This window comes from Caulobacter sp. P1_D6 (genome assembly GCF_056406095.1).
The window spans coordinates 1-56,658 of record NZ_JBFUAW010000005.1 but is presented as its reverse complement, the minus strand read 5'-3'; the positions used below and the strand labels follow the sequence as shown (position 1 = coordinate 56,658).

Here is a 56,658-nt window from a genome sequence, read left to right as displayed (position 1 = left end):
GCACCACGCGCCGAGGTGCGGGGCGTGCGCGCTGAAGGGGACGTGTCCCCGGGTGGGCGTGGAGCGCAGCGCGGATATTTTGGCCTGGCGGCCGCGTAGCTGAACCCCTCTCCCAGAGGGAGAGGGGTTTCCAGATGAACCTCGGCCTTCCTCGCACGCTAGCCCTCCATGCCTCACGACATCCGCATCGGCACGGCTGGTTGGAGCTTCCCGCGAACCCTCGAAGGCTTCCCCGCCGAAGGCACGGGGCTGGAACGCTACGCGGCCGTCTTCAACGCCGTCGAGATCAACTCGTCCTTCTATCGGCCGCACCAGGGCAAGACCTACGAGCGTTGGGCGACCTCGACGCCGACGAACTTCCGGTTCGCGGTGAAGGCCCCCCGGACGATCACCCACGAACGGCGGCTGGTCGATATCGGCGATCCGCTCGCGCGGTTCCTCGACGAATGCGGCGGGCTGGGCGGCAAGCTCGGGCCGCTGCTGATCCAGTTGCCTCCGAGCCTGAGGTTCGACGCCCGCCTCGTGGAGGCTTTTCTCACCGCCTGGCGCAAGGCGACGAGGGCCGTCACGGTGCTGGAGCCGCGCCACGCCACCTGGTTCGACACGCCGGCCGAGGCCTTGCTGAAGGCCTTCGAGGTCGCTCGGGTCGCCGCCGATCCCACCGTGGTCCCCGCCGCCGGCGAGCCCGGCGGCTGGAGCGGCCTGGTCTATCGCCGACTGCACGGCTCGCCCGCGATGTACGCGACGTCCTATGACGACGGTCGCTTGGAGCCTCTGGCCCGGCAGGCCGCCGGTGAGATCGAGACGACAGAAAGCTGGTGGATCTTCGACAACACCCAGTTCGGCGCGGCGACCACCGACGCGCTGAAACTGATGGCGCTCACTTCGCCTTCGCCAGCTCGGTAAACGTCTTCGTCCCGATCCCGTAGCTGCGCCAATCCCCGTAGTCGAAGTGCCACCACTCCTCGGGATAGACCTCGAAGCCCTGGGCGACCATGGCCTCGCGGAGGATCGCCCGCATCGCCCGCTGACGGGTCGTGCCGCCGATGAAGTCGGCGTACGATCGCCCCGACATCTCGTCGTAGCGGCTGGGCATCTCGACCGGCTTGCCGGTCTTCAGGTCGTAGAGGGTCAGGTCGACGGCGCAGCCGCGATTGTGGCGCGACCCCTTGGCGGGGTCGGCCACGAACATGCGGTCCTCGGGCGGGGTCGCCTCCCAGAACATCCAGGTGACGAACCAGGGTCGGTAGGCGTCGTGGATCAGGACGCCGTAGCCCTGGGCCTCCAGCGCCTTGGCGGCCCGCGCCAGGGCTTGGGCGGCGGGACGCTGCATGTAAGCGGCCGGACGCTCGTACATCGCCAGGCCCATGAAGTTGTCGGCGCCGGCATAGCGGATGTCGAAGCGGATCGTCGGGCTTAGGGTCGACAGATCGACCAGGTCGGCGGGCTTGTGCTGAGCCGTCTCGATCGGCGGCTTGGCGGCCAGGGCCCTGGCGCGCAGGGCGGCCGGGTCGGCGCGAACCGCCGCGCGGATCGCGGCCTCGACCTCGGCTCCGAAGTCGTGGCGCGGCAGGCGGGTCCCGTCCAGGCGCAAGGCGGCCGGCTCGAGAACGAGTTCGCCGCCGCCTTCGATGCTGTAGCGATTGCGGCCCAGCGGCGTCAGCTTGGCGTCCTTGCGCCCCTGGCCGTCGACGCGCAGGACGCCGGCCCGTTCGAACACCGTCAACGGCGCCCCGCGCTCGCCATACTGACCGACGGCCGCCATCTCGGCGGCGTCCAGGGAAGACGCCGAAGCGGATGGGGCCAAGGCGGCTGCGGTCAGGACTAGTCCCATCAGGAAAGGGGCGATCGCGGTGAAAGGTCCGGCCATTCTGCGCATCGCCCCGCCGGTTGTCCTACTTCATCGTCGGGATGACGAAGGCGCTGTCCTCGACCTCGCCCTCCGGCCACCGCGCGGTGATCGTCTTGACCTTGGTGTAGAATTTCACGCCCTCGACGCCGTGCTGGTTGGTGTCGCCGAACGCGCTGCGCTTCCAGCCGCCGAAGGTGTGATAGGCCACCGGCACCGGGATCGGCACGTTGATGCCGACCATGCCGACATTGACCCGCGCCGCGAACTCGCGCGCCGCCCGGCCGTTGCGGGTGAAGATGGCGACGCCGTTGCCGTACTGGTGCTCGGACGGCAGGGCCAGGGCCTCCTCGAAGCTCTCGGCGCGGACGATCTGCAGCACCGGGCCGAAGATCTCCTCCTGGTAGGTCTTCATGCCCTTCTTGACGCCGTCGAACAGCGACGGGCCGATGAAGAAGCCCTTCTCGAAGCCCTGCAGGGAGAAGTCGCGGCCGTCGACCACCAGCTCCGCGCCTTCGTCGACGCCGATCTGGATATAGTCGGAGATCTTGGCGCGGTGCGCGGCGCTGACCACCGGGCCATAGTGGGCGGCCAGGTCGGTGGAGACGCCCACCCTCAGGGTCTCGATCTCGGCGACCATCCGCTCGCGCAGCTCGTCACCGGTCTTCTTGCCGACGGGCACCACCACCGGCAAGGCCATGCAGCGCTCGCCGGCCGAGCCGAAGGCCGCGCCCGACAGGTCCTTGACCACCTGGTCGAGGTCGGCGTCGGGCAGGACGATCCCGTGGTTCTTGGCGCCGCCCATGGCCTGGACGCGTTTCCCGTGCGCCGTGCCGGTCTGGTAGACGTAGTGGGCGATGTCGGACGAACCGACGAAGCTGACGGCGCGGATCAGCGGATGGGTCAGGATGGCGTCGACGGCGCTCTTGTCGCCGTGCACCACGTTTAGCACGCCAGCCGGCGCCCCGGCCTCCATCATCAGCTCGGCCAGCTTGACCGGCACCGTCGGATCCTTCTCCGACGGCTTGAGGATGAAGGTGTTGCCCACGGCGATGCTGATGCCGAACATCCACATCGGGATCATGGCCGGGAAGTTGAACGGGGTGATGCCCGCGCAGACGCCCAGCGGCTGGCGCAGCGAATAGACGTCGATGCCGGGCCCCGCCCCTTCGGTGTATTCACCCTTCAGGATGTGGGGGATGCCGCAGGCGAACTCGATGACTTCCAGGCCGCGCTGGATGTCGCCCTTGGAGTCGGCGATCACCTTGCCGTGCTCGGACGACAGGATCTCGGCCAGGGCGTTCATGTCGCGCTCGATCAGGCGCTTGAACTCGAACATCACCCGGGCGCGGCGTTGGGGATTGGTCGCGGCCCAGCCGATCTGGGCGGCGGCGGCGGCCTGAACGGCGACGTCCAGCTCGGCGTCGGTGGCCAGGGCCACTCGGGCCTGGACCTCGCCGGTGTTCGGATTGAACACATCGCCGAAGCGGCCGGACTGTCCTTCGAGGGCTTGTCCGTTCACGAAATGGCTGATGGTCCGCATGATACGCTCCCTAGATCTTGTTTTGCGCGTCAATAGCATCCGGCGCTCGGGCCGTATCGCGCAAATTCTCTCCGCCACATTTCGTGATGAGGAAGACTATTCCTCGACGTGCACGCGGCGGAACCGGCCCTGAAGATAGACCAGCGGCTCGTGGTCCGGATCGTAGCGCAGCTTCACCACCCGTCCGACATAGACCCGGTGGTCGCCGGCGTCGAAGACCTGATGGGTCACGCATTCGAAATTGGCCATGCAGTCGGGCAGGATCGGCGCGCCCGTGCCCCAGGTCTCGGTGTCGATGCCCGCGAACCGGTCACCGTCCTTCTGCACGAACTGGCGGGCCATCAGTTGCTGGTCGGCGTGCAGCACGTTGACCGTGAACCGCTCGGCGGCGTCCAGGATCGGCAGGCTGCGCGAGTTGAGGTCGACGCAGACCAGGGCCAGGGGCGGGTCCAGCGACACCGAGGTGAACGAATTGGCGGTCAGCCCCACGCGGCGGCCGTCCTCGCAGACGGTGGTGATCACCGTCACCCCGGTGGTGAAGCATCCGAAGGCGTGGCGCAGCGCCCGGGCGTCATGCGCGCCGCCCTCGCCCAGTTCGATCGTGACCGGCTGACTCATTCCGTCACCAGTGAGGCAAACCGGCGTTACGGGCAAGGGTTTGGGGGGCGAGGTTCAGGCCCTCCCCCTGTGGGGGAGGCGGCCGCAGGCCGGTGGGGGGAGTTGTCAGATCGTCGATCCGGGGTCCAGGCCGCCTTCCAGATACTGCCCCCCACCGTCGGCTGCGCCGACACCTCCCCCACAGGGGGAGGACCTAGCGCGCCTCCCTCCCCGCCTCCTCCGCCCGCCGCCGCAGGAAGGCCTCCTCCCGCCGGTTCCCCGCTAGTCCAGCCGCCGTCTCGAACGCCGCGCGGGCCTCCTCGAACCGACCCAGCTTGAACAGCAGGTCGCCGCGAACGCTGGGCAGCAGGTGATAGGCCTTCAGCGCCGGCGCCTCGGCCAGGGCCTCGATGATCGCCAGCCCCGCCGCCGGACCGTCGGCCATGCCCACCGCCACCGCCCGGTTCAGCTCGACCACCGGCGACGGCGCGACACTCGCCAGGTCGGCGTAGAGCGCGGCGATGCGCCGCCAATCGGTCTCGGCCGCCGTCCGCGCCTGGGCGTGGCAGGCGATGATCGCGGCCTGCAGCCCGTAGAAGCCGTTCGCCCCGCCCAACGCCCGCGCCCGGTCCAGCGCCTTCAGGCCGCGCCGGATCTGCAGCAGGTCCCAGAGGCCGCGATCCTGGTCCGGCATCAGCACCGGCTCGCCCGCCGCGTCGGTGCGCGCCGCGGTGCGCGAGGCGTTCAGCTCCATCAAGGCCAGCAGGCCGTGGGCCTCGGGCTCGTCCGGGGCGATGGCGGTCAGCACCCGGCCCAGGCGCAAGGCCTCGTTGCACAGCTGGGGCCGCTGCCAGTCGTCGCCGCGCGCGGCGGTGTAGCCCTCGTTGAAGATCAGGTAGACGACGTCCAGCACCGAGGCCAGACGGGCCGAGCGCTCGTCGCCGCGCGGGGTCTCGTAGGCCAGGCCCGAGTCCGACAGGGTCCGCTTGGCCCGCACGATGCGCTGGGCCACCGTGGTTTCGGGCAGCAGGAAGGCCCGGGCGATCTCGCCGGTGGTCAGGCCGCAGACCATCCGCAGCGCCAGGGCGGCGCGGGCCTCGCGCGACAGCAGCGGATGGCAGGCGGTGAAGATCAGCCGCAGCATCTCGTCGCCGATGTCGTCGTCCAGGGCGGAGTCGAAGTCGGGCATGGCCTGCTGCTCGGTCTCCAGGTCGTGGGTGACCATGCCGTGCTTGCGGTCCAGCATTCGGCCGCGCCGCAGGCGGTCCAGGGCCCGGCGCTTGGCCGTGGCCATCAGCCAGGCCCCGGGCCGCTCGGGCACGCCGGTGGCCGGCCACTTTTCGAGGGCGATCACCAGGGCGTCCTGGGTCAGTTCCTCGGCCAGCGGCACGTCGCGCAGCATCCTCGCCAAGCTGGTGATCAGCCTAGGGTGCTCGACCCGCCAGACGGCGAGGATGGCGCTATGGGTGTCGGCGTCGCTCAATCGCCGAACATCTCGCGGATCTCGCACACGCCCCGCCAACCGGGGATGTGGTCCAGGTGCAGCTGCAGGAACTCGCGCGCCGAGGCGATCGCCTCCTCCTTGCTGGCGAACTCGAAGATCGCGTAGCCGCCGATCACCTCCTTGGCCTCGACCATCGGACCGTCCAGCACGCTGATCCTGCCGTCGGCGACCGTGACGCGCGCGCCGGTGTCCAGCGGCAGCAACTGACCGCCGCCCAGCATCCGGCCGGCCTGGACCTCGCGGTTGGCCATCACGTGCATGGCCTCGATCAGCGACGCCGGCAGCTCGTGCGACGCGTCGGCAGGCTCAGTGATGATCGACATGTAGCGCATCTGGGAAATCCTCCTGGAGCGAACCGGGACGCCGTCGCCGCCGGACTGTCTCGCTATTGAAGACGACGAACCAGCCCCGGATGGATCGACACGCGCCGCGAAGATTTCGGCAGCTTAGGCCGGCGCGCGCGCCGCGCGGCGCAGGGCCAGGGCCTGGCGCACGCCTCGGACGTCGCAGCGCCAGGTCGGGAGGATCAGCATGATCGCCCAGGCCTCGAGCTGGGAAGCGACGCCCATGGCGAAGGCGACCGGCAGCACCCAGCCGCCCGTTCCCGCGATCAGCAGTTGGGTCAGCAGGGCCCACAGGGCCAGGCCGAACAGCTTCGACAGCAGGTGATGCGGCGAGGCCTCCTTGCGGAAGCGGACGAAACCGATGGCGTGGCCCGTCAGCTCCATGACACCCAGCACCGCGACCAGCGGCCAGAGCGCCGCGATCAGTCCGGGGTGCAGGACCAGGACCGCCGCCGTCGCGCACAGCCAAAAGACCACGTCGGCCCGGCTGTCGAAGGTGCGCAGGCGGTCGGTGACACAGTCGAGGCGGCGGGCGATCACGCCGTCGAAGATGTCCGACAGCACGCCGATGGCCAGCAGGGCGGCGCAGAGCCAGCGGGCCGGCTGACCGACCAGCAGGGCCAGGGCCAGGATCGAGAGCCCCGCCGCGACGCGCAGGGCGATCAGGAGATGGGGGATGGCGCGCGGGGTCATGGGCTCGAGACTAAGGCGGGATGCGGGTGCGGGTCCATGGCGGCGCTTCTCCCCTCTCTCCCGCCATCCTCGGACTTGTTCCGAGGCCCCCCGTTCGGCTGAGGCGTCGGTTCAGGGCTGCGATCGATAGACGACCTGACCGGCCCGAATAGTGTAGGCGACGGCGGCAAAGGCGCTGACGTCCCGCGCCGGATCGGCGGACAGGACGGTCAGGTCGCCGTCCATTCCCGTGGCGATCCGACCCTTGTCTGGGAACTTGAACCGTTGGGCCGGCGCCGTGGTCAGGGACGCCAGGATCTGCTCCCAGGACAGCCCCGCTCCGGCCATCAGCCGATATTCCTCCGTCGTGTCGGCGGCGTCGGTGTAGCCGACATCCGTTCCGAACAGGACCTGGCCGCCGGCGTCGGCGAAGCGCTTCAACTGCACCTGCGCCACGCGCGTGAACGTCTCGATCTCGGCCGAGGAGGCGTCGCGCTTCTTCAGTTCCACGCCCCACAGCGTCAGCGTCGGGATCAAGGCCATGCGATGGGTCGTCAGACGGGACGCCATGTCGGACGGCCAGGGGCCGCCGTCGGGGGTCGTGTGGGCCAGTACGTCGACGCCCGAGCCGATGGCGACGTTCAGACCCTCCAGGTTGGAAGGATGGGCGAAGGCCGGCTTGCCCAGGCGATGCGCCTCGCCCACCACGGCCTTGGCCGCGTCGAGCGGCATGGGCAGCACGCCGATCTTTCCGCCGACGGCCGAGCCCGCGAAGATCTTGACCCCGTCTGCCCCGGCGGCCAGCTGACGCCGGGCCCGCGCCGCCGCCTGCCCGGGCGTGCCGACCTCGAAGGACGGAGCGCCGGCCAATATGGCCTTCACATAAACGGGCATGCCGTCATTGGGGTAGAAGGGCGCGTCGACCGTCAGGATGTTCGGCCCGCGAACCTCGCCCGCGACGATCCGCTTGCGCAGGGCGATCGCGTCCCCCGGCAGCGATGCGATGTCGAAGACCGTGGTGAAGCCCCAGCGCGTGAGCATGGCCTCCAGCTGACGGGAGACGACGTCCGGATCGCTGGGCTTGGAGGCGACGAAGGCAGGCCCTAGCAGGTGGACGTGACTGTTCCAGAAACCCGCCGTGACCACCAGCCCGCGCCCGTCGATCACCTCTGCGCCGGGACCGGGCCTCACCTCGGCGGCGGGGCCCACGGCGATGACGCGGCCGTCGCGGACGATCACCGAACCGTCCTCGATCGCCGGCGCTCCCGGCGAGGCGTAGATCCTGACGTGCACGACGGCCAGTTCGCCCGCCGTCGCCGGCATGGCGATCAGCGCCGCGAGAACCGCGATCCAAGTGAACCGAGCCATCGTCTTCCTTCCCTGATGACGGCGCCTCTACGGACGCCCTAGCCCTCGATCACGTGCGGCACGAACCTCGCCAGGTTCTTGGTCACCACGCTGTCGTCCTCGCGGATGCCGATGCCGGCCGGTTCGTTGCCCACCATCCACGCGCCGACCACCGGCCGCTTGCCGTCGAACTCCGGCGGCGGGTGGTAGGCCTGGACGATCGCGCCTTCCGCGCCGTAGCCCTGGTCGAGCACGGGCTCGGCAAGGTGTTCCGGGCCGCCGACCACCTCGACATTGGCCCCTTCGCGCGAGAACAGCGGCTTCCTCACGAACCGGTCGCCCAGCGCGCTCGCCGCCGGGTCGCCCTCGAAATAGGCCTCCAGCAGGTTGGGGTGGCCGCGGTGGCGCTCCCACAGCAGCGGCAGGATGCCCTTGTTGGACAGGATCGCCTTCCACGGCGGCTCGATCCAGCGCACCTGGGCGGTGTTCAGGTGCGCGGCGTACGGCTCGCGCAGCATGAACTCCCACGGATAGAGCTTGAACGCCGCCTGCAGGACGAAGCCCTCCAGGTCGACGAACTGGCCCTCTTCGTTGACGCCGATGTTGTCCATGGCCACGAACTTGGGCTCGAGCCCGGCCTGCAGGGCCAGGTCTTCGAGGAAGCGCACGGTCTGGCGATCCTCGACGGCGTCCTCGTCGCTGGCGAAGTGGACGAAGCCACCCTTCGGAAAAAGGAGCTTGAACCGGTCGCGCAGGGCCTCGAACAGGCTGTTGAACTGGTCGGCGTTGGCCGGGAAGGTCCCGTTGGCGATCATCTCCTCCAGCCACAGCCACTGGAAGGTGGCGGCCTCGAAGACGCTGGTCGGGGTGTCGGCGTTGTATTCGTAGAGTTTGGGCTTGGACTGGCCGTCATAGCCGAAGTCGAAACGACCGTAGAGCGACGGCGACTTGGCGCGCCAGGCGGAGGCCACGAAGTCGCGATGCTCGGCCGGGATCGCCAGCCGCTCCATCAGTTCCTGGCTGCCGGCCACCTCGTCGACCAGGTCCAGGCAAAGATCGTGGAGCTCGGCCGCGGCCGGCTCCAGATCCTGCTCCACCTGGTCCAGGGTGAAGGCGTAGGCGACGCTTTCATCCCAGTACGCCTGGCCTTCGGTGTGGTGATAGACGAACCCGACCGCCTCGGCCTTGGCCTGCCAGTCGGGTCGGGGCGTCAGCTTGAGGCGGCGCACTACTCGGTCTTCGAGCCGTCGCCAGCCTTCTGTTCGATCTGCAGCGGCGGAGCGGCCGGGGCCAGACGGGCCAGGACGTCGTCGGCGCTGGACTGGCCCGGCAGGATGCCGGCCAGGCGCAGCTTCTCGTCCAGATCCGCGCCGGTGCGACGGTCTTCCAGTTCGCCGGCGGCCTTGATCTTCTCGCCGCGCACCATCTGGCGTTCCTTGATCCGGGCCAGGCTGTCGGCGGCCGAGCCCAACGAGGCGCCGGCCCCCGCGCCGCGCGCCGAGACGGCGGCCTGGGCCTTCTGGACGCTCTCGTTGACCTTCACGACCTCGACTTCGCGACGCAGGGTCTCGATGCGGCGGTCGGTGGCGGTGATGGCGGTGTGGAGCTGATCCTCGGCGGCGCGCATGTCGCCGATCTGCGGCTCCTTCAGCGCGATGTCCTGCTCGAGGTCGGCGATGCGCTGGGCCACCTGGCGGGCCAGGTCCATGTCGCCCTTCTGGACGGCGGCGCGGGCCGAGCCCTCGTACTTGGTGACCTGGTCGCGGAAGCCGGCGACTTCCTTTTCCAGGATGCGGCGGCGGGCCACCAGGGTGGCCATGTCGTCGCGGGCCTTGCCCTGGGCGGTGTCGGCGTCGCGGATTTCCTGGTCGAGGATGCGGATGGCGTTGGCGTCGACGACGGCGGCCGTGGCTTCGTGCGCGCCGGCGCGACCCAGGGTGAACAGCTTGTTCCAGATGGACATTTGGGGGTCTCCGAGTCGCGAGTTTTAGGCGGCGGGGGTGAAGGACGAGCGCAGGTCGGAAGCGGCTTCGATGGCGTTCTCGGCCAACACTCGCAGCTCGATCAGGATGTCGTCCAGCGACGAGCTGGGGGCCAGTTCGCCGAACAGCTCGTAATAGTCGCGCTCGCCCACGGTGCTGATGCCGAAGTTCGACAGCGGCACCAGCTTCTGGGCCTTGAGCAGGAATTCGTTGAAGGCGTGGCGATCGGCCTGTTCGTCGACCGGCCACAGCAGCACCGAGGCGGCGATCTGCTGGTCGCTGACGCTGACATAGATCTCCAGGTCGCCCTGGTCGTGCATGGTCACCAGCAGGATCGGATCGGCGCCCTCGACCACACGGGCCGTCATGGCGTCGCTGAAGCCGTCGGAAAGCGCCGTCTTCAGCGAGCGAACAGTCCAGGCGGGGGTCGTCATCGGGCGGTCTCTCCTGCGGCGATCCAGTCGTGGAGCCGTTTCATACTAGATGGGCGGGCGAACGCCAGTCGTCGAGAGCGCAACCTTACGTGCGCGGATGACAAGTTGGTAATCCCCCACTCCGTTTTACGGGGCCCCCTTTTGTGCGGACGATCCGCGGCGTACATGTGACGCGAGTTTCGCATCGGGTCGTTCATGTTCAGCAAGCTCTTCGGCCGCAAGGACGCCGCGCCCGCCTCGGCCCTGCCGGCGATCCGCAACGTCACCCTGGGCCGCACGGTGTGGCTGGACACCCTGGCCTGGCGCCGCCTGGGCGACGACCTGCGCTTCCCGCTGGACCGCGACACCCTGGAAATCACCGCCCAGGGCCTGGTCGACCTGAAGGACGGCGGCTTCGTGCACCGGTTCTACACCGACGACGACGTGATGTTCCAAGCCGTGTCCGACGACCGCGAAGGCCAGCGGGTCAACGACATCACCGTCTTCGTCCCCTGGGACAGCACCTATCCGGGCGGCCGCGCCGACCGCGACGCCTGGGGCCAGCGCCTGCGGGCCCGCACCTTCACCGCCGCCGGCCTGCCCGAGTACCAGCGCCTGTGGTTCGGCGACGAGGCCGAGAGCCAGGACCCGGTGACCTTCTGGGAAGACGTCCACGACGACCGCGACGGCATTCCCGATCGGCGAATCTACCAGACCTGCATGCTGTTCGGCCGCGACCTGCCCGGCGAAGGCCGCGAACTGCTGCTGGCCATCGAGCAGGAGAACGAGGACCGCACCGAGGTCTCGTTCGAAATCATGATCGGCGTCCCGCTGGGCGTCGGTGAATTCAAGGCCTAGGCCTTAGGGGGAAAGCAAATGGACCTGCACGGATTTGGCGCCAGCGCCCTGGCCTTCGTGGTGGCCTTCGTCGCCGCCGGCCTGTTCACGGTGATCTTCAAGGTCGTCTACCAGTGGGTGACGCCTTACAACGAGGGCAAGCTGATCCGCGAGGGCAACGTCGCCGCGGCCCTGGCCCTGGGCGGGGCCCTGGTCGGCTACGTGCTGCCCCTGGCCTCGGCGCTCAGCAACACCGTCACCCTGCTGGAGTTCTGCGCCTGGGCCGCCCTGGCCGGCGTGATCCAGATCGCCGCCTTCACCCTGGTGCGCGTCGTGGTGATGAAGGACGTCGCCGCCCGCATCGAGAAGGGCGAAATCGCCGCCGGCGTCTATCTGCTGAGCATCTCCCTGGCGGTCGGCGTGCTGAACGCCGCCTGCATGACGGCCTGAGGCGCGCCATGACGATCCAAGCTCCCTCCCCCAAGCCCCCCTTGGCACGCCGCCGCTTGCGTTCCAGCGGCCTGGCCCTGACCGGCCTGATGGCCGGCACGGCGATCTCGGTCAGCGCCTGCGACGATCCCGGCACCGCCACCCAGTGGGGCGACCCGCCGTCCGCTTCGCGCGAGGTCGACGCCAAGACCTACGCCTCGCTGGACGACTGCAAGAAGTCCGGCGACATGACCGCGGTCCAGTGCGACACCGCCTACGCCCAGGCCCAGAAGGACAGCGCCGCCAACGCCCCCAAGTTCGGCGACCAGCAGAGCTGCGAGGAGCGCTACGGCGTCGACCAGTGCGTGCCGCGCAACAACGGCGGCGGCGGCAGCTTCTTCACCCCGCTGCTGACCGGCTTCATCGTCGGCCAGGCGCTGAACAACATGGGCGGCGGCTATTACGGCGCGCCGATGTACCGCGACCGCGGCGGGACCTACTACGGCGGCGGCGGTTATCCGCTGTCGCGCGACTATGTCACCGGCCGCACCCGCGTGCGCACCGACACCTTCAACGCGCCGGAAATGCGGGCCCCGACCCGAGTCCAGAGCCGCAGCTCGGTGATCTCGCGCGGCGGCTTCGGCGGCTCAGGGCGGTCGTTCGGGGGGTGAGGCTGGGTTAGACGCGCGGCCCGCCTCAGCATTTCACCTTATGCCGCCGCCCAGCTAGAAATCCGACTGTCCACGCCTTGATCCCTTCGAAAGGTCCAAGGCGATGGCGGACCAGACCAGCGGAGAAGGGCGAGAGCCCTGGGCGCGCGATCACCGTGGACAGCGTCGCGCGGCCATCAGGCTTTCCGTCGCGGTCGGCGCCCTGACGACCATGGTCGCGACCGCCGTCCATGCGCAGGCTCCCGCGCGCCCGGCCACGCCCGCCGAACTGCAACAGCAGGTCACGGCGGTGCGCGAGCAGCTTCGCATCATGCAGGAACAGCAAAAGGGGCTGACCGAGACGCTCAGCCGGCTGCAGCAACAGCTGGACAGTCAGTCCGCGCCCGCGGCCCCGCAACCCGCCCCGCCGCCCATAGCGGCCGCAGCGGCTGCGCCCGCGCCGCTGCAGGTGGCGGCCGCGGCCCCGCCGGGCGCGAAGGAACCGGACGATTCCGTCACGCAGAAACTTGCCGACCATTATCGGGACGGCATCGTTGTCTGGGAGAATCCCGACGACGCCAAGATTCCCTTCCTGCTGAAGTTCAACGTCAACACCCAGGTCCGCTACCTCAACACCACCTCGACCGACGAAACCTACACCGATCATCTGGGCGTGGTTCGCACCGTCAATCCGCGCAACGACATCACGGTCAACCGCTCGATGTTCATCCTGGGTGGCTACATTTTCGACAAGAGACTGCGCTACAGTTCCACCGTGTGGACCTCCGCGGGGTCGGCCTCGATCGTCGTGGCCGGGAACATCGGCTGGCAGTTCAACAAGGCCTTCTCGCTTTGGGGCGGCTACACGGGCGTGCCGGGCAGCCGGTCGCTGGTGAACACGTTTCCGTTCTTCCAGTCGACCGACCGCACCATGGCCGACAACTTCTTCCGTCCCGGCTTCACCCAGGGGATCTGGGCCAACGGGGATCTCCCGCACGGCCTGCATTACTTGGCGTTCGTCGGTAACGGACTCAACACGCTGAACATCTCGGCCTCGAAGATCGACACCCATCTGATGGGTTCGGGCAGTGTCTGGTGGGAACCGCTCGGCGACTACGGCCCGCCCGGCAAGTCGCGCAACATGTACGACGACTATTATGCCTCGTCGGATCTGCGCATTCGCTTGGGGACGTCATACACGCGGTCGAAGGAAGACCGCTTTTCAAACCTCGACCAGTCGAGCCCCGAGAATACGTCGATGTACAATTCGGACGGCGTGCTGACCTTCGCCGAAGGCGCCTTCGCGCCGGGCGTGACTGTCGACACGGCCACGTACGAAATGTGGGCGATCGACGGGGGCGTGAAAAAGAACGGGTGGTCGGTCAACGGGCAGTACTTCTTCCGCTGGGTCGATGACTTCAAGGCGTTCGATGACTCCCCGGTCCCGGCTCCGGTCGCCATCGCAGGCATGTTCGACCACGGCTTCGAGCTGTCGGCGGCCACGTTCATCGCCCCCCAGAAGCTGATGGTGTACGGCCGCGGCTCGAGGATATTCGGAGAATTCCGCGACTCGTGGGAGGCGGGCGTAGGCCTGAAGTGGTACTTCGTCCCGACCGAGCGCATGTGGCTGTCCGCGGAGCTGATGCGCACGGTCAACGTGCCCTACAGCGGCACCTTCACCCCCTACACGGCCGGCATGACGGCCTGGGTGCCGATGGTCCAGGCCATCATCGCGTTCTAATAATGGAGGGGCCGGGACCGGCCTGTGGGTCTCGGCTCGATCCCGACTTTCGTCGCGATGACGGGAACTTCGGAAGTGGGGACACGCCCGCGCGAACGGCGCTCTTGTAGTCCCGGCGCGGCTGACGGCGCGGGCGTATCCCCTTCCCCCTCCCCTATGGCTTCACGAACTTGAGGATGAACTGGTCGGTCTTGCCCCGGATGCCGGGGTCGAAGACGATGGCGGTGCGCGGGTCGGCCGGGTTGCGCAGCAGCGGGCTCTCGGCGGCCAGCTTGAAGCCGGCGGCCTCGACCTCGGACTTCACGGCGGCGATGTCGATCCGGTGCAGGGTGTCGGGAGCGGTCAGGCCCGAGCCGTCGGCGGCGTAGTGGTCGACGACCAGGAACACCCCGCCCGGCTTCAGCGACTTGAACACCTCGGCGTTGACCTTGGCGGCGGTGTCGGCCGGGAACGGCTTGAGGTGCAGGTCATGGTAGTTCTGGACGGTGATCACCGCGTCCAGGCCATCGGGCAGGTCCAGCCCAATCAGGCTGCCGTCCAGCGGCGTGACGTTCTTGTAGGCCGCCGCGACGGTCTTCAGGTCCTCGCCGTACTTAGCCTGGAACTTGATGAACTCGGCCGGCTGGTAGGCGTAGACCGTGCCGGTCGGGCCGACGGCCGCCGACAGGAGGTGTCGGCCGCCGGCCGGGCCGGATCGGCCAGGGCGGCCGACAGGTTGGCGGGGACCTGGGCGAAGCCGGGTGCGGCCGACGCACCCAACGCTAAGGCGATCGCCAGGGCGATCATGGTCCGCGACGTCATGGGCTTCCTCACCGTTGTTTCCCTTCGATAGCGCGTCGCGGCGCCTGGGTGAACATCGGTATTCGAGATCGCCGCGAGTTTCGGGGGACAAGCTGGGGACAGGTTCCCGCCGCTCGTCCCCCGAACCCTTACGTCAGTGCGTCTCGTAGGCCGTCTTGCCGCCGCTGATCGCGAAGGCCTCCTCGGGCGACAGCACCAGCTTCTTGCGGCCGAACAGGGCGAAGTAGGCGATGCCCACGGCGAACCAGACCGCCACGCCGATCACACCGGTGCGGTAGATCGGGTCCTTCAGCTGGTAGAAGATCGTCACCAGCGAGATCACCACCGTCAGCCCCGCGCCCGTCAGGCCGAACCGGCTCTTGTAGGGCCGCTCCATGTTCGGGAACTTCTTGCGCAGCAGGATGAACGACACGCCCTGGGCGACGTAGGACAGCATGGCCCCGAACACCGCCATGTTCAGCAGGGTGCCGCCGATCACCGCCGCGCCCTTCTCGGCCCCGAGGATGAACCAGACCGCCAGCATCACCGCCAGGCCGGCCGCCGAACCGGTCAGCAGGGCCACGTCCGGCGTCTTGCGCACCCCGTGGGTCACCGACAAGGCGCGGGGGAAGTAGCCGGCCCGCGACAGCGAATAGATCTGCCGGCCATAGGCGAAGATGATCGCGTGGAAGCTGGCGATCAGGCCGGCCACGGCGATCGCCGCCAGGACCTTGGCCAGGCCGCCGCCATAGATCGTGCGGAAGCCTTCCAGGATCGGCTCGCCGGACTTGGACAGGGCGAAGGTCCCTGGCGAGATGGCGCTGTTCAGCCACAGCACCAACAGGGCCGAGACGATCAGGGTGGCCATGCCCAGGATGATGCCCTTGGGGAGGTCGCGCTGCGGGGTGTGGCTCTCCTCGGCGGCCAGCGGCAATTGCTCGATGGCCAGGAACAGCCAGACCGCGAACGGCAGCTGCGCCAGGGCCCCGCCGACGCCGGCCGGCAGGAACGGTCCATGGCCGTTCGGCAGCTCGGTCCCGCCCGGCCCCACGTTCATGGCGTATTTCAGGAAGTCGGCGTGCGGCAGGGCGCTGACCCAGAACACCGCCAGGCAGGCCAGGGCCAGCAAGGTGATGAACACCGTGAACCGGAACGACATCGCCACCCCGCCGGCGTTCAGGCCCACGAAGATCACGTAGGATCCGATCCAGTAGAGCGGCTGCACCCAGGCCGGGGTCTCGAAGATGCCCCCAAGGTACGAGCCGATGAAGAAGCACACGACCGCGGCCGTCAGCACGTATTCGACGTTCTCGCACAGGCCGGTGATGAAGCCGCCCCACGGCCCCATGGCGGCGCGGGCGAAGCTGTAGGCCCCGCCGGTGTGCGGCTGGGCGGCGGCCATTTCGGCGATCGAGAAGGTCAGGCCCAGGTACATCACGGTGATGATCAGGGTGGCCACCAGCATGCCGCCCCAGCCGCCGACGCCCATGCCAAGGTTCCAGCCCGAGAACTGGCCCGAGATCACCGCCCCGACGCCCAGCGCCCACAACGAGAACACGCCCGCATAGCGCTTGAGGCCGCGTTTATCGAAGTACTCGGCGCCGACCTTCTCGTAGCTGACGCCGCCGCCGGCGGTTTCCTCGCTCATGGTGGTCCCTCCCTCGTCACCTGTCCCGAGCCGAGCTTGCGCGCGTCGGGCGGGAACGGCGAGCCTTCGTGATCACGAATTTCGCCCCTGGGAGACCAACGTTCACTATTTCGGCGCCGCAGGCCGGGCGGCGACCCCGATCACCGTCATCTGCTAAGGGAGAGGGCATGATCGCCATCGACCATCTCGACCATCTGGTGCTGACCGTCGCCGACCTGGACCGCACGATCGCGTTCTACCGCGACGTCCTGGGCATGCGGGTCGAGACCTTCGGCGCGGGCCGCAAGGCCCTGGTGTTCGGCCGGCAGAAGATCAATCTGCACCAGGCCGGCCACGAGTTCGAACCCAAGGCCCAGCGCCCCACGCCCGGTTCGGCCGACCTGTGCCTCATCGCCGCCACGTCCCTGGAACAGGTGATCGATCATCTCCACGCCCACGGGGTGGCGATCGAGGAAGGGCCGGTCCAGCGCACCGGGGCGACGGGCGCGATCCTGTCGGTCTATGTGCGCGATCCCGACCAGAACCTCATAGAGATCTCGAACCCTATCCCGGGCTGAACCGAGCCGGCGTTCTGAGGCGGCAGGCCCGCGTGGACTTGACTCCCACGCCGTTTGGTCGCAAATTTCTGTCATGACAGAAATTGCAGACACCACGAAGCGCCTACCCGCCGCGGTCGAGCAGTTCGTGCTGCGCTGGGGCGACATGGGCGGGCAATGGGGCGTCAACCGCTCCGTGGCCCAGATCCATGCCCTGCTCTATCTGGCCGACAAGCCGATGACCGCCGAGGACATCGCCGACAGCCTGGGCATGGCCCGTTCCAACGTTTCCAACAGCATCCGCGAGCTGATCGGCTGGAAGCTGATCCGTCGCGTGCCGCAGCTGGGCGACCGACGCGACCACTACGAGGCCGAGGCCGACCTCTGGCAGATGCTGACCCGCATCGCCCAAGGTCGCAAGGAGCGCGAGATCGATCCGATGGTCGAGGCGCTGGGCCCTGTCCTGGCGGCGGCCGACGACGATCCCACGCTCAGCCCGGTGGCGCGCAAACGCCTGAAGGAGATGCACGGCTTCGTCACCACGATCGACAGCTGGTACGGCCAGATGCTGAGCGTGCCGCCCAGCACCCTGATGTCGCTGATCAAGATGGGCTCGAAGGTGGTGGGCCTGCTGAGCCTGGGGCGCGGCAAGACGGACAAGACGACTTAAAAAATTTGCCCGCTGATTTCTCTTTGAACAGAAATAACAGGCAGAACGGGAACAGGGGATTTGGCGATGCTCGAACTCGAAAGAATCCATCCGGCCCATGACCAGGGCGCTCCGGAAGCCACTCTCGCCAGGCCCGCCGACCTGCACGACCAACGCTTCCGCGCCCTGCTGGGCGAAGCCGCCTGGAGCCGCCTGCCCCGGGCCGTGCGCGAGCGGTTCAGCAAGCGCCTGCGTCCTGGAATGGCCGTGACCTATGTCGGCGAGATCACCGAAAGCCGGCGCACCTGGGCGGGCCAGGCGCTGGTCCAGCTGTGCCGGCCGATCGGCGCGCCCCTGCCCCTGTACGACGACCTCGGCGTGGCCGCCGTCGTGACGGTGACCGAGGACGGCCAGGCCGGCGGCCAGTTCTGGACCCGGATGTACAACCAGGCCCACGGCTTTCCGCAGGTGATCCACAGCAGCAAGCGCTTCGCCGGCCCGACCGGTCTTGAGGAGTATCTCGGCTGGGGCTTCGGCATCGCCCTGGCGGTCAGCGCCGACGAGACGGCGCTGCACTTCCACAGCGACCACTACTTCCTGGCGCTGGGCCCGAGGCGGCTTAGACTGCGCCTGCGGTTGCCGGCCTGGCTGGTGCCGGGAGCGCTGACCATCAGCCATATCGACCAGGGCGACGGCGGCTTCGCCTTCGTGCTGGACCTGCGCCATCCGCTGCTTGGCCAGATGCTCCGCCAGGTCGGGGTGTTCCGCGAGCGGCCGGCTCACATCCATTAGATTCTGGCACTAGGCCCTGGGAGCAACGCCAATGACCGATCTGATCTGGACCCTGGTGTTCGCCCAGGTGGCGATGGGCGGGTTCGACACCCTCTATCATCATGAGCTGACCGAACGCCTGGCCTGGCGACCGTCCCAGGCCCGCGAGCTGCGGCTGCACGGCGTGCGCAACCTGTCCTATGCGGTGATGCTGACGGCCTTCGGCTGGAGCCAGCCGCAAGGCGCCCTGGCCGTTGCCCTGATCGCGCTGATGCTGGGCGAACTGCTCCTGACCCTGTGGGACTTCGTCGAGGAAGATCGGTCGCGCAAACTGCCGGCCAGCGAGCGCGTCACCCACACCCTGCTGACCCTGAACTACGGCGTGGTGCTGGCGCTGGTGGTCCCGCTGCTGGCCGGTTGGGCGACGAACCCGACCGCGCTGGTCCCGGCGTCCTACGGCGTCTGGAGCTGGCTGTGCGCCCTCGCCGCCGTAGGGGTCATCGTCTTCGGCTTGCGCGACCTGGCCGCCGCCGACCGGACCAACCGCATCGTCGCCGCCGATCCCGTTCCGTTGGTCCAGGCGCTGGCGCCACGCCGGTCGATCCTGGTCACCGGGGCCACTGGGCTGATCGGCCGGCGCCTGGTCGCGGCCCTGGTCGGCGCCGGCCACGAGGTCATCGCCTTGACCCGCAGCCGCGCCACCGCCGCCGACCTGCCCGCCCCGATCCGGATCGTCACGTCCCTGGACCAGATCGCCGCCGACACGCGCATCGACGCCGTCGTCAACCTGGCCGGCGAGCCGATCTCCGACGGTCTTTGGACGCCCGCCAAACGCCGACGGATCGTCGGCTCCCGCCTGGCGGTGACCCGGGCCGTGGTCGCCTTGATCACACGGCTGGAGCGCCGCCCCGAGGTGCTGGTCAACGGCTCGGCGATCGGCTGGTACGGCTTGCGCGGCGACGAGGTGCTGGACGAGACGGCCAACGGCGCCGACTGCTTCTCGCGCACCGTCTGCCGGCGCTGGGAGCGTGCGGCGATGRCGGCCCAGAACCTGGGCGTGCGCGTGGTGCGGCTGCGCATCGGCATCGTCCTGGCCATCGACGGCGGGGCCCTGTCGCGCATGCTGACGCCGTTCGAGTTCGGCCTGGGCGGGCCGTTCGGCGCCGGACGTCACTGGATGAGCTGGATCCATCTGGACGACCTGGTGCGCTTGATCGCCCACGCCATCGCCACGCCGGGCCTGCGAGGCGCGGTCAACGGCACGGCGCCGGAGCCGGTGCGCAACGCCGCCTTCGCCCAGGCCCTGGGCCGCGCCCTGCACCGCCCCGCCCTGCTGCCCGCCCCGGCCGCGCCCTTGCGCCTGGCCCTGGGCGCCTTCGCCGACGAGCTGCTGCTGAAGGGACAGCGGGTCGTACCCGCGGCGGCGCTGGCCAGCGGCTTCGCCTTCGCCTACCCCACGCTCGACGGAGCGTTGGGCGCCATCGTCGGGTCGAAAGCGGTGCGGCCGAAGCCCGACGCTTCCCAACATCGTGTGCTTGCCCCAGCCTAACCGGATCGACCGCCCCGACCGAGGCGCGGCGACGGAGGATTCGGCGGGATGGCGGGCGAGATCGACCTGGGCGAGTTCGACTATGTGGTGGTCGGCGCCGGCTCCGCGGGTTGCGTGCTGGCCAACCGCCTGTCGGCCGATCCCTCGGTCAAGGTGCTGCTGCTCGAGGCGGGCGGCCGGGACGACTGGATCTGGTTCCACATCCCCGTCGGCTACCTGTTCGCAATCGGCCATCCGCGCGCCGACTGGCTGCTGGAGACCGTCGCCCAGCCCGGCCTCGACGACCGCGTCCTGGCCTATCCGCGCGGCAAGGTGATCGGCGGCTCCTCGTCGATCAACGCCATGATCTACATGCGCGGCCAGGCCCAGGACTACGATGGCTGGCGCCAGAAGGGGCTGACGGGCTGGGGCTGGTTGGACGTCCTGCCCTACTTCCTGCGCCACGAGGACCATGTCGCGCCGAAGGGCGAACACCACCGGTCGGGCGGCGAATACCGGGTGGAGCATCCCCGGGTGCGCTGGGACATCCTGGACGCCATCCGCCGGGCCGGGGAAGAGGCCGGTGTTCCCGCCATCGAGGATTTCAACGGCGGCGACAATTCGGGCTCGTCCTATTTCCAGGTGAACCAACGGGCGGGCCGCCGATGGAGCACCGCCTCGGCCTTCCTCAAGCCCGTGCTGGCGCGCGGCAACCTGCGGCTGGAAACCGGCGTGGAGGTCCAGGAGATCGTGCTGGACGGACAGCGCGTGACGGGCCTGCGCGCCGTGCGCGGCGGCCAGGTCCTGACCGCCCGGGTCGCCGGCGAGCTGATCCTGGCGGCCGGCGCGATCGGCTCGCCGCTGATCCTGCAGCGATCGGGGATCGGGGACGCCGAGGCCTTGAAGCAAGCCGGCGTCGCCGTGCGGCGTCACCTTCCGGGCGTGGGCGCCAACCTGCAGGACCACCTGCAGATCCGGCCGGTCTACAAGGTCACCGGCGTGCGCACGCTCAACACCGACTACGCCAACCTGGTCCGGCGCGTGGGCATGGGCGTCGACTACGCGCTGCGGCGGTCGGGCCCGCTGACCATGGCCCCCTCGCAGCTGGGGATGTTCTGCCGCTCGGACCCCAGCCGCGCGACGCCGAACCTGCAGTTCCACTTCCAGCCGCTGAGCCTGGACAAGTGGGGCGACGGCTTGCACAGGTTCGGGGCCTTCACCGCCAGCGTCTGCAACCTGCGCCCCGCCAGCCGGGGAAGCGTCGGCCTGTCCGGCCCCGGCCTCGCGGCCCCGCCCCGGATCGATCCCAACTACCTGGCCACGCGGGAGGATCGCGACGTCGCGGTCGCCTCGCTGCGCTGGGCGCGCCGGATCGTCGGCCAGCCCGCCCTGGCCCGCTACGCGCCCGAGGAGTTCCGGCCCGGTGCGGCGGTCGAGACGGACGAGGACCTGCTGGCGGCGGCCAAGGCGCTGGCCACCACGATCTTCCACCCGGTCGGCACGGCGGCCATGGGCACGGCGGACGATCCGCTGGCGGTCGTCGACGAGCGCCTCAGGGTGCGCGGCCTGCTGGGCCTCCGGGTCGTGGACGCCTCGGTGATGCCGGCCATCACCTCCGGCAACACCAACGCCCCCACGGTGATGATCGCCGAGAAGGGCGCGGCGATGATCCTGGAGGATCGGCGGTGAGCGCGACGCCCCTCAGACGTAGGGGCCCCACATGAAGGCGATCGTTCCGAAGACGCCGGCCGCCATGAACACGGAGGCGACCACGATCAAGGCCGCCGTCAGCGCCTTGCGGACGCCGTCGGCGCTTCTCTCGGCCGCGCCGTACAGCTCCAGGAAGGCCAGCGGAATCAGGTAGCTGCCGAAGGTCATGACGATGTCGGCGGGCCCCGACATGTCTTTCGTCATGCCCACCGGCCCCCGATTGACGACGATCCAGCCCATCAGGCCGACCCGCAGGAACCAGACCCCGCTGACCACCATGAAGGTGCGCATGGCCCAGCGCCGGTGCTGGTCGAAGCGCCGCTTGATTGCGTGCCGCCAGGCCAGGCCGGCGAAGATCAGGATGAGCAGGCCGTTGATCAGGATCGCGACGGCCGAGATCACCGAGAGGTAGGTCCCCCTGACGACCGCCAGCCAGACGCCGCTCAGCGCCATGAAGATGGCGATGACGAGGAAGGTCCGGCCGGTCCAGCGATGCAGCCTGGGCCACTTGCGGCGCAGAGCGGGGATCATCTGCATCAGACCGCCCAGCGTCACGACCGACGCCAGCAGCACGTGGGCCGCGAAGACGATGTTGCCAGCGTCGTCGCCCTTTATGTAGCCGTCGATCAGGGGCTTGTCGTTCCAGCCGGCGAAGTTCCCGGTCGCGGTGCGGACCCCGTAGAAGGCCAGGATGAAGCCGATGAAGGCGGTCTGGCCGATGGCTGCGACGACGAACCAGAGGACCCCCGCCCAACGCAGGGCGGTCGCGCCGGCCGCCGGCGGCAATGGTGACGAGGACGGGATCGACATGGCGTCTCCTGACACGACCTCGAGGCTGAGGCCGATGGCAGGGATGGCGGCGACGCGGGCGCCGGGTCTCGCCGATTTGGAATTCGGCTAGAGATATTTTGTCGAGGCCGCGCGCGCTGGTGGACAGGGCCGGGCGTCGAGGGGCAATTTCGTCGGGAGGGGAAGCGTATGCCATCGGCGACGACATTCAGCGCTTCGATCGCGACCATGGGGAAAGGCCTTCGACCGTGGCGACCGCGCGGCCGGCTGCGGGTCCATGCGGCGATCGCGACCGCGTCGTTCGCCTGCTACATCCTCGGGCGGCTGCTCGAAGGCGGCGCCGCGACGGTTTTCTCGGTCATCGGCGTCGGCGCCTGCGGCTGGGCCTGGCTGGTGACCCGGGCCCTGTTCGATCCGGCCGAGCGGGATGCGAGATGGGCTCGCGTCGTCGGTCTGATCGTGGCGCTGAGCGGCGCCCTGTCGGTCCTCGCCCCGGCGGGCGGCCTCATTTCGCGCGTCGCCGACAACACCTATGCCCTGAGCGGCTCGACCGCGCTGCTGCTGACCTTCGTCGAACCCTTCCACCGCTATGCGCGCGACCTGCCGCGCGCCGAGAAGCGGTTCCGGTTCGCCTTCGTCGCGATCTACGCCGTCCTGGTGGCGGTCTCGGTCATGGGGCTGCGGGCCGTCGGCGATGGGCCCGACGAAGCCGTGCGGGACGACCTGGCCAAGAGCGCCTGCGCCGTCATGGGGCTGGCGGCCCTCCTGGTCGCGGTGTGGTTTCGACGCGGTCACCCGCTGGCGGCGCGGATCGCCACGTCGGCGCGCCGCGCTCCGACCGAGGACGAGGCCCGCCTGGCCGAACGCCTTCGACGGCTGTTGATCGACGAGGCCGTCGACAGTCGACCCGAACTCAAGATCGGTGACGTCGCCGCGCGGCTGGGCGAGCCCGAGCACCGGGTCTCCCAGTGCATCAGCACGGCGCTGGGCTTTGCCAACTTCAACCGCTGGATAAACCACCACCGGATCGCGCGGGCCAAGCGGATGCTCGCCCACCCGGACGAACGACGGTCGATCCTGGAGATCGCCTTCGCCTGCGGCTTCGCCTCCCTCGGCCCGTTCAACCGCGCCTTCCGGGACGAGGTCGGAACCACCCCTCGGGCCTATCGCGTGGCGAAGCGGGCGAGCGTGGAAGGTTAGGCGTGTGAGCGGGCGGGCGAGGTCCGCTTAGCCCCTAAGCAGACGTTAGCGTGTGCCGTCATGGCTGGTAGAAGGGAATGGGGGACGCAACGCCGATGACGAAACAAGCTCCATTTATCAGCCTAGGCCTGAGCGCTTTTGGGCTTTTCGTCGTGCTGGGGGGACTAGCGCTCCTGTCCGTAACCAACGAAGCGGCGCCGGGGTGTACCGGCCCTGTCGTGCAGCACTGCGACTATGTTTCCTCCGCGAAAGCGGCGGTCGCCAAGTCGAACTATCGTCCATTCCAGAGAGATCTCGGGTTTGAGATTTTCGACCAGGGTTCGACTGTCCTCGTGCAGCAGTTCACTCCACCGGGAGAGCCGGAACTCAACCACGCACCGTCCGTCTTGATCGACAGAAGGAGTTGCCGGGCCTGTCGGGTCGATTGGCATTTCCCAACCGGGGGTGATCCGCTCGATCCGCATCTTGGCCCGTTGGTGTCGCGCGTTCCGGCAGAAGACCCCGTCGCGGCAGCCAAACGGGCAACGGTATGGAAAGACGGCCCCGGTGCCATAGCTCCGCTTTGAGCTGCGGCTGCTGACCACCTCAGTGGACGCCTCAAAGGTCTGTCGGCGAAAGCGCTGAACGTCCGCCGTCGCGATGGGACCCGCGCAAACGAAAAGGACGGTTCGGCGGCGAGCCGAACCGTCCTGAACGGGAGACGCGGATCGATCAGCCCGCCAGAGCGGCCTTGATGGCGTCCAGGCCATCCTGGGCCTTGGTGGCGTCGGGGGCGCCGCCTTGGGCGAAGTCGGCTTTGCCGCCGGCGCCTTGGCCGCCCATGGCCAGGACCGCCGCCTTGGCGAGGTCCGCGGCGCTGAACTTGCCGACCAGGTCGGCGGTGACGGCGACCGTGACGGCGGCCTTGCCGTCGCTGGTTCCAACCAGGGCCACGACGCCGCCGTTGGCCAGCTGCTTCTTGAACTCCTCGGCCACGCCGCGCAGTTCCTTGCCGCCGACGCCGTCCAGGACGCGGGCGATCAGGGCGGTGCCGGCGACGTCTTCAGGACCCGAAGCCGCACCGCCGCCCGAGCCGCCGCCCAGGGCCAGCTGCTTCTTGGCCTCGGCCAGCTGCTTCTCCAGGGCCTTGCGCTCGGCGACCAGGGCGTCGACGCGGGCCAGGACCTCGGCGACCGGGGTCTTGAACTGGTCGGCCAGGGCCTTGGCGACGCCGGCCTGGTCCAGCAGGAAGCGGCGGGCCGCCTCGCCGGTCAGGGCCTCGATACGGCGCACGCCGGCGGCCACGCCCTGCTCGGAGACGATCTTGAACAGGGCGATGTCGCCCGTGCGGGCCACGTGGGTGCCGCCGCACAGCTCGACCGAATAGGCCTTGGCTTCGTCGGTCAGCGACTTGCCGAGGGTCAGCACGCGGACGCTGTCGCCGTACTTCTCCCCGAACAGCGCCACGGCGCCGGCCTCGATGGCCTCCTGCGGGGCCATTTCTTTGGTCTCGGCCGGGACGTTCTGGCGGATCACCGCGTTCACTTCGGCTTCGATGCGCTCGATCTCGTCGGCGGTCAGCGGGCCGCCGTGGCTGAAGTCGAAGCGCATGCGGTCGCCGTCCACCATCTGGCCCTTCTGGGCGACGTGCGGGCCCAGCACATGGTGCAGGGCCGCGTGCACCAGGTGGGCGGCCGAGTGGTTGGCGCGGGTGGTGGTGCGCTTGTCGGCGTTGACCGAGGCCACGACCTGATCGCCGACCTTCAGCGGGCCGGCCAGATCGACGCGGTGCACATAGRGGTCGCCGGCCTGCTTCTGGGTGTCGGTCACCTGGCTCTCGACGCCGTTGGCCTCGATCACGCCGGTGTCGCCGGCCTGGCCGCCGCTCTCGGCGTAGAAGCTGGTGCGGTCCAGCAGGACGTCGACGGTCGCGCCGGCCTGAGCCGCCTCGACCTGGGCGCCGTCCAGCACGATGGCCTTCACCACGCCGGTGGTTTCGGTGGTGTCATAGCCGACGAAGTTGGTCGGGCCATTGGCTTCGCGGATCGGGAACCAGGCGGCGGCCGCGCCTTGCTGCCCCGAGCCGGCCCAGTTTGCGCGAGCCATGGTGCGTTGGCGGTCCATGGCCACGTCGAAACCGTCGGTGTCGACCGTGATGCCCTTGGCGCGCACGGCGTCCTGGGTCAGGTCCAGCGGGAAGCCGTAGGTGTCGTAGAGCTTGAAGGCGGTCTCGCCGTCCAGCACGCCGCCGGCCGACAGGTTGGCGGTGGCTTCGTCAAGAAGCCCCATGCCGCGGCCCAGGGTGACGCGGAAGCGCTCTTCCTCCTGGCGCAGGGTCTCGACGATCGAGGCCTCGGCGCGGCGCAGCTCGGGATAGGCCACGCCCATCTCGGCCACCAGGGTCGGGGCCAGGCGGTGCATCAGGGGCTCCTGCGCGCCCAGCAGATAGGCGTGGCGCATGGCGCGGCGCATGATCCGGCGCAGGACGTAGCCGCGGCCTTCGTTCGAGGGCGTGACACCATCGGCCAGCAGGAACGAGGACGAGCGCAGGTGGTCGGCGATCACCCGGTGCGACGGCGCCTGGGCGCCCTCGGCCTTGACGCCCGTCAGTTCGACGCTGGCGGCGATCAACGCCTTGAACAGGTCGATGTCGTAGTTGTCGTGCACGCCCTGCAGGACGGCGGCGACGCGCTCCAGGCCCATGCCGGTGTCGATCGAGGGCTTGGGCAGCGAGACGCGCTCGCCGCCGGCCATCTGCTCGAACTGCATGAAGACCAGGTTCCAGATCTCGATGAACCGGTCGCCGTCTTCATCCGGGCTGCCGGGAGGGCCGCCGGGGATGTGGGGGCCGTGGTCGAAGAAGATCTCCGAGCACGGGCCGCAGGGGCCGGTGTCGCCCATCGACCAGAAATTGTCGTTGGTGGCGATGCGGATGATGCGGCTGTCGTCCAGCCCCGCGATCTTCTTCCAGAGGTCGGCCGCCTCGGTGTCGGTGTGGTAGACGGTGACCAGCAGCTTGTCCTGGGGCAGGGCGAAGTCGCGGGTCAGCAGGGTCCAGGCGTGGTTGATCGCCTGTTCCTTGAAATAGTCGCCGAACGAGAAATTGCCCAGCATCTCGAAGAAAGTGTGGTGACGGGCGGTGTAGCCGACATTGTCCAGGTCGTTGTGCTTGCCGCCGGCCCGGACGCACTTCTGCGACGAGGTCGCGCGCGGATGCGGCGGGGTCTCGGCGCCCGTGAACACGTTCTTGAACGGCACCATGCCGGCGTTGACGAACAGCAACGTCGGATCGTTCTGCGGCACCAGCGGAGCCGAGGGGACGATGGCGTGATCGGCCGCGCCGAAATAGTTCAGGAAGGTGCTGCGGATCTCGTTCAGGCTGGGCATAGGCGTCTCGGGGGCTTCGTACTGAGTCCGGTCTAACCGGAAGTCGGCGCTGCATAGCGCGGTTTCAAGCGGAGAGGAAATCGCGTTGGTGGTCGCCGGGCGCGAAGGATCGGTCGCCGCCCCTCTTAAGGCCCTCCCCCTGGGGGAGGTGTCGGCGTAGCCGGCGGAGGGGGGCGTGAGCCGGCAGGCTGAGCTCCACCGGGATTGGCGATCCTACAACTCCCCCACCGATCGCTGCGCGATCACCTCCCCCACAGGGGGAGGACCTAGGCGGTCAGCTCGGCGCGCGCCTCCGGCGCGGGGGCCACGTCCCCCGAGGGGGAGGATCTGGGCGGCTAGCTCAGTGGACCCCCTCCGTCATCCCGGACTTCGTCCGGAACGCCACCTCCCCCTGAGGGGCAGGATTAAACGAAATCGGACGCCTGGCATGGGGTCCAGGCGTCCGGGGATCGCGGCCTGCCGTGGCGGTAAAGCGCGGCGGGCTATAAGGCGGGGTCGCCCGCAGCGGGCGGCGGCCGCGAAACCTTCGGCCGGTCCGGACGCCTGAAGGCGGCCCGGACCGGGGAAGTCCTATTCTTCGCCGTCGTCCTCGGGACCGCCGACCAGCAGTTCTTCCTCGATCTTGCGGGAAGACTGGCGCACGGCGATCTCGATCTCGGCGGCCAGATCCTTGTTGGCCTTCAGGAACTCGCGGACGTTGTCGCGGCCCTGGCCGATGCGCTGGCTGTTGTACGAGAACCAGGAGCCGGCCTTGTCGATGATCCCGGCCTTGACGCCCAGGTCGATGATCTCGCCCAGCTTGGAGATGCCCTCGCCGTACATGATGTCGAATTCGACCTCGCGGAACGGCGGAGCCACCTTGTTCTTGACCACCTTGACCCGGACATTGTTGCCGACGATCTCGTCGCGGTTCTTGATCGAACCGGTGCGGCGGATGTCGAGGCGGACCGAGGCGTAGAACTTCAGGGCGTTGCCGCCGGTGGTGGTTTCCGGGCTGCCGTACATCACCCCGATCTTGTGGCGGATCTGGTTGATGAAGATGACGATGGTGTTGGCCTTGTTGATCGAGGCGGTCAGCTTGCGCAGGGCCTGGCTCATCAGGCGCGCTTGCAGGCCCGGCAGGCTGTCGCCCATCTCGCCTTCGATTTCGGCCTTGGGCGTCAGGGCGGCGACGGAGTCGATGACCACGATGTCGACGGCGCCCGAGCGCACCAGGGTGTCGGTGATCTCCAGGGCCTGCTCGCCGTTGTCGGGCTGCGAGACCAGCAGGTTGTCGAGATTGACGCCCAGCTTGAAGGCGTAGCCCGGGTCCAGGGCGTGCTCGGCGTCGACGAAGGCCGCGGTGCCGCCGGCCTTCTGGCACTCGGCCACCACGTGCAGGGCCAGGGTCGTCTTGCCCGAGCTTTCCGGCCCGTAGATCTCGATCACGCGGCCCTTGGGCAGGCCGCCGATGCCCAGCGCGATGTCCAGGCCGAGCGAGCCGGTGGAGATCGACTCGATCTCGACCTTGCCCTTTTCGCCCAGCTTCATCACCGAGCCCTTGCCGAACGCCCGATCGATCTGGGCCAGAGCGGCTTCCAGAGCCCGTTGCTTGTCGCCGTCTTCTTTGCCCACGAGTTTCAAAGCCGCCTGATTGCTCATTGGAGAGGTCCGCCCTTATTTCATGATTCCGACAGCCGGATCGGAGGTTCGCGACCGCCGCGCCCACCCGCCTGTGGAATGATTAATGCGTACATGTTTTGTTCTATGTTCGCAACATGTTCTTACTGTAAGGACGGGATGCGTCAGAACCGGTCGCATCGATCGAAACCGGTGCGACAATTCCTCGCGCCGGAAAATGACGCCTGAAAGCGACCAAATTGGCCTGAGCTCAACCCGGCCTTAACGACGCCCGGCGATCCTGCTCCCCTTCCGGGGGACTTAAAGTCTTGTCGATCGATCCGCGCCGCCTTCTGGGCCTGGCCTTCGCCAGCGCCGACCTGCTGTTGGAAGTCGACAACGGCCGGGTGAGCCTGGCGCTCGGCGCGGCGCAACGGATCATGGGGCAGGACGAGCGGACCCTGATGGCCCGCGCCTGGCGCGACCTGTTCACCGCCGCCGACCGCCCCCTGATCGAAGCCGCCACCAGCGTGGCGGACGACGGCCTCCGGCACGGTCCGATCACCGTCCGCATGGCCGGCGCCCCGCCGCGCCACGTCAACCTGACCCTGCGCGCCCTGCCCGACAACGGCGGCCGGATCTCGGTCTCGGTCACCCCGGCCCCCGCCCCGTCCGGCCATGTGGACGAGGAGGGTCTGCGCAATCGCGAGAGCTTCGAGGACATCGCCCGCGGCCTGTTCGAGGCCGCGCGCGTCACCGGCCTGGAGCTGGAGCTGGCCATGGTCGACTTCTCGGGACTGGACTCGATGCGCCAGCAGCTGTCCAAGCCCGAGGCCCGCGCCCTGGACCTCAAGCTGGCCGGGGCCGTGCGGGCCGAGTCCCACGCGGGCGGCATGGCCACCCGCCTGTCGCCCGACCGCTTCGCCCTGGTCCGCGCCAAGGCCGACCATCCCGACGACATGGCCCAGCGCCTGACCCGCGCGACCTCGATCAAGGCCGACGCCCACGTGGCGCCCATCGACCGTGGCATGACCCCGTCGCGCGGCCTCAAGGCCCTGCGCTACGCCCTGGACGACTTCCTGCGCGAAGGCCTGAAGGACACCCCGCCGCTCAGCCTGTCCGAGGCGATGAACCGCTCGGTCAAGCGCACCCTGTCGCGCGCCGGCGCCCTGGGCGTGGCGGTCAGCCAGCGGCGCTTCACCCTGGCCTATCAGCCGGTGGTCGACCTGAGGACCGGAACGGCGCACCACCACGAGGCGCTGGTGCGCTTCGAGGACGGGGGCAGCCCGTTCCAACTGATCCGCATGGCCGAGGAGTTCGACCTGATCGAGGAGCTGGACCACGCCATCGCCGAGATGGCGGTCAAGCGGCTGGTCAGCGACCGGACCGGCGCGATCAAGCTGGCGATCAACGTCTCGGGCCGCACCATCGTCAACGAGGGCTTCGTCGACCATATCGACCGCCTGCTGGCCAAAAGCGACGTCGCCAAGGGGCGGCTGATCTTCGAGATCACCGAGACCTGCGCCATCGACGACCTGCCGCGCGCCAACCAGCATATCCAGGCCCTGCGGGCCCTGGGCTCGCTGGTCTGCCTGGACGACTTCGGGGCCGGCGCCTCGTCGTTCGCCTATCTGCAGGAGCTGAGCCTGGACATCGTCAAGATCGACGGCCGCTACGTGCGCGAACTGGCCGCGAACGGCCGCGACGGGGCCATGGTCCGCCGACTGGTCGAGCTGTGCCGCGACCTGAAGATCCGCACCGTCGCCGAGATGGTCGAGACCGCCGAGGTCGAGGACGTGGTCCGCAAGGCCGGCGTCGACTTCGCCCAGGGCTGGCTGTTCGGCAAGCCGACCGACCAGCCGCAGCCGGCGCTGAAGATCAGCTCGGTGACCCCCGCGCCGCGCCGAGCGGGGGTGTCGGAGGGGTGGGGGTAGATCAGAGCCCTTCCCTCCTCTTTATGGGGAGGGTGGCCCCGAAGGGGTCGGGTGGGGTTTGATGACTCAGTGGGGCGGTGAAGCCCCACCCACCAGCTTCGCTGGTCCCCCCTCCCCATAAAGGGGAGGGAAGATATCCTGCCCTACTTCCCCGCCTTGGTCTGGGCGATGTAGTTGTCCACCACCTTGTCCAGCACGGTCAGCGGGGTCATGCCCGCCTGCAGGCCGGCGTCGTGGAATTTGCGGATGTCGAACTTCTTGCCCAGCGCCTTCTTGGCGCGTTCGCGGGCGCGCAGCCAGGTGATCTTGCCGATCATGTAGCTGCAGGCCTGGCCCGGCCAGACGACATAGCGTTCGATCTCGGTGATCGTGCCGCTCTCCTCGTCGCCCATGGTCTCGGCCATGTACTTCACGGCCTGCTCGCGGCTCCACTTCTTGTAGTGCATGCCGCTGTCGACCACGAGGCGCACGGCGCGGAACAGGGCGTCGTGCAGCATGCCGATGTGGCCGCGCGGGTCGCTCTTGTAGATGCCCATCTCAACGGCCAGCTCTTCGGAATAGAGCGCCCAGCCCTCGGTATAGCCGGAGTTGCCGATGGTCTTGCGCAGCAGCGGCAGGCCCTGGGCCTCGTTGGAGATCGACAGCTGAAGGTGGTGGCCCGGGACGCCCTCGTGCACCGTCAGGGTGGTCAGCGTGTACTTGGCCTGCTCCTTGGTGTCGCGCAGGTTGATCCAGTAGATCCCCGGACGCTTGCCGTCGAGCGAGGGCGAGTTGTAGTAGCCGCCCGGCGCGCCGGCCTCGATGGCCTTGGGCACGCGGCGGATTTCCAGCGGGGCCTTGGGCAGCTGGCCGAAATAGGCCGGCAGTTGCTTGTCGATCCACTTGGCCTTGGTGTTGAGGTCCGCGATCAGCTGTTCCTTGGCCGCGTCGGTGTTCTCGTAGATGTCCTTGCCCAGCTCGGCCATCCGCTCGCCGACCGTGCCCTTGGCCATGCCGATGCTCTTGAACAGCTTGTCGGCCTCGGCCGAGATCGACTTCACCAGGTCCAGGCCCAGTTGGTGGATCTCGTCGGGGGTCAGGGTCGAGGTCGTGTAGTTCTTCAGCGACACGGCGTAGTAGTCGCCGCCGTCCTTCAGGCGCCAGACGCCGGCGTCGTGCGTGGCCTTCGGGCGGACGCTCTCCAGCAGGGCGATCTGGCGCTTCAGGGCGGGCAGCACCGAGGTCTCGTAGACCTTGCTGGCTTCGGCCGCCCAATCGCCGGGGATGTTCTTGTCCTTGGTCCGGCGGGCCACCGACAGCACCAGCGGCGCCTGCGCCGTCGGGGTGTCGGCGAAGGCCTTCATCTGGATCAGGGCCTTGTCGATGACGAAGTCCGGCGGGATCACGCCGTCGGCGTAGTCGCGCCTGGCGATGGCCGACTCCTGATCCATCAGCCGGGCGAAGGCCTCCATGCGCGACAGATAGGCGTCGGCGTCGGCCTTGGTCTCAATCGAATGCTGGGTGTCGAGGAAGTCGGGATACGACTGGTACGAGCCGGTCAGCTGGCTCAGCACGTAGGGCGCGCCCGAACCGCCGCCGGCGTAGGTGAACTTGGAGTTGCCCTCGTCCTGCACCGCCAGGGTGAACTCGACGGTGTCGTAGTTGACCACGTCCATCCCGGTCAGCGCCTTGCGGTCGATGGCGCGCAGGTCGGCCAGCTGCTGCTTGGTCTGGACAATTCCCGCCTCGATGGCGGTGAACGAGCGGTCGGCCAGTTGGGCCTTGGTCCAGGCCAACTCGCCGACGTCCAGGCCCAGGCTGGTGGCGTTCTCGGGCGACTGGCGCAGCTGCTTGGCCATGATGGCGTCGAACAGGGCGTTGAGCTTGGCGCTTTCGCCGGAAGCCCCGGCGGCCTGAGCGAGGGCCAGGCCCGGGGTCGCGGCGGCCAGGCCGACGGCGACGGTGGACAGCAGCATCTGACGGCGGTTTTGCAAGGTGGGGTCCCCTTCCCTCGAAGTGTTTGACGCAAAGGCGTAGAGGCCCTTGCCCGGCGCGGCAACGGCGACGGTATTAATTTCCCGTCATCTTGCGGCGGAGCGCATGTTTCGTGCGGCCAATGGGCGGTGCAGGCGCTCAGCTCAACGTCACGAACAGCTCGTTCTCGATCACCCACTGGCCGGTGACCTTGCGCCAGGTGGCCAGATAGCGCCCGCGAGTGTCGGGCTGGCCGCGCGTGGTTCCGACCCAGGTCCCGTGCTCGGCGGCCCGATCGCCGGCGGCGTCCAGTTCGATGCGATCGGTCGTGCGGACATAGGCGACGAAGGCCGGATCCGCGAACTGGCCGGCGAAGGCCTCCAGCACGTCGCGCGCGCCCAGGATCAGGGAGCCGTCGCCGACGATCACCTTGATGCCCGGCGCGAAGAACGGGGCCAGGCGACGGGCGTCCTTGCCGGCGATCAGCTTGTTGGTCAGCTTGCGGCGAGCGGCGATGGCGTCTTGCGGCGCGGTCATGGAGCGTTCCGGCGGTTGGCGTCTGGCGAGGCCGGTATAGGCTTGCCGTGCAGACCCGAACAGGACCCCGATGATTCCGTCCACGACCCCGCCCATCCTGACCACCGCCCGCCTGACCCTGAGCCCCCCTCAGGCCTCCGACTTCGAGGACAGCGCCGCGATGTGGAGCGATCCGCTGGTCACCCGCCACATCGGCGGCCGCACCTCCACGCCGGAGGAAAGCTGGCATCGCCTGCTGCGGGCCCGGGGGCTGTGGGCGGTTCTGGGCTACGGCTACTGGGCGGCGCGCGAGACGGCGAGCGGCCGCTATGTCGGCGAGATCGGCTTCGCCGACTTCCACCGCGGCATCCAGCCCTCGATCGACGGCGTGCCCGAGATGGGCTGGGCCCTGGCCAGTTGGGCCCACGGCCAGGGCTTCGCCAGCGAGGCGATCGCGGGCGCCCTGTCCTGGGCGCGCGACCAGTGGGGCGACGCGCCGGTGGTCTGCATCATCGACCCCGACAATGCCCCCTCCCTGAAACTGGCCTTCAGGATGGGCTTCCTGGAAGTGACGCGCACCACCTACCGCGAAGCGCCGACGGTGCTGCTGCAGCGGGGATGAACCCGCCTCGCGAGAGTCCCTTGCGCCCGCGCTGAAGCTAACCGAAGGTTGCGCCGTGCTCTTTGGGGAACCTTCGATGCGTCCAGCCTTGCTCAGCCTTGCCATTACCATCGCCCTCACGCCGATGGCCGCCCAGGCCGCCGAACCCGTCGCCGCGCCGCTGATCGAGCGGGCCAAGCTGTTCGGCAATCCCAGCCGCGCGTCGGGCCGGATCAGCCCGGACGGCAAGTGGCTGTCCTGGATCGCCCCGCGCGACGGGGTGCTGAACCTCTGGGTGGCGCCCCGCGACGACCTGGCCAAGGCCAAGCCCCTGACCGCCGAGAAGATCCGGCCCATCCGCAACTACTTCTGGTCGCCGGATTCCAAGGGCCTGTTGTTCGTCAACGACAAGGGCGGCGACGAGAACTTCCTGATCTACGACGTCGACGTCGTCACCGGCGTCCAGCGCGCCCTCACCCCGTTCGAGAAGACCCGCGCCCAGATCATCGGCGTCAGCCGCCGCGTACAGGACCGCATCCTGGTGGGCGTCAACAATCGCGATCCCAAGTGGCACGACATCTACAGCCTCGACCTGAAGACCGGCGTACTGAAGCTGCTGCTGAAGAATGAAGGCTATGGCGGCTTCAACGTCGACGACGGCCTGAACCTGCGCCTGGCCTCCAAGCAGCGGACCGACGGCGGCATGGACTACTACCGGGTGGTCGACGGCAAGGTCGAGGACAAGCCGGTGGTCGCCTTTGGCCTGGATGACTCCATGACGACCGCGCCGCTGAGCTTCACGGCCGACGGCAAGACGCTGTACTGGCTGGACTCCCGCGGCCGCGACACCGCCGCGCTGTTCGCCCAGGACGTCGCCAGCGGCAAGGCCACGGTGATCGGCCAAGACGCCAGGGCCGACATCGGCGGGATTCTCGCCGATCCCAAGACCGGCGCGGTCCAGGCCTATTCGGTCGACTATCTGCGCGACAGCTGGACGGTGCTGGATCCGGCCATCAAGACCGATCTCGACTTCCTGGCCGGCAAGCTGAAGGGCGACGTCCACGTCACCTCGCGCACCAACGCCGACGACCTGTGGACCGTGACCTCCGACCCCGTCGTCGCCCCCGCCGCCACCTATCTCTACGATCGCAAGGCCAAGACGGTGACCGAGCTGTTCGTCGGCCGGCCCGAGCTGAAGAGCGCGCCGCTGGTGCCGATGTTCCCGCAGGCGATCAAGGCCCGCGACGGCCTGACCTTGGTCTCCTACCTGACCCTGCCGCCTGGCTCGGACGCCGACGGCGACGGCAAGCCCGAAAAGCCCGTGCCGCTGGTGCTGCTGGTGCACGGCGGTCCGTGGGGTCGCGACAGCTACGGATACAATGGCGGTCACCAGTGGCTGGCCAACCGCGGATACGCCGTGCTGTCGGTCAACTACCGGGCCTCGACGGGCTTCGGAAAGGCGTTCATCGCCGCCGGCAATCTCGAATGGGCCGGCAAGATGCACGACGACCTGATCGACGCGGTCGGCTGGGCGGTGTCGAGCGGCGTCACCGCCGCCAAGCAGGTGGCGATCATGGGCGGTTCCTACGGCGGCTACGCCACCCTGGTGGGCCTGACCTACACGCCGGACACCTTCGCCTGCGGGGTCGACATCGTCGGCCCGTCGAACCTGGAAACCCTGCTCAAGACCATTCCACCCTATTGGGAGGCCGGCAAGCAGCAGTTCTACAAGCGGATGGGCGACCCAACGACGCCGGAGGGTCTAGCCCTGCTCAAGGACCGCTCGCCGGTCTACCGCGCCGGGGCGATCACCAAGCCGCTGCTGATCGGCCAGGGCGCCAACGACCCGCGGGTCAACCAGGCAGAGTCCGACCAGATCGTCAAGGCGATGCAGGCCAAGGGCATACCGGTGACCTACGTGCTGTTCCCCGACGAGGGCCACGGCTTCGCACGGCCGGTCAACAACATCGCCTTCAACGCCGTGGCCGAGCAGTTCCTGAAGAGCTGCCTGGGCGGCCGCTCCGAACCGATCGGCGGCGCCCTCAAGGCCTCGACCGCCCAGGTCAAGGCCGGCGCCGAGTTCACGCCGGGCTTGAAGGAGGCCGTGGGCGCGCCCTGAGGCGGTGCGGCTTCGGCGGCGCGCCGTTAGCGCGTCGCCAAGGCCGACGCCGGCGATCGGCTTGGCCGGCTCGACCAGGCTCCGAACCCGATGCAGGCGAGGATGCCGTAGCTCCAGAGCGCCATGCTCAGCCTGAAGGTGTTCATCGCCACCCTGAAATCGATCGCCGTGGCCACGTGCGAGGCCACGATCAGGGCCATGAAGGCCGAGGCGGCCACCGTCCACAGCCTACGACATCGCAGCGAAACCCACACGAAATAGACCAGGGTCGCGCTGTCGATGCAGAACATCGCCGGGCCTCGGATGCTGGTGGTGTTGACGGCCAGCGACGCCGCCCAGGACGCCAGGAACGCGACGGCGAACCGCCGCGCGGGCTGGTCGCCGTACTTCAACGCCAGGCCGGTCGTTCCCACGGCCAGGCCGAAGGAGATGAGGGTGTGAAGTTGCAAGGCTTCCCCGAACGGCGACGCGAATCCCGGAGGGAACCTGCCGCAAGCGGCCAAGCTTCGGTAGCAACCGAAGGTCCGGTTGGCTGCCCTCTCGCGTTTCGCGCCAGCTAGGCGGCTTGAAGCTGCTGCTTCACCCGCTCGGCCAGGGTCTTGATGTCGATCGGCTTGGGCAGGAAGGTCACGCCGGTCTCGCCTTCCAGCAGGTCGCTGAACTCGGCCTCGGCATAGCCGCTGATGAACATCACCGGCGCGTTGCCCAGATAGGCGCGGGCCTTCTTCAGCAAGGTCGGGCCATCGATGCCGGGCATGATCACGTCGCTGATCAAGAGGTCGATCGTGCCGGCGTGCTCCTCGGCGATGATCAGGGCCTCCTCGCCGTCGCTGGCCTCCAGCACCTCGTAGCCCCGGGCGCGCAGCAGGCGGGCGGCGACGCCGCGCACGGCGTCCTCGTCCTCGACGAACAGGATCCGACCGGCGCCGGACAGGTCGCGGGGCGGACGCGGCTTGGCGGTTTCGGCGATCGTGAGGGCCGCCGCGGCGGCGGCCTGCTGGGCGGGCGTGGCCTCGAAGACCGGCAGGAAGATGCGGAAGGCCGCGCCCTCGCCCGGACGGCTGTGGACGTGGATCCAGCCGTCGGACTGCTTGACTATGCCGTAGACTGTGGCCAGGCCCAGGCCCGTGCCCTCGCCCACCGGCTTGGTGGTGAAGAACGGGTCGAAGATCTTGCCCATCACCTCGGGCGGGATGCCGGGGCCGTCGTCGCTGACCTCGATGAAGGCCTGGTCGCCCTCGGCGCCGGGGAAGCCCAGGCTCTGGGCCTCGTCCTGGGTCAGGCGAGCGGTGCGGATGCGCACCACGCCGCCGCCCTTGGCCGCCCGCACCGCGTCGCGGGCGTTGACGGCCAGGTTCATCACGGCGGTCTCAAGCTGGCTCTTGTCGGCCCGCACCTGCGGCAGGTCGCGGCCGTAGTCGGTGATCAGCTTGACGTCTTCGCGCAGCAGGCGGCGCAGCAGGACCTCGAACTCGCTGATCAGCTCGCCCAGCTCCAGCACTTCGCGCTGCACGGTCTGCTTGCGGCTGAAAGCCAGCAGCTTGCGGACCAAGTCGGCGGCGCGCACGCCCGTCTGGCGGATTTCGTTGAGGCCTTCATACGAGGGATCACCGACCGGGTGGCGGTGCAGCAGCTCGTCCAGGCGTAGCTGGATGGCGGTCAACAGGTTGTTGAAGTCGTGGGCCACGCCGCCGGCCAGCTGGCCGATGGCCTGCATCTTCTGGGCCTGGGCGAGCTGCAGCTCCATCTGCTTCTGCTCGGAAACGTCGATCAGATAGGCCACCAACCGCCCGTCGGCGCGGTAGAGATAGAGGTGGGCGATCCGGGTTGGGTCGCGGGCCAGACGCACCTCGAACGGGCCGGCCTTGCCCTCGGCCAGGCGGGTCTCGGCCTCGGTCCGCGAGGGCGGATCGATCAGGGCGCCGAACATCGTGCCGGGCGGCACGGCGCCGGCCATGGCGGTCAGGGCCGGATTGGCCTCGAGGATGCGCGAGTTGAACGGGTCCAGCCCCTCCAGCAGGGCCGCGCCGAACGGCGAGGCGCCGGAGAAGGCGTCCAGGGTGCGCGGGGCCGGGGCGGACTGCGAGATCACCGGGGCCGGAGCGGCGGTCGGGACGAAGACCTCCTTCTCCAGCACGATCGGCAGGCGGACCAGCAGGCGGCCGCCGCGCAGGCGGGCGGCCTCGGCGCGGCGCTCCTGGCCGGCGATGATCAACGAGCCCTCGGCCCGCTGGCCTTCCCCGGCCTTGACCAGGGCGGCGAACAGGCCGGCGCCGGCCGCGCCCTTGGGCAGGCGGCGGGCGTCGCCCACGGTCTGGACCCAAGCGGCGTTGGCGGCCAGGATGCGGCCGTCGGCGGCGGTCAGGGCGGCGGGTTCGGACAGGGCCTCGACGAAGGCCTCGGCGCCCTCGGGCTCGGGATCGGTGACCGCGGTCGAGGCGCGGATGGCCACCAGGCCCAGGATCGCCACGCCGGCGACGCCGCCCAGCAGCAGCAGGCCCGCCAAGGTGGCTGGGCCGGCCTTCAGGGCGGGGGCGGCGGCGAAGGCGGCGGCCAGGACCAGGAAGATGGCCGCGCCCCAGATCAAGAGGTCCGGGCGGCGCTTCACGGCGCCGGCGGAGTCTGTCGCGCCAAAGTCTTTCATGGGCGTCTCGGTCATGGTCGACCGAAATCCTTCTTCAGCCTTGCGGGCATCCAGCCCATCGATTCGCGGGATAGGATACCCTTAACCCGCTCGCGGAGCGCGATCCGTGATCGATTCCTGATTCCGTGACGGGATTATGGTCTTCGCGAGCTCTTCCGGACCCACCCCATTTTTCTCGGCGCGCATTTACAGCGCGCGTCGATCGCCCAACACTCCCACGAAAGACACCGGTGTCACAAGCTGGCCGTCGATCTCAGGGAGTTCGCCATGAAGAAGACCTCGCGCGACGAGAGCATCCTCTCCCCCAGCCGACGCGCCATGCTCTCGATCGCCAGTCTTGGGGCCGGCCTCGGCGTCGCGGCGCTGGCGACGAACGCTGCGGCTTCCCCTCCGGCCGCCAAGGCGACGAAGCGCCCGGTGAGCGACCTCCGCCTGGATCCCCGCGACTTCGGCGCCAAGGGCGACGGGGCGACCAAGGACACCGTCGCCCTGCAGAGCGCGCTGGACCGCTGCGCCGTGCTGGGCGGCGGCCAGGTGGTGGTCGCGCCCGGCGTCTACCTGACCGGCGCGCTGCGCATGGGGTCGAACACCGCCCTGGTGCTGGACGAAGGCGCGACGCTGCAGGGCTCGCCCGACCTGGCCGACTATCCGGTGGTGCAGGTGCGCTGGGAGGGCCGCTGGACGCCCGGCTATGTCGGCCTGATCTGGGCCCAGGGCGCGCGCGACGTCGCCATCGCCGGCAAGGGCAGGATTCTCGGCTCCAAGGCGATCCCCGGCCGCGTCGACAAGGCCACCGGCCTGCGCCACCCGGCCCTGCTGGAGTTCGTCGACGTCCAGGGCCTGTCGGTCACCGAGGTCTTCACCGAGCAGAACGACATGTGGTCGATCCACCCGGTCTATTGCGACGACGTCCTGTTCCGGGGCGTGACGGTCAAGGGCGGGGCCGACGGCATCGACGTCGACTCCTGCCGGCGGGTGGTGATCGAGCGCTGCGACTTCGACACCGTCGACGACTGCATCTCGCTGAAGTCCGGCCGGGGCATGGAAGGCAATGTCATCGCCCGCCCGACCGAGGAGGTGCGGATCACCGACTGCGTGTTCCGCGACCACCGCTGGGCCTGCATCGGCATCGGCAGCGAGACCTCGGGCGGCATCCGCAAGGTGCTGGTCGAGCGCTGCCAGTGCCTGGCCGCCTACACCTTCGCCATCTACATCAAGAGCCGGCCGGGACGCGGGGCGTTCATCGAGGACATCGTCATGCGCGACCTGGAGGTCTCGGGCGCGAAAGGCGGCTTCCTGCGCCTGAACTTCCTGGACAGCGGAAAGCAGGACCCCTTCCCCGTCGCCGGGCTGGAGGGCGTGCCGACGGTGCGCAACTTCACGTTCGAGCGGATCAAGGTGACCGATGCGCCGGTGCTGGTCGAGGCGGTGAACATCCATCCCGACAAACCGCTGGACGGCTTCACCCTGCGCGACATCACCGGCACTGCGGCCAAGGGCATGAGCCTGGCCAACATGCGCAACGTGACGCTGGCGAACATCGACGTGACGGTGGCGGACGGACCGAAGCTGGCGACCAGCAACGTCACGGGCCGGGGCCTGGCGGACGCGACGGCCCTGGCGGCGACCGTACGGCCGGCGCCGGTGCCGGCGGCCGAGCCGCCGTACAAGCTCGGGATGGTGTCAGGAAAGCCGAACTAGTCAGCGCTATAGATTCCGCTCATCCCGGCGAATGCCGGGATGAGCGGATCAAATTAATCAGCCCAGGCCCGCTTCTTGGCCTGCTTGTTGCTCATCACGAAGCCGATGACCTTGGCGACCGCCTCGAAGTGTTCGGCCGGGATCTGCTCGTCCACGTCCATGGCGGCGTAGAGGGCGCGGGCCAGGGGCGGGTCTTCCAGGATGTAGACGCCGGCCTCCTCGGCCACGGCGCGGATCTTCAAGGCCAGGTCGTCGACACCCTTGGCCACGCAGATCGGAGCGGCGGTCTCGCCCTGCTCGTACTTCAGCGCCACGGCGTAGTGGGTCGGGTTCATGACGACGACGGTCGCCTTGGGCACGGCCGCCATCATCCGCTGGCGCGAGCGCTGCATGCGCAGCTGCTTCTGCTTGCCCTTGATGTGCGGGTCGCCTTCGGACTGCTTCATTTCGTCCTTGACGTCCTGCAGGCTCATCCGCATGCGCTTGTTGAAGCGGATGCGCTGCCAGAACCAGTCGAAGCCGGCGGTGGCGATCAGGAAGATCAGCACCATCCAGAACAGCTTGATGCACAGCTTCATGGACAGCGGGATCATCGCCCCCACGTCCATGCCGACCAAGGTGGTGATCATGGCCGCGTCCGGCTTGACCACGAACCAGGCGATGAGCCCGGTGACGATGAACTTCAGGGCCGACTTGGCGAACTGCACGAAGCCGTCCATGCCGAAGATCCGGCCGAAGCCCTTGATCAGGTCCAGCTTCTTCAGGTCGGGCTTGATCTTGTCGGCCGACAGGATGAAGCCCGACTGGGCCACGTTGGCCGCCGCCCCCAGCAGGCCCGAGACCACCATCACCAGGATCAGCGCCGGCAGGGCGGCCATGACCGCGGTCTTGGCGATGGCCCGGATGCCGCCCTCGACGTCCATGGTGCCCGCGTGGGCGATGAACGGCGTCAGGCTGGTGACCAGATCGCGGGTCAGCCAGCCGCCGGCGATGACCACGACGCCGAACGCTCCGGAAAGCGAGGCCAGCTGCGAGATGTCGGCGGATTTCGGGACGTCGCCCTTGGCGCGAGCGTCCGACAGCTTCTTGGCTGTTGGTTCTTCTGTCTTTGAAGCGTCGTCCTGATCGTCGGCCATGGCGCTCCCCTAGTTGAACACGGCCAGGAGTTCCCGATAGCGATCGGTCCACACCATGGCGATGCCGCCGAGCGAGAGGCCCAGCAGGGAGAGGCCCAGGATCACGCTGAGCGGCGAGGTGACGAAGAAGATCTGGAACGACGGCATCACCCGGCCGACCAGGCCGGTCGCCAGGTTGAAGACGATCGAGAACACCAGGACGGGCGCCGACAGCTGCAGGCCCAGCTTGAACGAGTCGGCCACGGTGCGCACGGCCAGGGCGGCGGCGTCGTTGACCGGCACGGGACGGGTGAACGGGAACAGGTCGTACGACTTGACCATCGCCCCGATGAACAGGTGATGCAGGTCGGTGACCATGATCAGGGTCAGGCCCAGCATCGACAGGAAGGTGGCCACAGCCGTGCTGGTCTGGGCGCCGGCCGGGTTGGTGGTCTGGGCGAACGACAGGGTGGTCTGCAGCGAGATGATCTCGCCGGCCGTGGTCAGCGAGCTGACGAACAGCTTCAGCACCGCCCCGATCATCAGACCGACCAGCACCTCGTGCAGCACCGCCCCGCCCATGGCGCCGACGCTGCTGGGCACGGTGACGATCGACTTGCCGACGATCGGCGCCAGCAGCAGGGCCATCAGCACGGCGAACGACAGTCGGATGCGCGGCGGCACGACGTTCTCGCCGATGCCGGGCATCAGCATGACCATCGCGCCGATCCGGGCGAAGACCAGACCGCCGGCATAGACCTGCAGAACCGTGGCGAAGCTGTCCAAGCCCCCTACCCCTACATCCCGGCGATCTTGGCGGCGATCTGCCTCATGAAGCCGGACATCAGCGCGCCCATCAGCGGCAGGAACAGCAGCAGGGCCACGAAGATCGCGACGATCTTGGGCGCGTAGACCAGGGTGGCTTCCTGGATCTGGGTCAGGGCCTGGAACAGGCCGATGGCCACGCCGACCACCAGGCCGACCAGCAGGATCGGCGCGCAAAGCTGCAGGGTCAGCCAGATCGCATCGCGGCCGACATCCAAGACTTCGGCTCCGCTCATCGGATGGCCTCTACGGTACGCGCGCACGCGGGAAACTGACGGTGACTCGCACCATCGCCCGTCATGGTTAACAGCCAGTTAGGGAGGATTAACAGAGGGCGCGTGAGCGCGTGGCGAAAGGTCGCCAATCTTCCCCCTCTGGGGGAGGAGGGCCGAAGGCCCGGTGGGGGCAAGTACTCGCCCGCAGTGCGGCTAGTGACTTGCCCCCACCTGACCGCTTCGCGGTCTGTCCGCCCCCATAGGGGCGGAGGACGCGTCGATGCTTACTTCGGCTTGCGGGCCGCCTGGACCTCGATCTCGACCAGCATGCCCGGCTGGACCAGAGCGGTAATCTGGCTGGTGATGCGCGAGGGCTTGTTGGGCTGTTCGGCGGTGCCGAAGAAGGTCTTGTAGGACTCCATCATGCCGGGGAAGTCCATCTTGCCGCCCTTAGCCGGGTCGCCGACCAGCAGGACGCGCATCATGACGACGTCGCCCATGGTCGCGCCTTGGGTCTTCAGCGCGTCCTCGATGCGCTTCAGCACGCCCAGGGTCTGGGTCTTGGTGTCGCCGAAGGTGGCGGTCAGGGCCGGGTCGCCCTTGGGGTCGAGCATCGGCGGGGTCATGCCGCTGACATAGATGGTGTCATAGCCGGCCGGCACGGTCACCACGGTGGCGATCGGCGAGGTCGGCGCGCCGCCCCGGACGATCTCCTGGGCGTTGGCGGCTCCGGCGAGGCAGGTCAGGGCCGCGGCGGCGAGGATCAGGCGCTTCATGGTCGTCTCCTTGAATGTTCGTTGCGAAATTCCGGGACAGCGAACTGTGCTGCCGACTCTATCGACTAGTGGGCCTGCAGGTTGGCGGCCTTCTTGGTGGTCTTGAGCTTGGCGCGGGCGGCGGCGACGTCGGAGGCGCTGACGGGCTTGCCCTTGTTGCCCCACGAGGTGCGGACATAGGTCAGCACCGAAGCCAGCTCGAGATCGCTGAGGTCGTCCTTGAACGCCGGCATGCCGGCCCGCCCGGCCAGGACCGTGGCCATCATCGGGGTGGGATCGCCCTGGACGAACGCGTCGCCGGCCAAGGCCGGGAACGCCCCCTTCACGCCCTTGCCCGTCGTCTGGTGACAGGCCGAGCAGTTGTCGTTGAACAACGCCGACGGCGTAGCCGCTTGGGCGGCGATCGAGACGGCGGAGGCGGCGAACAGGCCGCAGACGAAAGCGATCGAACGACTCATGGAAACTCCTCGAGGAACCGTGGTCCAGGCATAGCGCGACTTCATGCCTTGATCACCCGCGCGTGCAGCTTGCCGATCTGCTGCCAGGCCGACTCGATGGCGCCCGCCTGCCAGCCGCCCAGATAGGTCAGGTGCTCGCCGGCTAGGTAGACGCGGCCGTCGGGTTCGCACAGCACTGGATAGGCGGCCTTGCGGCCCTCCTCGCCCCACTCGGCCCAGCCGCCCAGATTGAACTGCGCCAGGTGCCAGCTGAACGAGAAGGCGTTCTCGAAGTTCTCGGCGTATTCAGGGAAGATCTTCTGGCCGGCCGCCACGGCGAAGGCGGCGCGCTCGGTCGGCGGCTTGGCGCTGATCTTGGCCGCCTCGCCGCCGAACGCGTAGTAGCCCAGCAGCACGCCCTTCTGGCTCTGCCAGCCCGTGGATGGCAGGGTGATCGTGCCGATGCCCGGCATGTCGTTGTAGATGTGGCCGCCGTAGATGTGGTGGTTCTCTTCCCAGAAGCGGGTCTTCATCTGCAGGCCGATCTTGTTGACCGGCGCGTAGGCCACGCCCGACATCGCCGCCTTGAACGGCTTGGAGAAGTCGGCGTCGACGTTCTTGAGCACGCTGAGCGGGATGGTGCAGACGCAGTAGTCGGCGGTGATGGTCTCCTGCTCGCCGAACTTGTCGACATAGGTGACGGTCACGCCCTTGGGGCCCTGCTTGATCTTCTCGACCACGCACGAGTAGCGGATCATCGAGCCGACGTGCTTCTCGAAGCCCTTGGCGATCTGGTCCATGCCGCCGATCGGCTGCAGCATGGTGCGTTGCTGCTCGTAGCCGGACACCGAGCTGAGCACCCGCCAGGCCTTGGAGTGCAGCACGTCGCTCAGGCTGTAGGGCGTCGAAGGCTTGCCCGGGCCCGGATCCACGCCGGCGCCGGGATGGACGTCGAAGCCGCGGCCCTCCGTACCGGTATAGGCAAGATCCGTCGGCGACAGACGCCCCTCGTTGATCATGTACGCCACGAACAGCTCGCGGTCCGCCTCGGTCAGCGGCGCGTCGAGCTGGCCCTTGGAGGCGGCCTTGGCGATCATCTCGGCGGCGTAACCACGAGCGTCGGCGGCGATCTGGCCCTTGCGGATCGGCTTGCCGGCCAGCGGGCCGTCGCCCTTCTCGAAATAGACATAGGCCGCGTCGTTGTCGTTGACGAAGCTCTCCAGCTGCACCCCGAACAGCTTGGTGTAGTGCAGGGTCGAGCGGTGGTGATACGGGATCCGCCACGGGCCGTGGTTGATGTAGAGGCCTTCGTCGAACTCGCAGGTCTGGCTGTTGCCGACCAGGTCGGTGTGCTGGAAGCCCTTGCGGGCCGTCTGGCAGCGGCCGCCGGCGAAGGACCGGGCCTCGATGATCTGCACCTGGTAGCCGGCCTTGGTCAGTTCGTAGGCGGCGGTCATGCCGGCCAGGCCCGCGCCCAGCACCACGACCTTGGTTCCCTTGGGATCGCCTTCCAGCTTGGGCGGCGCGGCCTGGGCCGAGGCAAAACCGAAACCCAGGGCGTCCATGCCGGCCATGGCCAGGGAAACGCCGCCGAACGCCGCCAGACCTTCGAAAAACCGTCGCCGCGTCAGTACGCCGCCGCCTAACGAAGCGGCCGCCGATTGATCACCCATACGAATCCCCGACTTTCCGTCGCGACTGACCGCCTGCGATCCAGGCTGTTCGCGCGGCATCATCTCAAACCGCGCCGCGTCCTGAACAATGCGAAAAGCTTTTGGCGCTTATGAGAAAACCACGCCGTGCCCCCCTCGTGGGCGCCCTTCGGCCGCGATGGACGAAGAGCGAGCGGGGTGAAATTTCACCAGAAAAATCCGCCTCCGGCCCACGGAAAATGAAACTGGCGCAAAACGCAAAAAAGCCGGGCGCGAGGCCCGGCTTTCCGCTGTTGGATCGGCGATCCTAGAAGGACGCCGAGGCCTTGAGGTACCAGAAGCCGCCCTGCCAATCGACGACCGCGTCCGAACGGTAGATCCGGCCGTTGGTGGCCGACTCGCCGGTCAGGTCGGGCGCGGGGTAGTTGGCGAACAGGTTCCGGGCGCCGAGCGAGACGGTGTAGGTGTCGGTCGCGCGGTAGGACAGTTCCAGGTCGACGAAGGCTTCCGGATCGAACTTCTGGATCACCGGATTGCCGACGCTGAACATGTTCTTGTACGGCCCCCAGACGTTCACGCGGCCGATGGCCTTGAACTTGCCGATCTCGTGGGTCGCCGAGAACACGCCGCGCCAGCGGGGTTGGGCGTTCTCGAAGTCGTAGACCCCTTCGCCGTCGAAGAAGTTGGTCGAGAACACCTTGTCGACCTTGAACTTGTTGTAGTTGCCGCTGGCCGTGAGGCTGGTCGACTGGCCGTTTTCCCAGTTGACCTTGTAGGTGGCCACGACGTCGACGCCCGTCGTCGTGGAGTCGAAGGCGTTCTGGTAGAACTGCACCTGGCCGATGGTGTCGGCGCCGGGCACGCCGGCGGTGATCAGGGCGGCGCGGATGGTCGGCGTCACCGTGATCGGCGTGGTCGCGTAGAACTGGTCGTCGATCTTGATGCTGTAGGCGTCGACCGTCAGGCTCAGGCCGTCGAACAGCGTGGCGGTGAAGCCCAGGGCGAAGTTCAGCGACTTTTCGGGCTTCAGCTCCTTGGCGCCCATGAACTGGGCCACCGGGTTGGTGGCCGGGAACAGGCCCGAGGCGATGATCGCGCCGTTCTCGACCCGCGTGGAGACGTTGGTCGTGAACAGCTGGCCCGGGGTCGGGGCGCGGAAGCCGGTGCCCACCGAGCCCCGGATCCCGAACGCGTCGGTGATCTGGTACTGGGAGGCGATCTTGCCGTTCACCGTGCCGCCGAAGTCGGAGAAGTGCTCGCCGCGCAGGGCCAGGTCCAGGAACCAGGCCTCGGTGATGTTGGCCGAGGTTTCCACATAGCCGGCGTAGGAGTCGCGGGTCAGCTTGCCCGCATAGTCCGGCGGCGAGCCCGGGGCGCCGTTCGAGCCGACGGCCAGGGCGTTGTAGACCGGGTCGATGCCGGCGAAGCCGTCGGTGGCGTCGGAGGTGTAGTTGCCGCAGTTCAGGCCGGCCGTGGCCGGCAGGGCCAGGCCCGCGGCCGTGGGCGCGTGGGTGGTGGCGTTACAGAACTTGAACGGGTCCGGAACGGCCCAGGTGCCGGCCTTGTAGGACGGCACGTCGCCCGCCTCGATCTCGTAGCCTTCCTTGCGGTATTCAGCGCCGAAGTTGATCGTCACCGGCGTGTCGAAGCCGCCGACGCCCCAGTCATAGGCGAAGTCGGCGTTGGCGGCCGTTTCCGTCGAGATCAGCGAACCGACGTAGAACGACTGCGGCGAGTCCGGGCCCATCGACGGGTTCACGGTGTCCCACAGGGTGTAGGACAGCTTGTCGTTCCCGTAGCGGCCGCTGATGTCGTAGGTCAGGCCGCTGGAGAACTTGCCCTTCAGGCCGCCGGTGAGGCTGTAGTCGGTGATGTCGCCGCCGAACATCGGCGTGAAGCCGGCCGGGAAGATCGACGAGAACTGGAACAGGCTGCCGTCGGACTTGCGGATCGGCGTGGCGTTGACCGCGTTGCTGACCGGCGGACGGTAGTTGAAGTACTCGGTGGCCGAGCTCTTGGAGTAGTTGGCGAAGGCATAGGCCGACACGGCCTCGGAGAACTCGTAGCCGGTGTTGACCACCGCGCGGGTGGCCTCGGCGTCGGGCTGGCCCCACTTCTGGACGTAGTCGTGGATCAGGGCGCCGTAGGCCGGATTGGCCGCCGCGTAGGTGGCCACGCAGAAGCCCGGCGACTGGTTCGGAATGCCGACGTTGCAGTACTGCCTGCCGCGGTTGACCTGGTTCTGGCTGGTGTATTCGAACGTGCCGTTGACGAAGCCCTTGTCGCCGATCGGCAGGCCCAGGTTGCCGGTCAGCAGCACGTCTTCGCCGTCGCCCAGATAGTACTGGCCGTATTGGGCGGTCAGCGAACCGCCGCTGGGGCTGTCCTTGAGCTGGAAGTCGATGACGCCGGCGATGGCGTCCGAACCGTACTGGGCGCCCGCGCCGTCGCGAGTGACCACGACGTTCTTCAGGGCCGAGGCCGGGATCGTCGCGGCGTCGGGCGCTTGGGCGCCGGTGCCGCCGATGCTGACCAGGGCCGAGCGGTGACGACGCTTGCTGTTGACCATGAACAGCGTCTTGTCGGTGGGCAGGCCGCGCAAGGACGCGGGGCGGATGAAGGTCGCGCCGTCCGAGATCGGCTCACGAGCCAGAGTGTAGGACGGGACCAGGGTTTTGAGGATGTCGTTGGTGTCGGTGAAGGTCGAGGCCTTCAGATCGGCTTCGCTGAAGGAGTCGACCGGAACGGCCGAGTCCAGCACCGTGCGGGGCTTGCCGCGCGCCGTCACGACCAGCGTGTCGAGCTCCGCGGACGCGTCAGGCGTCGCATCGGGAACGTCAGCTGCATAGGCATTCGCGCCGTACGCAAAGAACAGGCTGACGGTCGAAATTCCTGCAAGCAGGATATTCCGCGAGCGATTATTCATTTATACCCCCTCGTGGCGCTTAATGCGCGCGTTTGCTTTCTCCTCCGTGACGTTTCCCGGGTACGCGTGTTCTTGTTGTGAGACTCGAATACAGACGCAACTCACGACGAATGTCGCGATTGGAACAGTTCGTCAGACCTGAAATTTCTGCAATAGCCGCGACCGTCACAGGATCGTAACGGGGGTCTTCAGGGCTCCAGCTGCCCCATTGCACGGCGCCCGCCATGCTTTTTGTGCAGCGCCATGATCATGATTGCGGCGCCGCAATGACCGCGGAGCCCCTCGCGAGGCTCAAAAACTTGGCCGGGCGTCTCAGGGACAGTCCGCGCGAACGACGGGTCTCTCCCACGCTCGGAGGTCCAGATTCGACCATGCGCGGCGCCGCCGGAAAGCGGCTACTGGACGACGAGGCCGCGTCCCGCCCTCTTGCCGTCGGCCGAGCGGGCCCGCACCTCGACGCGACCCGTCACCGCGGTCCCCTCGACATAGGGTCGCCAGGGTCCGCCCGCGACGCGATATTCGATCGGCAGACCCGGGAACTCGACATTGGCCTTCAGGCGACCGCCCTCGACCGCCGCCCCGACCGTCGGGATGCGATAGGCGACGCCCGCCGCGTCCAGCCGGGCCAGTTCGCGCCCGCCCAGCAGGTTGGCGAAGGCCACCCAGTCGGCGTCGCGCCGGGCCCGCATCTGGGCGGTGAAGGCGCCGGTGGTGGGATCGTAGGCCTTGCCCGGCGTGTAGGGCGCCTCCCAGTTCGCGCCATGCCAGGCCCGTTCGGCTAGGGCCAGCATCCGCGGATACAGCATGTAGTCGACCTGGGCGTCCGAGCGGACCGTCTCGCTCCACAGCTGGCCCTGCAGGCCGTTGAAGCGCACGCCGGGCTCCAGCGGATGCTCGTCCTTCGAGGCCTGGGGCCGGCCGTGCAGGTCGGTCCACAGCTCGGCGTGGGCCGGCAGGTTCTCGGGCATGAAGTCGAACACCTTGCGGGTGTCGGTGGCGCGCGAGGGCCAGTCGTAGCCGCGCTCCTTGGGATCGGCCGCCTGGGGGCTGTCGAAGTACATCACCTCGGGCGTGGAGATCACCACCTCCCAGCCCTGGTTGGCCTGAAGGTGGGCGCTGGCGGGTCCCTCGCCGCCCAGCGCGCCCCAGCTGTTGGAATGGACCTTGGCCGGCATGCGGTCGGCCTTGGCGTGGCCCATGCCGTCGCTCCAGCCGGCCACGACCACGCCCCGGGCCGCCAGCAGGGCCGAGACCTTCTCGATGAAATGCCCGCCCAGGTCGGCCGGCTTGATCCCGATCCTGGCCTCGTAGGCCGCGCAGGCCGGCGAGGCGCTCCAGGCCCCGGGCGTCTCGTCGGCGCCGATGTGGTAGCGGGTCAGGGGCTGGCCGGCGGCGGCGTGCAGCGCGGCCATCTCGTCCACCACCTTGCCGAGGAAGGCGTAGGCGCTGTCCAGGCACACGTTGATGGTGTTGTCGTCGTAGTGCTGGATGCTGCTGTAGACCGACTTGCTCGCCGCCTCGCTCAGCAGGTAGCGGCTGGCCTCGGCTTCAGGCTTGCCTTCGGCGCGCAGGCGGGCCGCGCGGGCCTCCATCGCCTTGATCGCCGCCCGCGAATGGCCCGGCATGTCGAACGACGGGATCACCTGGATGTGGCGGGCCTGGGCCGCGCGGACGATCTCGATGTAGTCGGCGCGGGAATAGAAGCCGTTGACCGGCGTGGACGAGTCCGGACCCGCACCCAGCTGCGGCAGCAGGCAGGTTCGCTCGGTCAGGTCGTGGCAGCGGCGCGACCCGATCGTGGTCAGCTCCGGCAGGCCGGCGATCTCGACCCGCCAGCCCTCGTCGTCGGCCAGGTGCAGGTGCAGGCGGTTCAGCTTGTAGGCCGCCATCTGGTCGAGGATCGCCAGGATCTCGGCCTTGGAGTGGAAGTTGCGGGCGACGTCGACGTGCAGGCCGCGGAAGTCGAAGCGCGGCGCGTCTTCAATCGCCACCAGCGGGACCGTGCGCCGGGCGTCGACCAGCTGGGTCAGCGACGCCAGGCCGTTGGCCGCGCCTTCCGGATCGGAGGCGACGATCTCGATCCCGGCAGGCTTGATGGTCAGATGGTAGCCGCCGGCCGCCAGCTTCTCGGCGGGCGCCACCCTGATCCTCAGCCGCGCGCCGCCGGGCGCCTCCCCGGCTCCGGCCTTGGCGAGATGGGCCAGGCCGGCCGCCAGGGCAGCGCGCGGCAGGCCGCTGACCGACACCTTCACGCCGGGCGACAGGTCCAGCTCGCCGCCGGCGGGGTCCAGCTTGGTCCTCAGGGGCGTGGGCAGGATGGCGGCGCGGGGAACGGGCTGGACAGCCGTCCCGGCGGCGGCGTTGACCGCATAGATCCGTGAAGACGTGGCCCAGACCGTCGTGTCGGTCGCCGAACCACCGGCCAGCCGGGCCTCGTCGGTGAACGGCACGACGAAGGGGAGGCTCTCCAGCCCGGTCTCGGGATCGACCACCGCCCGCGTGCTGGCGATCGTCCGCGCCGCGAGCCCGTCCGCCGCCACGTAGTAGTTGGGCATCGGATAGAGCTCGGACAGCTGATGGCCCGCGAGCGTCAGATCGATGGTGAAGACCTGGTCTGGAGGAAAGCCGCGAAAGTCCGGCGTGGGCGTCAGGCGATACAGATCGCCGTTGATATGCGTCAGGGCCAAGCCGTCGCTGTCGGCCTTCAGGATCGGCACGACGCTGCTGAAATAGATCGATACGCCGGCCGGCGGCCCCGCCCCGTCGGACAGGGTGATCCGCGCCAGCATGCACGACGGGGCCGGCGCGCAGGCCGCCGGCCCGGGCCGATTGTCGAGCACCTGATAGCCGACCCGGAGGTGGGCGGCGATGCTGTCGAGCTGGGCCTGGGTCGGCTGGGCGTGGGCGGCGGTGGTCGTCAGGAGCGCGAGGGCGGTGAGCGCGATCAGGCGTCGTGACATGGAGCCTCCCCAGGATTTGCCCAATCCTAACCTCGTCGGCAGAGGGTGCGCGAGTCCTTGGCTAGCAGCGGGGGGACTGGCTGCGGGGGCTAGCAGCCCGGCCCCGCCCCCAGCGGCAGGCACCGGCCGTCGACGTCGGCCGGGATCGTCACGCCGGTGACGCCGGCGATTGTCGGGGCGATGTCGACCGTCTCGATCGGCAGCACCCGCTCACGCGCCGGGCCGCCCTTCCACCAGAACAGGATCGGCACCCGGCGGTCGTAGTCCCACGGGCTGCCGTGGCTGGCCACGTAGGTCGCGCCCGCGGCCGCCAGGGTCTGGTACGGCTTGAACGCCACCAGGATGTCGCCCACCCGGCCCGGATAGGCGCTGCGGCGCATGCGTTCGGCGACGCTGATCTCGTCCGGCGGCGTGCCCTTGGGCGGCGGGGCGGCGGTGACGAGGGCGTTGGTGTCGAACGCCTCGGACACCTCGGGCCGCTTGGCCAGGATCGCCAGGGTCGCGGCGGTGACACGGGCCTGATCCACGGCCGCCGGGGTCTTGCCGTCCGGGCCGACCACGTACAGCGACTCGATGCCGCCCGCCTGGACCAGCGGGTCGTAGTCCAGCTTCAGCTGGCCACGGACCTCGGCGTTCAACGCCTTCATCCACGGGACCGACGGCGCCCGGCCGGCGTCGTAGCCCTGCTGGACCAGGCGCTCGGGGAAGTCCGAACCGCCGTGGTCGGCCGACAGCACGACCAGCACCGGGCCCTTGACCTTGTCCAGGCTGTCCAGGAACACGCCCAGCCGGTCGTCCAGGCGCAGCAGGTGGTCGCACATCTCCGGCCCCTTGGAGCCGTAGCGGTGGCCGATGAAGTCGGTGGCCGACAGGCTGATGGTCAGCACGTCGGTCGCCTCGCCGTCGCCCAGCTTGAATTCATCGCGCAGGGCCTGGGCGGCCTCCAGGGTCACGCGGTCGGTATAGGGGCTGATCGACAGGTCGTTGGTCACGCCCGCCTCGTCCGGGGGCGTCGGCCGAGGCAGAGCGGCGCGCCAGGCCCGGCCGCCGGTGACGTAGTCGTCCTCCAGCGCCTTGCAGCGCTTGTCGGCATAGGTCCAGGTGAACGGCTTCTTCTTCTGGTCGGCCACCAGCCTGGCGTTGAACGCCGCCACGGGCGCCAGCCTGGTCTTGGCGTCCTGGCCGGGCTCGACCCAAGTGGTCATGCCGAACCGGGTCTCCAGCCAGAACACGCCGTCGGCCTTGTGGCCGGCCATGTTGATCGCGCCGCGATCCTTGCCCGACACCGCATAGACCTTGCTGGCCGGCGAGACGGCATTGAGCCAGTCGCCATAGGTGTCGGCCATCAGCAGCTTGGGGCTGGCCAGGCGGCCGCCGCCGGACGGATCATTGGCCAGGGTGACCGACGGATCGTCCAGGCAGTAGGTCTTCTTGGCCGTGGTCTTGTCGTACCAGTCGTTGGCGACGATGCCGGTCTTGTTGGGATACTTGCCGGTCAGCAGGGTGGAGTGGCCGGGGCAGGTCTCGGTCATGCCATGCGACTGGAAGCCGCTGGGATAGACCGTGCCCTGCCGCGCCATCCGCCCCAGGCCGCCGTGGAACTCGGCGCGGTACTGCTCGAACAGGCTGGCGCTGAACTGGTCGATCGAGATCACCACCACCAGCTTCGGCTTGGGCGCATCGACCGGCGCCGCGACGGCGGGGGCGACGAGGATGGCGGCGGTCAGGCCCGCCAGGGCGACGGTTTTGGGCAAGCTGAACATCCGCGCCAACAAGCATTGTCACAAAACCGTCGCAAGCCGGAACTGACCCCCGCCAGGCGTTTTGCTGCGAACCGCCTAGACAGGCACGTGGCTGACGAACTCGATCAGCCGGCCGTCCGGATCGTGGGCGAAGCCGGCGTAGTAGTGCGGATGGATCTGCGGCAGCACCGCCGGGGCGCGCTCCTGGACGCCGCCATGCTGGCCGGACCGGCCATAGGCGCGATCGACGGCGGCGCGGTCGGCGGCCAGGAAAGCGTAGTGCACGTCGATCGACGGCTCGCCCTCGACGATCCAGAAGTCGAGCCGGCCGCCGTTCGAGCCGAAGCCCTTCTTGGGACCGTCCACGACCAGGCGATAGCCGGTGGGCTCCAGGACCTGCCGGTAGAAGGCCACGCAGTCGTCCAGGCGGCGGGTGCGGATTTCCAGGTGATCAAGCAAGGCAGCGACCTTTCAGGAGAGTGAAACGACGCCGTGACGTGTAGCCGCGCCGGCCCGCCGCTTGGCGGCGAAGGCGACCGGCAAAACGCGGAAATTCGGCGTTCCCGCGCGTTGTTTTCGCATAGGCTGGCGACCATGAAACTCGACCGCTTCGATCGCCAGTTGCTGAACCTCGTCCAGGAGGACGCGGGCCGGACCTCGGAAGACCTGGCCCAGCGGGTGGCCCTGTCGCCCTCGGCCGTGCAGCGCCGCCTGCGCAAGCTGAAGGAGGCCGGCGTCATCATCCGCCAGACCGCCATCCTGGAGCCGCGCAAGGTGGGCCGGCCGACCTTCTTCATCGTCTCGCTGGAGGTCGAGCGCGACCGGCCCGAACTGCTGACCCAGCTGCGCACCTGGCTGGCGGGGCAGGAGCACGTGCAGCAGGCCTTCTACGTGACCGGCGAGGCCGACTTCATCCTGGTGGTCACCGCGCCCGACACCGAGACCTACGATGGCCTGATGGCGAGACTGACCATCGAGAATCCCAACGTGCGCAAGTTCACGACCAACGTGGCGCTGGGCGTGGTCAAGCGCGGGCTGACCATCCCGGTGTCGCTGGACGAGGAGTAGTTCCGAGCGCCGAGCGCGCAGAGGGGGACACACACTCACCCCCACCACCTCGATCGACCTGGCGAGGCCGTGGAGTGAGTGTGTCCCCGCCTCAGCCACTACCGTTTCAGCCCCACCTCAAGCGCTCTCGCCGCCTCGGTCGGCGAGACCTTGCCGGCGTCCCGGTCGACCGAGAAGTTGGCCTTCTGCATGGCCTCGACCGTGATCGCCCCGTCCAGCCCCGCCAGGGCGTCGCGCAGCTTGCGGTCGTCGGCCCGGCTCGGCGCGATCAGCAGCACCGCGTCGTAGGGCGGCAGCGCGCCCTTGGGGTCGCCCAGCACCACCAGGTCGTCGGCGGCGATGCGGCCGTCGCTGGAGAAGGCCGAGATCACGTCGGCCTCGCCCGAGCCCAGGGCGCGGTACATGAAGGTCGGCTGGAACTGGCGCTTGGCCTTGAAGCGCAGGCCGTAGGTCGTCTCGACGCTGGTCCATTCGGGGCGCGAGAAGAACTCCAGGTCGCTGCCCATGGTCAGCTGCGGGGCCTTGGCGGCGAGGTCGGCCAGGGTCCTGATCCCCAGCGCCTCGGCGCGGTCGCGGCGCATGGCCAGGGCGTAGGCGTTCTCGAAGCCCAGCGGCGCCAGCAGCACCACGCCGTCGCGGCGCTTCAGCTCGGTGCGCAGGCCCTCCAGCACGGCGGCGCGGCCGGGGTTGTCCTTGCGGCCCAGGACGTTGGCCCAGAGGGTGCCGGAATAGTCGACATAGGCGTCGATCTCGCCGGCGGCCAAGGCGCGGTAGGCGACGGCCGAGCCCAGGTTGATCTTGCGGGTGACCTGCGCCCCCTGCCCTTCCAGCCGGTCGGCCATCAGCTCGGCCAGGATGTACTGCTCGGAGAAGTTCTTGGCCCCGATCACGTAGCGGGCCGGACGCGGCGTCAGGTCGGCCGCCAGGGGCGCGACGGCGACAGCCAGCCCAATCGCGAGGCCCGCCAGCCCCGCGCCCCACAGCCGGCGGTCGCGGCGCTCGGTCCCGCGCTCGATCAGGCCTAGCAGTTGGTCGACGACCAGGGCCAGCACCGCCGAGGCGATGCAGCCGGTCAGCACCATGGCCCAGTTCTCGGTCTGCAGGCCGGAGAAGATGTAGTCGCCCAGCGAGGTCTGGCCGACGGGCGTCGAGAGAGTCGCCGCCCCGATGGTCCACACCGCCGCCGTGCGCACCCCGGCCATGATCACCGGCGCGGCCAGGGGCAGCTCCACGCGCCACAGCCGTTGGCGGTCGGTCATGCCGACGCCGCGCGCCGCCTCGACCACCGCCGGATCCACGCCCGTCAAACCAGTGACCGTGTTCCGCAGGATCGGCAGCATCGAATAGAGGGTCAGGGCCAGCAGCGACGGCAGGAAGCCCAGGGCCGAGAAGCCGTGGCCGAACGCGCCCTTGGCCAGGTTCGAGAGCAGCAGCAGCAACGGATAGAACAGGGCCAGCAGCGCCAGGCTGGGAATGGTTTGAACCAGTCCGGCCAGGGCCAGGGAAGGCCAGCGCAGGCGCGGGCTGCGGGCGGCCAGCACGCCCAGCGGCAGGGCGATCAGCAGGCCCAGGGCCAGGGCGGCCGCCGACAGCGAGACATGCCAGGCCAGGCGCTCGGGCAGCAGAGACAGCAGGCCGCTATTCACCGGCGATCTCCCGCATGCGGGCGGCCTGGCGGCGCGGGGCCTGCATCAGGGCCTCGACCGCTGGATCGGGATGGCCGGCCAGCAGGGCGCGGGGCGTGTCGTCGGCGACCACCCGGCCCTGGCTCATCACCACGATGCGGTCGGCCAGCAGCACGGCCTCGGCGATGTCGTGGGTGACCATCACGGTGGTCAGGGAGAGCTGGTCGTGCAGGCGGCGGACATCGTCGGCCAGGATCACGCGGGTCACCGAGTCCAGCGCCCCGAACGGCTCGTCCATCAGCAGGATCGACGGTTTGGCCGCCAGGGCCCGGGCCACGCCCACCCGCTGGCGCTGGCCGCCGGACAGGGCGGCGGGACGGCGCGCGGCCACCTCTCGAGGCAGGGCGACCAGGTCCAGCAGCTCGGCGGTCCGCGCGGCGATCGCGGCGGGCTCCCAGCCCAGCAGGGTCGGCACGATGCCGACGTTCTCGCCGACGGTCAGGTGGGGAAACAAGCCCACCTCCTGGAAGACGTAGCCGATCCGCCGACGCAAGGTCGGACCGTCCAGCTCGGCGGTCGCCGCCCCGTCGATCAGCACCCGGCCGCCGTCGGTCTCGACCAGGCCGTTGATGGTCTTGAGCAGGGTGGTCTTGCCCGCGCCCGACCCGCCGACCAGGGCCACGAACTGACCCAGTCCGATCGACAGGCTGGTGGGTTGGAGAACCGTCGCGCCGTCATAGGCCTTGCGCACCTGGTCCAGGACAATGGCGTCGGTCATGGGACTCCGAAAAGGGGGCGGCTCAGGAAGGACAGGCTGTCGCAGGGGCGTCCTGTCACAGTCAGTCAGAATGCGCGGCGTGGGAAGCCTAATGCGACAGCTGATTCCCGGCGCGGTTCGACGCGACGGGATGGCTCCCGGAGACCCGCCATGACCCTCGCCCTCGACGGCCGCGCCTACGACGCCCGTCCGACCCTCGCCCAGAAACGCGCTCGCGCCGTCCTGGCCCGCCTGCGCTGGGCCGTGGTGGCGATGCTGCTGCTGAACGCCGTCGTCTGGGGCGGGATGATCGCCACGGCGCGCGGCATGATCGACGTGCACCAACTGGTGGACCAGGCCTGGGCGTGGGGCGCGGCCTGGCTGGCGGCCATGCCCACCGTGAGCGTCACGATCTCGCACTGAGACGCGCCTCCTTTCGCGGACACGGCTGGGCCGCCTCACGCGGAAGCCGCTGAGGGAATGGAAAGGGTCGCGGAGCGCCGGACGACGTCCGGAGTTCTTTGAATGAATACCGTTTCGACGAAGCCGATCGCTCCGCGCCATCGTTATCCGCCAGCATCCGGTGGGCAGCCCTGTTGAGGCTTAGC

The 56,658-nt window shown here is 68.8% G+C and carries 49 protein-coding genes (1 of these 49 only partly in view); 18 read left to right on the top strand and 31 right to left on the bottom strand.

What is annotated here, in order from left to right; all coding sequences use genetic code 11:
* Positions 1 to 103, top strand: partial view of an endonuclease III domain-containing protein gene (locus tag AC1DYP_RS02965; protein ID WP_477045070.1) — the final stretch only. It extends 626 nt beyond the left edge of the window; 103 of the gene's 729 nt are visible here — the last part of the coding sequence; its start codon lies beyond the left edge, outside the window; its stop codon occupies positions 101 to 103.
* Positions 104 to 168: 65 nt separating this feature from the next.
* Positions 169 to 906 (top strand): DUF72 domain-containing protein, encoded by a 738-nt coding sequence (locus AC1DYP_RS02960; RefSeq protein ID WP_477045069.1) that lies wholly within the window; start codon positions 169 to 171, stop codon positions 904 to 906.
* On the opposite strand, the gene AC1DYP_RS02955 is transcribed toward AC1DYP_RS02960, so the two are convergent.
* From AC1DYP_RS02955 to AC1DYP_RS02910, 10 genes are all read right to left on the bottom strand, one after another.
* On the bottom strand, positions 881 to 1,765 hold the full coding sequence (locus AC1DYP_RS02955; RefSeq protein ID WP_477045068.1) for a M15 family metallopeptidase: 885 nt from the start codon (positions 1,763 to 1,765) through the stop codon (positions 881 to 883). The genes AC1DYP_RS02960 and AC1DYP_RS02955 overlap by 26 nt on opposite strands.
* Before the next feature lie 130 nt (positions 1,766 to 1,895).
* On the bottom strand, positions 1,896 to 3,392 hold the full coding sequence (locus AC1DYP_RS02950) for a CoA-acylating methylmalonate-semialdehyde dehydrogenase (protein ID WP_477045067.1): 1,497 nt from the start codon (positions 3,390 to 3,392) through the stop codon (positions 1,896 to 1,898).
* Between the two features lie 96 nt (positions 3,393 to 3,488).
* Entirely contained in the window at positions 3,489 to 4,010 is a 522-nt protein-coding gene (locus AC1DYP_RS02945; RefSeq protein ID WP_477033696.1) for a flavin reductase family protein, read from the bottom strand.
* A gap of 193 nt (positions 4,011 to 4,203) precedes the next feature.
* Positions 4,204 to 5,472, bottom strand: a complete 1,269-nt coding sequence (locus AC1DYP_RS02940) for an RNA polymerase sigma factor (protein ID WP_477045066.1) — start codon at positions 5,470 to 5,472, stop codon at positions 4,204 to 4,206.
* Positions 5,469 to 5,816 (bottom strand): YciI family protein, encoded by a 348-nt coding sequence (locus AC1DYP_RS02935; RefSeq protein ID WP_477045065.1) that lies wholly within the window; start codon positions 5,814 to 5,816, stop codon positions 5,469 to 5,471. The genes AC1DYP_RS02940 and AC1DYP_RS02935 overlap by 4 nt, the downstream gene beginning before the upstream one ends.
* 123 nt (positions 5,817 to 5,939) lie before the next feature.
* The gene (locus tag AC1DYP_RS02930) at positions 5,940 to 6,530 is read right to left on the bottom strand and encodes a CDP-alcohol phosphatidyltransferase family protein (RefSeq protein WP_477045064.1); all 591 of its coding nucleotides are present in this window, start codon (positions 6,528 to 6,530) and stop codon (positions 5,940 to 5,942) included.
* A 111-nt stretch (positions 6,531 to 6,641) separates the two neighbouring features.
* The gene (locus AC1DYP_RS02925) at positions 6,642 to 7,877 is read right to left on the bottom strand and encodes an amidohydrolase family protein (protein ID WP_477045063.1); all 1,236 of its coding nucleotides are present in this window, start codon (positions 7,875 to 7,877) and stop codon (positions 6,642 to 6,644) included.
* Between the two features lie 38 nt (positions 7,878 to 7,915).
* Complete coding sequence (locus AC1DYP_RS02920) at positions 7,916 to 9,085, bottom strand: glutathionylspermidine synthase family protein (RefSeq protein WP_477045062.1); 1,170 nt, start codon at positions 9,083 to 9,085, stop codon at positions 7,916 to 7,918.
* Entirely contained in the window at positions 9,085 to 9,819 is a 735-nt protein-coding gene (locus tag AC1DYP_RS02915; protein WP_477045061.1) for a PspA/IM30 family protein, read from the bottom strand. The genes AC1DYP_RS02920 and AC1DYP_RS02915 overlap by 1 nt, the downstream gene beginning before the upstream one ends.
* Positions 9,820 to 9,843: 24 nt before the next feature.
* Positions 9,844 to 10,272 carry a YjfI family protein gene (locus AC1DYP_RS02910; RefSeq protein WP_477033703.1) on the bottom strand — a complete coding sequence of 143 codons (429 nt, stop codon included), beginning with the start codon at positions 10,270 to 10,272 and terminating at the stop codon, positions 9,844 to 9,846.
* Between the two features lie 195 nt (positions 10,273 to 10,467).
* On the opposite strand from AC1DYP_RS02910, the gene AC1DYP_RS02905 reads away from it, so the two are divergent.
* From AC1DYP_RS02905 to AC1DYP_RS02890, 4 genes are all read left to right on the top strand, one after another.
* Positions 10,468 to 11,109: a YjfK family protein gene (locus AC1DYP_RS02905; RefSeq protein WP_477045060.1), complete on the top strand. Its 642-nt coding sequence runs from the start codon at positions 10,468 to 10,470 to the stop codon at positions 11,107 to 11,109.
* 18 nt (positions 11,110 to 11,127) lie between these two features.
* A complete protein-coding gene (locus AC1DYP_RS02900; protein WP_477045059.1) occupies positions 11,128 to 11,538 on the top strand; it encodes a DUF350 domain-containing protein in 411 nt (136 codons plus the stop codon).
* Between the two features lie 56 nt (positions 11,539 to 11,594).
* The gene (locus AC1DYP_RS02895; protein ID WP_477045058.1) at positions 11,595 to 12,188 is read left to right on the top strand and encodes a DUF1190 domain-containing protein; all 594 of its coding nucleotides are present in this window, start codon (positions 11,595 to 11,597) and stop codon (positions 12,186 to 12,188) included.
* Between the two features lie 103 nt (positions 12,189 to 12,291).
* A complete protein-coding gene (locus tag AC1DYP_RS02890) occupies positions 12,292 to 13,908 on the top strand; it encodes a hypothetical protein (protein WP_477045057.1) in 1,617 nt (538 codons plus the stop codon).
* Positions 13,909 to 14,062: 154 nt separating this feature from the next.
* On the opposite strand, the gene AC1DYP_RS02885 is transcribed toward AC1DYP_RS02890, so the two are convergent.
* Together AC1DYP_RS02885 and AC1DYP_RS02880 are read right to left on the bottom strand one after the other, a co-directional pair.
* Positions 14,063 to 14,800, bottom strand: coding sequence for a class I SAM-dependent methyltransferase (locus AC1DYP_RS02885; protein ID WP_477045056.1), 738 nt, complete (start codon positions 14,798 to 14,800; stop codon positions 14,063 to 14,065).
* A gap of 42 nt (positions 14,801 to 14,842) precedes the next feature.
* Positions 14,843 to 16,336: an amino acid permease gene (locus tag AC1DYP_RS02880; RefSeq protein ID WP_477045055.1), complete on the bottom strand. Its 1,494-nt coding sequence runs from the start codon at positions 16,334 to 16,336 to the stop codon at positions 14,843 to 14,845.
* A 167-nt stretch (positions 16,337 to 16,503) separates the two neighbouring features.
* On the opposite strand from AC1DYP_RS02880, the gene AC1DYP_RS02875 reads away from it, so the two are divergent.
* The 5 genes from AC1DYP_RS02875 (at position 16,504) to AC1DYP_RS02855 (ending at position 21,509) form a co-directional block, all read left to right on the top strand.
* Entirely contained in the window at positions 16,504 to 16,893 is a 390-nt protein-coding gene (locus AC1DYP_RS02875; protein ID WP_477045054.1) for a VOC family protein, read from the top strand.
* Positions 16,894 to 16,966: 73 nt separating this feature from the next.
* On the top strand, positions 16,967 to 17,542 hold the full coding sequence (locus tag AC1DYP_RS02870; protein WP_477045053.1) for a GbsR/MarR family transcriptional regulator: 576 nt from the start codon (positions 16,967 to 16,969) through the stop codon (positions 17,540 to 17,542).
* 66 nt (positions 17,543 to 17,608) lie between these two features.
* The gene (locus tag AC1DYP_RS02865) at positions 17,609 to 18,313 is read left to right on the top strand and encodes a DUF4166 domain-containing protein (RefSeq protein ID WP_477045052.1); all 705 of its coding nucleotides are present in this window, start codon (positions 17,609 to 17,611) and stop codon (positions 18,311 to 18,313) included.
* Positions 18,314 to 18,344: 31 nt separating this feature from the next.
* The gene (locus AC1DYP_RS02860; protein WP_477045051.1) at positions 18,345 to 19,841 is read left to right on the top strand and encodes a TIGR01777 family oxidoreductase; all 1,497 of its coding nucleotides are present in this window, start codon (positions 18,345 to 18,347) and stop codon (positions 19,839 to 19,841) included.
* Between the two features lie 48 nt (positions 19,842 to 19,889).
* Positions 19,890 to 21,509, top strand: coding sequence for a GMC family oxidoreductase (locus AC1DYP_RS02855; RefSeq protein ID WP_477045050.1), 1,620 nt, complete (start codon positions 19,890 to 19,892; stop codon positions 21,507 to 21,509).
* Between the two features lie 12 nt (positions 21,510 to 21,521).
* On the opposite strand, the gene AC1DYP_RS02850 is transcribed toward AC1DYP_RS02855, so the two are convergent.
* On the bottom strand, positions 21,522 to 22,340 hold the full coding sequence (locus tag AC1DYP_RS02850; protein WP_477045049.1) for a DUF2306 domain-containing protein: 819 nt from the start codon (positions 22,338 to 22,340) through the stop codon (positions 21,522 to 21,524).
* Between the two features lie 207 nt (positions 22,341 to 22,547).
* Here AC1DYP_RS02850 and AC1DYP_RS02845 point away from each other — a divergent pair, with 207 nt between their 5' ends.
* Positions 22,548 to 23,519, top strand: coding sequence for a helix-turn-helix transcriptional regulator (locus AC1DYP_RS02845; RefSeq protein WP_477045048.1), 972 nt, complete (start codon positions 22,548 to 22,550; stop codon positions 23,517 to 23,519).
* 711 nt (positions 23,520 to 24,230) lie between these two features.
* Here AC1DYP_RS02845 and alaS read toward each other — a convergent pair.
* Both alaS and recA read right to left on the bottom strand, forming a co-directional pair.
* Positions 24,231 to 26,885 (bottom strand): alanine--tRNA ligase, encoded by a 2,655-nt coding sequence (gene alaS / locus AC1DYP_RS02840; RefSeq protein ID WP_477045047.1) that lies wholly within the window; start codon positions 26,883 to 26,885, stop codon positions 24,231 to 24,233.
* Positions 26,886 to 27,455: 570 nt separating this feature from the next.
* Positions 27,456 to 28,526 carry a recombinase RecA gene (recA, locus tag AC1DYP_RS02835; RefSeq protein WP_056441825.1) on the bottom strand — a complete coding sequence of 357 codons (1,071 nt, stop codon included), beginning with the start codon at positions 28,524 to 28,526 and terminating at the stop codon, positions 27,456 to 27,458.
* Between the two features lie 287 nt (positions 28,527 to 28,813).
* Between recA and AC1DYP_RS02830 the strand changes: the two genes are divergently transcribed.
* Entirely contained in the window at positions 28,814 to 30,418 is a 1,605-nt protein-coding gene (locus AC1DYP_RS02830; RefSeq protein WP_477045046.1) for an EAL domain-containing protein, read from the top strand.
* A 143-nt stretch (positions 30,419 to 30,561) separates the two neighbouring features.
* On the opposite strand, the gene AC1DYP_RS02825 is transcribed toward AC1DYP_RS02830, so the two are convergent.
* Positions 30,562 to 32,391: a DUF885 domain-containing protein gene (locus AC1DYP_RS02825; RefSeq protein WP_477045045.1), complete on the bottom strand. Its 1,830-nt coding sequence runs from the start codon at positions 32,389 to 32,391 to the stop codon at positions 30,562 to 30,564.
* Between the two features lie 139 nt (positions 32,392 to 32,530).
* Complete coding sequence (locus AC1DYP_RS02820; RefSeq protein WP_477045044.1) at positions 32,531 to 32,908, bottom strand: YybH family protein; 378 nt, start codon at positions 32,906 to 32,908, stop codon at positions 32,531 to 32,533.
* Positions 32,909 to 32,978: 70 nt separating this feature from the next.
* Between AC1DYP_RS02820 and AC1DYP_RS02815 the strand changes: the two genes are divergently transcribed.
* Positions 32,979 to 33,509, top strand: coding sequence for a GNAT family N-acetyltransferase (locus AC1DYP_RS02815; RefSeq protein ID WP_477045043.1), 531 nt, complete (start codon positions 32,979 to 32,981; stop codon positions 33,507 to 33,509).
* Positions 33,510 to 33,585: 76 nt separating this feature from the next.
* A complete protein-coding gene (locus AC1DYP_RS02810) occupies positions 33,586 to 35,607 on the top strand; it encodes a S9 family peptidase (RefSeq protein ID WP_477045042.1) in 2,022 nt (673 codons plus the stop codon).
* Between the two features lie 26 nt (positions 35,608 to 35,633).
* Here AC1DYP_RS02810 and AC1DYP_RS02805 read toward each other — a convergent pair whose 3' ends face one another.
* The gene (locus AC1DYP_RS02805) at positions 35,634 to 36,056 is read right to left on the bottom strand and encodes a hypothetical protein (RefSeq protein ID WP_477045041.1); all 423 of its coding nucleotides are present in this window, start codon (positions 36,054 to 36,056) and stop codon (positions 35,634 to 35,636) included.
* Between the two features lie 107 nt (positions 36,057 to 36,163).
* Entirely contained in the window at positions 36,164 to 38,251 is a 2,088-nt protein-coding gene (gene cckA / locus AC1DYP_RS02800; RefSeq protein ID WP_477045040.1) for a cell cycle histidine kinase CckA, read from the bottom strand.
* Between the two features lie 267 nt (positions 38,252 to 38,518).
* On the opposite strand from cckA, the gene AC1DYP_RS02795 reads away from it, so the two are divergent.
* Positions 38,519 to 39,952, top strand: coding sequence for a glycoside hydrolase family 28 protein (locus tag AC1DYP_RS02795; protein ID WP_477045039.1), 1,434 nt, complete (start codon positions 38,519 to 38,521; stop codon positions 39,950 to 39,952).
* A 53-nt stretch (positions 39,953 to 40,005) separates the two neighbouring features.
* Here AC1DYP_RS02795 and flhB read toward each other — a convergent pair whose 3' ends face one another.
* The 10 genes from flhB to AC1DYP_RS02745 all read right to left on the bottom strand — a co-directional run bounded on the left by flhB (position 40,006) and on the right by AC1DYP_RS02745 (position 53,059).
* The gene (flhB, locus tag AC1DYP_RS02790; protein WP_477045038.1) at positions 40,006 to 41,088 is read right to left on the bottom strand and encodes a flagellar biosynthesis protein FlhB; all 1,083 of its coding nucleotides are present in this window, start codon (positions 41,086 to 41,088) and stop codon (positions 40,006 to 40,008) included.
* 9 nt (positions 41,089 to 41,097) lie between these two features.
* On the bottom strand, positions 41,098 to 41,853 hold the full coding sequence (gene fliR / locus AC1DYP_RS02785) for a flagellar biosynthetic protein FliR (RefSeq protein WP_477045037.1): 756 nt from the start codon (positions 41,851 to 41,853) through the stop codon (positions 41,098 to 41,100).
* 11 nt (positions 41,854 to 41,864) lie between these two features.
* Entirely contained in the window at positions 41,865 to 42,128 is a 264-nt protein-coding gene (fliQ, locus tag AC1DYP_RS02780; RefSeq protein WP_477045036.1) for a flagellar biosynthesis protein FliQ, read from the bottom strand.
* Positions 42,129 to 42,391: 263 nt separating this feature from the next.
* A complete protein-coding gene (locus AC1DYP_RS02775) occupies positions 42,392 to 42,883 on the bottom strand; it encodes a RidA family protein (protein WP_477045035.1) in 492 nt (163 codons plus the stop codon).
* A 65-nt stretch (positions 42,884 to 42,948) separates the two neighbouring features.
* Positions 42,949 to 43,341 carry a c-type cytochrome gene (locus AC1DYP_RS02770; protein ID WP_477045034.1) on the bottom strand — a complete coding sequence of 131 codons (393 nt, stop codon included), beginning with the start codon at positions 43,339 to 43,341 and terminating at the stop codon, positions 42,949 to 42,951.
* Positions 43,342 to 43,382: 41 nt separating this feature from the next.
* Complete coding sequence (locus tag AC1DYP_RS02765; RefSeq protein WP_477045033.1) at positions 43,383 to 44,993, bottom strand: flavin monoamine oxidase family protein; 1,611 nt, start codon at positions 44,991 to 44,993, stop codon at positions 43,383 to 43,385.
* A gap of 286 nt (positions 44,994 to 45,279) precedes the next feature.
* Entirely contained in the window at positions 45,280 to 47,898 is a 2,619-nt protein-coding gene (locus tag AC1DYP_RS02760; protein ID WP_477045032.1) for a TonB-dependent receptor plug domain-containing protein, read from the bottom strand.
* 395 nt (positions 47,899 to 48,293) lie between these two features.
* On the bottom strand, positions 48,294 to 50,858 hold the full coding sequence (locus AC1DYP_RS02755; protein WP_477045031.1) for a family 20 glycosylhydrolase: 2,565 nt from the start codon (positions 50,856 to 50,858) through the stop codon (positions 48,294 to 48,296).
* An 89-nt stretch (positions 50,859 to 50,947) separates the two neighbouring features.
* Positions 50,948 to 52,621, bottom strand: coding sequence for an alkaline phosphatase PhoY (gene phoY / locus AC1DYP_RS02750; protein ID WP_477045030.1), 1,674 nt, complete (start codon positions 52,619 to 52,621; stop codon positions 50,948 to 50,950).
* 75 nt (positions 52,622 to 52,696) lie between these two features.
* Positions 52,697 to 53,059, bottom strand: a complete 363-nt coding sequence (locus AC1DYP_RS02745) for a VOC family protein (RefSeq protein WP_477045029.1) — start codon at positions 53,057 to 53,059, stop codon at positions 52,697 to 52,699.
* Between the two features lie 135 nt (positions 53,060 to 53,194).
* Between AC1DYP_RS02745 and AC1DYP_RS02740 the strand changes: the two genes are divergently transcribed.
* Entirely contained in the window at positions 53,195 to 53,668 is a 474-nt protein-coding gene (locus tag AC1DYP_RS02740; protein ID WP_477045028.1) for an Lrp/AsnC family transcriptional regulator, read from the top strand.
* Between the two features lie 98 nt (positions 53,669 to 53,766).
* On the opposite strand, the gene AC1DYP_RS02735 is transcribed toward AC1DYP_RS02740, so the two are convergent.
* Positions 53,767 to 55,314, bottom strand: a complete 1,548-nt coding sequence (locus tag AC1DYP_RS02735) for a glycine betaine ABC transporter substrate-binding protein (protein WP_477045027.1) — start codon at positions 55,312 to 55,314, stop codon at positions 53,767 to 53,769.
* The gene (locus tag AC1DYP_RS02730) at positions 55,307 to 56,071 is read right to left on the bottom strand and encodes an ATP-binding cassette domain-containing protein (RefSeq protein WP_477045026.1); all 765 of its coding nucleotides are present in this window, start codon (positions 56,069 to 56,071) and stop codon (positions 55,307 to 55,309) included. Before AC1DYP_RS02730 ends, AC1DYP_RS02735 begins: the two co-directional genes overlap by 8 nt.
* Positions 56,072 to 56,221: 150 nt before the next feature.
* Between AC1DYP_RS02730 and AC1DYP_RS02725 the strand changes: the two genes are divergently transcribed.
* Positions 56,222 to 56,473 carry a hypothetical protein gene (locus AC1DYP_RS02725; RefSeq protein WP_477045025.1) on the top strand — a complete coding sequence of 84 codons (252 nt, stop codon included), beginning with the start codon at positions 56,222 to 56,224 and terminating at the stop codon, positions 56,471 to 56,473.
* The last annotated feature ends 185 nt before the right edge of the window (positions 56,474 to 56,658 follow it).

Excerpts from the sequence above, each read along its gene's own strand:
- AC1DYP_RS02905 (WP_477045060.1), top strand. The coding sequence starts at position 10,468 with ATGTTCAGCAAGCTCTTCGGCCGCAAGGACGCCGCGCCCGCCTCGGCC.
- AC1DYP_RS02870 (WP_477045053.1), top strand. The coding sequence starts at position 16,967 with ATGACAGAAATTGCAGACACCACGAAGCGCCTACCCGCCGCGGTCGAG.
- AC1DYP_RS02765 (WP_477045033.1), bottom strand. The coding sequence starts at position 44,993 with ATGGGTGATCAATCGGCGGCCGCTTCGTTAGGCGGCGGCGTACTGACG.
- AC1DYP_RS02755 (WP_477045031.1), bottom strand. The coding sequence starts at position 50,858 with ATGTCACGACGCCTGATCGCGCTCACCGCCCTCGCGCTCCTGACGACC.
- cckA (WP_477045040.1), bottom strand. The coding sequence starts at position 38,251 with ATGAAAGACTTTGGCGCGACAGACTCCGCCGGCGCCGTGAAGCGCCGC.
- AC1DYP_RS02915 (WP_477045061.1), bottom strand. The coding sequence starts at position 9,819 with ATGTCCATCTGGAACAAGCTGTTCACCCTGGGTCGCGCCGGCGCGCAC.
- AC1DYP_RS02910 (WP_477033703.1), bottom strand. The coding sequence starts at position 10,272 with ATGACGACCCCCGCCTGGACTGTTCGCTCGCTGAAGACGGCGCTTTCC.
- AC1DYP_RS02770 (WP_477045034.1), bottom strand. The coding sequence starts at position 43,341 with ATGAGTCGTTCGATCGCTTTCGTCTGCGGCCTGTTCGCCGCCTCCGCC.
- AC1DYP_RS02930 (WP_477045064.1), bottom strand. The coding sequence starts at position 6,530 with ATGACCCCGCGCGCCATCCCCCATCTCCTGATCGCCCTGCGCGTCGCG.
- AC1DYP_RS02855 (WP_477045050.1), top strand. The coding sequence starts at position 19,890 with ATGGCGGGCGAGATCGACCTGGGCGAGTTCGACTATGTGGTGGTCGGC.
- AC1DYP_RS02945 (WP_477033696.1), bottom strand. The coding sequence starts at position 4,010 with ATGAGTCAGCCGGTCACGATCGAACTGGGCGAGGGCGGCGCGCATGAC.
- AC1DYP_RS02925 (WP_477045063.1), bottom strand. The coding sequence starts at position 7,877 with ATGGCTCGGTTCACTTGGATCGCGGTTCTCGCGGCGCTGATCGCCATG.
- AC1DYP_RS02815 (WP_477045043.1), top strand. The coding sequence starts at position 32,979 with ATGATTCCGTCCACGACCCCGCCCATCCTGACCACCGCCCGCCTGACC.
- AC1DYP_RS02725 (WP_477045025.1), top strand. The coding sequence starts at position 56,222 with ATGACCCTCGCCCTCGACGGCCGCGCCTACGACGCCCGTCCGACCCTC.
- AC1DYP_RS02795 (WP_477045039.1), top strand. The coding sequence starts at position 38,519 with ATGAAGAAGACCTCGCGCGACGAGAGCATCCTCTCCCCCAGCCGACGC.
- fliQ (WP_477045036.1), bottom strand. The coding sequence starts at position 42,128 with ATGAGCGGAGCCGAAGTCTTGGATGTCGGCCGCGATGCGATCTGGCTG.
- AC1DYP_RS02955 (WP_477045068.1), bottom strand. The coding sequence starts at position 1,765 with ATGGCGGCCGTCGGTCAGTATGGCGAGCGCGGGGCGCCGTTGACGGTG.
- AC1DYP_RS02875 (WP_477045054.1), top strand. The coding sequence starts at position 16,504 with ATGATCGCCATCGACCATCTCGACCATCTGGTGCTGACCGTCGCCGAC.
- AC1DYP_RS02810 (WP_477045042.1), top strand. The coding sequence starts at position 33,586 with ATGCGTCCAGCCTTGCTCAGCCTTGCCATTACCATCGCCCTCACGCCG.
- AC1DYP_RS02865 (WP_477045052.1), top strand. The coding sequence starts at position 17,609 with ATGCTCGAACTCGAAAGAATCCATCCGGCCCATGACCAGGGCGCTCCG.
- AC1DYP_RS02740 (WP_477045028.1), top strand. The coding sequence starts at position 53,195 with ATGAAACTCGACCGCTTCGATCGCCAGTTGCTGAACCTCGTCCAGGAG.
- AC1DYP_RS02730 (WP_477045026.1), bottom strand. The coding sequence starts at position 56,071 with ATGACCGACGCCATTGTCCTGGACCAGGTGCGCAAGGCCTATGACGGC.
- AC1DYP_RS02935 (WP_477045065.1), bottom strand. The coding sequence starts at position 5,816 with ATGTCGATCATCACTGAGCCTGCCGACGCGTCGCACGAGCTGCCGGCG.
- AC1DYP_RS02850 (WP_477045049.1), bottom strand. The coding sequence starts at position 22,340 with ATGTCGATCCCGTCCTCGTCACCATTGCCGCCGGCGGCCGGCGCGACC.
- flhB (WP_477045038.1), bottom strand. The coding sequence starts at position 41,088 with ATGGCCGACGATCAGGACGACGCTTCAAAGACAGAAGAACCAACAGCC.
- AC1DYP_RS02845 (WP_477045048.1), top strand. The coding sequence starts at position 22,548 with ATGGGGAAAGGCCTTCGACCGTGGCGACCGCGCGGCCGGCTGCGGGTC.
- AC1DYP_RS02880 (WP_477045055.1), bottom strand. The coding sequence starts at position 16,336 with ATGAGCGAGGAAACCGCCGGCGGCGGCGTCAGCTACGAGAAGGTCGGC.
- AC1DYP_RS02775 (WP_477045035.1), bottom strand. The coding sequence starts at position 42,883 with ATGAAGCGCCTGATCCTCGCCGCCGCGGCCCTGACCTGCCTCGCCGGA.
- AC1DYP_RS02890 (WP_477045057.1), top strand. The coding sequence starts at position 12,292 with ATGGCGGACCAGACCAGCGGAGAAGGGCGAGAGCCCTGGGCGCGCGAT.
- AC1DYP_RS02960 (WP_477045069.1), top strand. The coding sequence starts at position 169 with ATGCCTCACGACATCCGCATCGGCACGGCTGGTTGGAGCTTCCCGCGA.
- AC1DYP_RS02820 (WP_477045044.1), bottom strand. The coding sequence starts at position 32,908 with ATGACCGCGCCGCAAGACGCCATCGCCGCTCGCCGCAAGCTGACCAAC.
- phoY (WP_477045030.1), bottom strand. The coding sequence starts at position 52,621 with ATGTTCAGCTTGCCCAAAACCGTCGCCCTGGCGGGCCTGACCGCCGCC.
- AC1DYP_RS02900 (WP_477045059.1), top strand. The coding sequence starts at position 11,128 with ATGGACCTGCACGGATTTGGCGCCAGCGCCCTGGCCTTCGTGGTGGCC.
- AC1DYP_RS02760 (WP_477045032.1), bottom strand. The coding sequence starts at position 47,898 with ATGAATAATCGCTCGCGGAATATCCTGCTTGCAGGAATTTCGACCGTC.
- recA (WP_056441825.1), bottom strand. The coding sequence starts at position 28,526 with ATGAGCAATCAGGCGGCTTTGAAACTCGTGGGCAAAGAAGACGGCGAC.
- AC1DYP_RS02950 (WP_477045067.1), bottom strand. The coding sequence starts at position 3,392 with ATGCGGACCATCAGCCATTTCGTGAACGGACAAGCCCTCGAAGGACAG.